The sequence below is a fragment of the Streptomyces sp. NPDC056144 genome (assembly GCF_042264145.1).
Lineage (GTDB): Bacteria > Actinomycetota > Actinomycetes > Streptomycetales > Streptomycetaceae > Streptomyces.
This window is the reverse complement of record NZ_JBHJVF010000001.1, coordinates 895,643-953,313: the sequence shown is the minus strand read 5'-3', so window position 1 is coordinate 953,313 and position 57,671 is coordinate 895,643. Positions and strand designations below refer to the sequence as shown.

General features: G+C 74.0%; 40 protein-coding genes, 1 pseudogene and 1 riboswitch (1 of these 42 cut by a window edge). Of the genes and pseudogenes, 18 read left to right on the top strand and 23 right to left on the bottom strand.

The features are described 5' to 3' along the window. The 5 genes from ACFC0Z_RS04030 to ACFC0Z_RS04010 form a co-directional block, all read right to left on the bottom strand. On the bottom strand, positions 1-85 hold the start of the coding sequence (locus ACFC0Z_RS04030) for a glycosyl hydrolase family 28-related protein (RefSeq protein WP_376433444.1). Its footprint begins 1,967 nt before the window's first position; only the first 85 of its 2,052 coding nucleotides appear in the window; its start codon is at positions 83-85; the stop codon falls past the left edge of the window. Between the two features lie 93 nt (positions 86-178). Further along, positions 179-1,789: a glycoside hydrolase family 13 protein gene (locus tag ACFC0Z_RS04025; protein ID WP_376432468.1), complete on the bottom strand. Its 1,611-nt coding sequence runs from the start codon at positions 1,787-1,789 to the stop codon at positions 179-181. Between the two features lie 48 nt (positions 1,790-1,837). Next, positions 1,838-2,713: a carbohydrate ABC transporter permease gene (locus ACFC0Z_RS04020; protein ID WP_376432466.1), complete on the bottom strand. Its 876-nt coding sequence runs from the start codon at positions 2,711-2,713 to the stop codon at positions 1,838-1,840. A gap of 14 nt (positions 2,714-2,727) precedes the next feature. Next, complete coding sequence (locus ACFC0Z_RS04015) at positions 2,728-3,699, bottom strand: carbohydrate ABC transporter permease (protein WP_376432464.1); 972 nt, start codon at positions 3,697-3,699, stop codon at positions 2,728-2,730. 107 nt (positions 3,700-3,806) lie between these two features. Then, positions 3,807-5,228 (bottom strand): extracellular solute-binding protein, encoded by a 1,422-nt coding sequence (locus ACFC0Z_RS04010; RefSeq protein WP_376432461.1) that lies wholly within the window; start codon positions 5,226-5,228, stop codon positions 3,807-3,809. A 313-nt stretch (positions 5,229-5,541) separates the two neighbouring features. On the opposite strand from ACFC0Z_RS04010, the gene ACFC0Z_RS04005 reads away from it, so the two are divergent. Beyond that, on the top strand, positions 5,542-6,321 hold the full coding sequence (locus ACFC0Z_RS04005) for a class I SAM-dependent methyltransferase (protein ID WP_376432459.1): 780 nt from the start codon (positions 5,542-5,544) through the stop codon (positions 6,319-6,321). On the opposite strand, the gene ACFC0Z_RS04000 is transcribed toward ACFC0Z_RS04005, so the two are convergent. Further along, on the bottom strand, positions 6,302-8,239 hold the full coding sequence (locus ACFC0Z_RS04000) for an NAD-binding lipoprotein (RefSeq protein WP_376432458.1): 1,938 nt from the start codon (positions 8,237-8,239) through the stop codon (positions 6,302-6,304). The two genes, ACFC0Z_RS04005 and ACFC0Z_RS04000, sit on opposite strands and share 20 nt — an antisense overlap. A gap of 213 nt (positions 8,240-8,452) precedes the next feature. Next, positions 8,453-9,220, bottom strand: a complete 768-nt coding sequence (locus tag ACFC0Z_RS03995) for an NPP1 family protein (RefSeq protein WP_376432457.1) — start codon at positions 9,218-9,220, stop codon at positions 8,453-8,455. 275 nt (positions 9,221-9,495) lie between these two features. Here ACFC0Z_RS03995 and ACFC0Z_RS03990 point away from each other — a divergent pair, with 275 nt between their 5' ends. After that, entirely contained in the window at positions 9,496-11,016 is a 1,521-nt protein-coding gene (locus ACFC0Z_RS03990) for a chitinase (RefSeq protein WP_376432455.1), read from the top strand. A gap of 91 nt (positions 11,017-11,107) precedes the next feature. On the opposite strand, the gene ACFC0Z_RS03985 is transcribed toward ACFC0Z_RS03990, so the two are convergent. From ACFC0Z_RS03985 to ACFC0Z_RS03955, 7 genes and pseudogenes are all read right to left on the bottom strand, one after another. Then, positions 11,108-11,533, bottom strand: a complete 426-nt coding sequence (locus tag ACFC0Z_RS03985; RefSeq protein ID WP_376432453.1) for a DUF6924 domain-containing protein — start codon at positions 11,531-11,533, stop codon at positions 11,108-11,110. A 420-nt stretch (positions 11,534-11,953) separates the two neighbouring features. Continuing rightward, on the bottom strand, positions 11,954-12,496 hold the full coding sequence (locus tag ACFC0Z_RS03980) for a cysteine hydrolase family protein (RefSeq protein WP_376432451.1): 543 nt from the start codon (positions 12,494-12,496) through the stop codon (positions 11,954-11,956). A 26-nt stretch (positions 12,497-12,522) separates the two neighbouring features. Further along, positions 12,523-12,952, bottom strand: a pseudogene (locus ACFC0Z_RS03975) (SRPBCC family protein). A gap of 100 nt (positions 12,953-13,052) precedes the next feature. Further along, positions 13,053-14,237 carry an alcohol dehydrogenase catalytic domain-containing protein gene (locus ACFC0Z_RS03970; RefSeq protein ID WP_376432449.1) on the bottom strand — a complete coding sequence of 395 codons (1,185 nt, stop codon included), beginning with the start codon at positions 14,235-14,237 and terminating at the stop codon, positions 13,053-13,055. A gap of 92 nt (positions 14,238-14,329) precedes the next feature. Next, positions 14,330-16,405, bottom strand: coding sequence for an MMPL family transporter (locus tag ACFC0Z_RS03965; RefSeq protein WP_376432447.1), 2,076 nt, complete (start codon positions 16,403-16,405; stop codon positions 14,330-14,332). A gap of 146 nt (positions 16,406-16,551) precedes the next feature. After that, positions 16,552-17,433, bottom strand: a complete 882-nt coding sequence (locus ACFC0Z_RS03960; RefSeq protein ID WP_376432445.1) for a carbon-nitrogen hydrolase family protein — start codon at positions 17,431-17,433, stop codon at positions 16,552-16,554. Positions 17,434-17,440: 7 nt separating this feature from the next. Beyond that, the gene (locus ACFC0Z_RS03955) at positions 17,441-18,967 is read right to left on the bottom strand and encodes an APC family permease (RefSeq protein ID WP_376432443.1); all 1,527 of its coding nucleotides are present in this window, start codon (positions 18,965-18,967) and stop codon (positions 17,441-17,443) included. Between the two features lie 133 nt (positions 18,968-19,100). Here ACFC0Z_RS03955 and ACFC0Z_RS03950 point away from each other — a divergent pair, with 133 nt between their 5' ends. Then, positions 19,101-19,697 carry a TetR/AcrR family transcriptional regulator gene (locus tag ACFC0Z_RS03950; RefSeq protein ID WP_376432441.1) on the top strand — a complete coding sequence of 199 codons (597 nt, stop codon included), beginning with the start codon at positions 19,101-19,103 and terminating at the stop codon, positions 19,695-19,697. 64 nt (positions 19,698-19,761) lie between these two features. Here the strand turns inward: ACFC0Z_RS03950 and ACFC0Z_RS03945 are convergent, their stop codons facing one another. Continuing rightward, positions 19,762-20,634, bottom strand: coding sequence for a peptidoglycan-binding protein (locus tag ACFC0Z_RS03945; RefSeq protein ID WP_376432439.1), 873 nt, complete (start codon positions 20,632-20,634; stop codon positions 19,762-19,764). A 205-nt stretch (positions 20,635-20,839) separates the two neighbouring features. On the opposite strand from ACFC0Z_RS03945, the gene ACFC0Z_RS03940 reads away from it, so the two are divergent. The 8 genes from ACFC0Z_RS03940 to ACFC0Z_RS03905 all read left to right on the top strand — a co-directional run bounded on the left by ACFC0Z_RS03940 (position 20,840) and on the right by ACFC0Z_RS03905 (position 42,377). After that, positions 20,840-21,649 carry a BTAD domain-containing putative transcriptional regulator gene (locus tag ACFC0Z_RS03940; RefSeq protein WP_376432437.1) on the top strand — a complete coding sequence of 270 codons (810 nt, stop codon included), beginning with the start codon at positions 20,840-20,842 and terminating at the stop codon, positions 21,647-21,649. A 151-nt stretch (positions 21,650-21,800) separates the two neighbouring features. Then, on the top strand, positions 21,801-26,591 hold the full coding sequence (locus ACFC0Z_RS03935) for a hypothetical protein (protein WP_376432435.1): 4,791 nt from the start codon (positions 21,801-21,803) through the stop codon (positions 26,589-26,591). Beyond that, the gene (locus tag ACFC0Z_RS03930; RefSeq protein WP_376432433.1) at positions 26,588-29,956 is read left to right on the top strand and encodes a DUF6603 domain-containing protein; all 3,369 of its coding nucleotides are present in this window, start codon (positions 26,588-26,590) and stop codon (positions 29,954-29,956) included. The genes ACFC0Z_RS03935 and ACFC0Z_RS03930 overlap by 4 nt, the downstream gene beginning before the upstream one ends. Continuing rightward, on the top strand, positions 29,953-34,881 hold the full coding sequence (locus tag ACFC0Z_RS03925; protein ID WP_376432431.1) for an FG-GAP-like repeat-containing protein: 4,929 nt from the start codon (positions 29,953-29,955) through the stop codon (positions 34,879-34,881). Before ACFC0Z_RS03930 ends, ACFC0Z_RS03925 begins: the two co-directional genes overlap by 4 nt. Next, positions 34,878-39,308 (top strand): hypothetical protein, encoded by a 4,431-nt coding sequence (locus ACFC0Z_RS03920; protein ID WP_376432428.1) that lies wholly within the window; start codon positions 34,878-34,880, stop codon positions 39,306-39,308. Before ACFC0Z_RS03925 ends, ACFC0Z_RS03920 begins: the two co-directional genes overlap by 4 nt. Positions 39,309-39,328: 20 nt before the next feature. Beyond that, the gene (locus tag ACFC0Z_RS03915; RefSeq protein ID WP_376432426.1) at positions 39,329-40,957 is read left to right on the top strand and encodes a hypothetical protein; all 1,629 of its coding nucleotides are present in this window, start codon (positions 39,329-39,331) and stop codon (positions 40,955-40,957) included. Positions 40,958-41,031: 74 nt separating this feature from the next. Next, positions 41,032-41,170, top strand: a riboswitch (cobalamin riboswitch). Between the two features lie 39 nt (positions 41,171-41,209). Further along, positions 41,210-41,902, top strand: a complete 693-nt coding sequence (locus ACFC0Z_RS03910) for a hypothetical protein (RefSeq protein ID WP_376432423.1) — start codon at positions 41,210-41,212, stop codon at positions 41,900-41,902. Positions 41,903-41,933: 31 nt separating this feature from the next. After that, positions 41,934-42,377, top strand: coding sequence for an acyl-CoA thioesterase (locus ACFC0Z_RS03905; protein WP_376432420.1), 444 nt, complete (start codon positions 41,934-41,936; stop codon positions 42,375-42,377). Between the two features lie 19 nt (positions 42,378-42,396). Here ACFC0Z_RS03905 and ACFC0Z_RS03900 read toward each other — a convergent pair whose 3' ends face one another. Then, positions 42,397-43,026, bottom strand: coding sequence for a TetR/AcrR family transcriptional regulator (locus tag ACFC0Z_RS03900; RefSeq protein ID WP_376432418.1), 630 nt, complete (start codon positions 43,024-43,026; stop codon positions 42,397-42,399). Positions 43,027-43,147: 121 nt separating this feature from the next. Here ACFC0Z_RS03900 and ACFC0Z_RS03895 point away from each other — a divergent pair, with 121 nt between their 5' ends. The 3 genes from ACFC0Z_RS03895 to ACFC0Z_RS03885 all read left to right on the top strand — a co-directional run bounded on the left by ACFC0Z_RS03895 (position 43,148) and on the right by ACFC0Z_RS03885 (position 46,614). Then, a complete protein-coding gene (locus tag ACFC0Z_RS03895; RefSeq protein ID WP_376432416.1) occupies positions 43,148-44,884 on the top strand; it encodes an amidase in 1,737 nt (578 codons plus the stop codon). A 167-nt stretch (positions 44,885-45,051) separates the two neighbouring features. Continuing rightward, positions 45,052-45,888 (top strand): DUF2182 domain-containing protein, encoded by an 837-nt coding sequence (locus ACFC0Z_RS03890; RefSeq protein WP_376432413.1) that lies wholly within the window; start codon positions 45,052-45,054, stop codon positions 45,886-45,888. 69 nt (positions 45,889-45,957) lie between these two features. Then, a complete protein-coding gene (locus ACFC0Z_RS03885) occupies positions 45,958-46,614 on the top strand; it encodes a DUF1326 domain-containing protein (protein ID WP_376432411.1) in 657 nt (218 codons plus the stop codon). Between the two features lie 41 nt (positions 46,615-46,655). On the opposite strand, the gene ACFC0Z_RS03880 is transcribed toward ACFC0Z_RS03885, so the two are convergent. Then, on the bottom strand, positions 46,656-47,501 hold the full coding sequence (locus ACFC0Z_RS03880) for a class I SAM-dependent methyltransferase (protein WP_376432409.1): 846 nt from the start codon (positions 47,499-47,501) through the stop codon (positions 46,656-46,658). A gap of 105 nt (positions 47,502-47,606) precedes the next feature. Here ACFC0Z_RS03880 and ACFC0Z_RS03875 point away from each other — a divergent pair, with 105 nt between their 5' ends. Further along, on the top strand, positions 47,607-48,194 hold the full coding sequence (locus tag ACFC0Z_RS03875) for a TetR/AcrR family transcriptional regulator (RefSeq protein ID WP_376432407.1): 588 nt from the start codon (positions 47,607-47,609) through the stop codon (positions 48,192-48,194). A 14-nt stretch (positions 48,195-48,208) separates the two neighbouring features. Here ACFC0Z_RS03875 and ACFC0Z_RS03870 read toward each other — a convergent pair whose 3' ends face one another. Beyond that, positions 48,209-49,375: a glutamate--cysteine ligase gene (locus ACFC0Z_RS03870; RefSeq protein ID WP_376432405.1), complete on the bottom strand. Its 1,167-nt coding sequence runs from the start codon at positions 49,373-49,375 to the stop codon at positions 48,209-48,211. A 62-nt stretch (positions 49,376-49,437) separates the two neighbouring features. On the opposite strand from ACFC0Z_RS03870, the gene ACFC0Z_RS03865 reads away from it, so the two are divergent. Next, on the top strand, positions 49,438-49,950 hold the full coding sequence (locus tag ACFC0Z_RS03865) for a GNAT family N-acetyltransferase (RefSeq protein WP_376432403.1): 513 nt from the start codon (positions 49,438-49,440) through the stop codon (positions 49,948-49,950). Between the two features lie 14 nt (positions 49,951-49,964). Here ACFC0Z_RS03865 and pntB read toward each other — a convergent pair whose 3' ends face one another. Both pntB and ACFC0Z_RS03855 read right to left on the bottom strand, forming a co-directional pair. Next, on the bottom strand, positions 49,965-51,383 hold the full coding sequence (gene pntB, locus ACFC0Z_RS03860; protein ID WP_376432401.1) for a Re/Si-specific NAD(P)(+) transhydrogenase subunit beta: 1,419 nt from the start codon (positions 51,381-51,383) through the stop codon (positions 49,965-49,967). A gap of 1 nt (position 51,384) precedes the next feature. Continuing rightward, a complete protein-coding gene (locus ACFC0Z_RS03855; protein WP_376432399.1) occupies positions 51,385-52,917 on the bottom strand; it encodes a Re/Si-specific NAD(P)(+) transhydrogenase subunit alpha in 1,533 nt (510 codons plus the stop codon). A gap of 78 nt (positions 52,918-52,995) precedes the next feature. Between ACFC0Z_RS03855 and ACFC0Z_RS03850 the strand changes: the two genes are divergently transcribed. Both ACFC0Z_RS03850 and ACFC0Z_RS03845 read left to right on the top strand, forming a co-directional pair. Then, positions 52,996-53,337, top strand: a complete 342-nt coding sequence (locus tag ACFC0Z_RS03850) for a hypothetical protein (protein ID WP_376432397.1) — start codon at positions 52,996-52,998, stop codon at positions 53,335-53,337. Between the two features lie 151 nt (positions 53,338-53,488). Further along, complete coding sequence (locus tag ACFC0Z_RS03845; protein WP_376432396.1) at positions 53,489-53,737, top strand: hypothetical protein; 249 nt, start codon at positions 53,489-53,491, stop codon at positions 53,735-53,737. On the opposite strand, the gene ACFC0Z_RS03840 is transcribed toward ACFC0Z_RS03845, so the two are convergent. The 3 genes from ACFC0Z_RS03840 to ACFC0Z_RS03830 form a co-directional block, all read right to left on the bottom strand. Beyond that, on the bottom strand, positions 53,730-54,305 hold the full coding sequence (locus ACFC0Z_RS03840; RefSeq protein WP_376432394.1) for a sigma-70 family RNA polymerase sigma factor: 576 nt from the start codon (positions 54,303-54,305) through the stop codon (positions 53,730-53,732). The genes ACFC0Z_RS03845 and ACFC0Z_RS03840 overlap by 8 nt on opposite strands. Positions 54,306-54,406: 101 nt before the next feature. After that, positions 54,407-55,780, bottom strand: coding sequence for a cryptochrome/photolyase family protein (locus tag ACFC0Z_RS03835; protein WP_376432392.1), 1,374 nt, complete (start codon positions 55,778-55,780; stop codon positions 54,407-54,409). 139 nt (positions 55,781-55,919) lie between these two features. Next, complete coding sequence (locus ACFC0Z_RS03830; RefSeq protein WP_376432390.1) at positions 55,920-57,449, bottom strand: SDR family oxidoreductase; 1,530 nt, start codon at positions 57,447-57,449, stop codon at positions 55,920-55,922. Positions 57,450-57,671: the final 222 nt, after the last annotated feature.

Below are 57,671 nucleotides of genomic sequence, written 5' to 3'. Positions count from 1 at the left end.
TCTGACCGAGGCAGAGGAGCGCGCAGGCGACGGCGGTGGCTCTGGCACCGGCGCGGGCGCGCGGACGGACGCGGCGGGGGATCATCATCTGAGCTCGCTTCTCGGGCAGGAGGGAGCCGCGGCGCGCGGGCGCCGCGGCGGAGTCTCGCGTCGGACCGGCCTTAGGGCCAGACAGGCTCTAGGCGCGCAGCCAGGCGGCGGTGTCCGGAGGGAGGGTGCCGTCGGCGGACAGGTGCCCGCTGGTGAGCAGGAGCGCCGTGTGGGGCGGGAGGGCGACGGGGTCGGCGGAGAGGTTGACGACGCAGGTCAGGCCGTGGTCCCGGGTGAAGGCGAGGACGCCGTCGGCCGCCGGGAGCCAGCTCATCGCTCCGTCGCCGAAGCCCCGCTCGGTACGGCGGAGCGCGAGGGCGGTGCGGTAGAGGGTGAGCATGGAGCCGGGGTCCTCGTGCTGCCGGTCGACGGCGTAGCGGGCCCAGTCGGCGGGCTGCGGCAGCCAGGGTTCCGTACCGGCCGGGGTGCCGAAGCCGTACGAGGGAGCCGCCGCCTCCCAGGGGAGGGGGACGCGGCAGCCGTCGCGGCCGGGGTCGGTGCCGCCGGAGCGGAAGTGCATCGGGTCCTGGATGCGGTCCAGGGGGATGTCGGCCTCGGGGAGGCCCAGTTCCTCGCCCTGGTAGAGGTAGACGGAGCCGGGCAGGGCGAGGGTGAGGAGCGCGGCGGCGCGGGCGCGGCGCGTGCCGAGCTCCAGGTCCGTGGGGGTGCCGAACCGCTTGGTGGCGAAGTCGAAGGCGGTGTCGGCGCGTCCGTACCGGGTGGCGGTCCGGGTGACGTCGTGGTTGCAGAGCACCCAGGTGGCGGGGGCGTGGACGGGGGCGTGCTCGGCGAGGGTGTCGTCGATGGTGCGGCGGAGCCGGCCGGGTTCCCAGGGGCAGGCGAGGAAGCTGAAGTTGAAGGCGGTGTGGAGTTCGTCGGGGCGGAGGTAGCGGGCGAAGCGCTCGGCGTCGGGGAGCCAGACCTCGCCGACGAAGACGCCGCCGTACTCGTCGGCGATCGCCCGCCAGGAGCGGTAGACGTCGTGGATCTCGTCGAGGTCGATGTACGGGTGGGGGTCGACGCCCTCGGTGAAGTCGCGGAGGTCGGGGTCCTTGGTGAGGAGGGCCGCGGAGTCGATGCGGACCCCGGCGACGCCGCGCTCGAACCAGAAGCGCAGGACGTCCTCGTGCTCGCGGCGGACCTCGGGGTGGGACCAGTTGAGGTCGGGCTGCTCGGGGGTGAAGAGGTGGAGGTACCACTCGCCGTCGGGGACGCGGGTCCAGGTGGACCCGGAGAACTGGGAGGGCCAGTCGTTGGGCGGGAGTTCGCCGTGCTCGCCGCGTCCGGGCCGGAAGTGGAAGCGCTCGCGGGCGGGGCTTCCGGGTCCGGCGGCGAGCGCCTCCCGGAACCAGGCGTGCTGGTCGGAGACGTGGTTGGGGACGATGTCGACGATGACGCGGAGGCCGAGTGCGGCGGCCTCCGCGATCAGCTTCTCGGCCTCGCCGAGGGTGCCGAAGGCGGGGTCGACGGCCCGGTAGTCGGCGACGTCGTACCCGCCGTCGACCATCGGGGAGTCGTACCAGGGGGTGAACCAGAGGGCGTCCACGCCGAGCGCCGCCAGGTGGGGCAGTCTCGCCCGGACGCCCGCCAGGTCACCGGTGCCGTCCCCGTCGCCGTCGGCGAAACTGCGCGGGTAGACCTGGTAGATGACGGCGTCGCGCCACCAGTCGGAGGTGCGGGACGGGGTAGGGGCTGCCACGGAACGGTCCTTTCGGGCAGGTGGGCAGGCGGGCGGAGGGGGTGCGCGTCAGCCCTTGAGGCTGCCGGCGGTGAGGCCGCCCATGATGTTGCGCTGGAAGATCAGGAAGACGATCAGCGTGGGGAGGGAGGCGATGGTGAGGGCCGCGATGAGGACGTTGACCGGCACACCGTTGGCGAGCGAGTAGATCCCCACGTTGAGGGTCTGCTTCGCGGGGTCGGGCAGCGTCAGCATCGGCCAGAGGAAGTCCTTCCAGACGCCGACGACCGCGAAGATCGACACGACGCCGAGGATGGGCCGGGAGATCGGCAGGACGATCGACCACAGGATCCGCGTCGGGCTCGCCCCGTCCATGGACGCGGCGTCGAGGAGCTCCTTCGGGATCGAGTCGAAGAAGCGCTTCAGGAGGAAGATGTTGAAGGCGTTGGTGACGGACGGCAGCCAGATCGCCCAGGGGGTGTTCAGCAGGTTCCGCTCGACGATCGGCACGTCGAGCACGGTGAGGTACTGCGGGACGACGAGGACGGTCGCCGGGATCATCAGGGTGGCGAGCATCATGCCGAGGATCGCCTTGCCGAGCACGGGCCGCAGCTTGGACAGCGCGTACGCCGCCGCCACGTCGAGGACCAGCTGGAAGGCGAGCGCGCCGAAGGCGTAGTAGAAGGTGTTGAACAGGAGGGAGGAGAGGTCCATGACCTCCCAGGCGCGGCTGTAGTTGCCGGGGGTGAAGCTCTCCGGCACCAGGGTCGGCGGGGTGCGGACGACCTCCTGGGTGTCCTTGAAGCCGCTGGTGACCAGCCAGTACAGGGGGCCGAGGAAGACCAGGGTGAAGCCGCCGGTGACGAGGGCGAAGGCTCCCCAGTACAGGCGCTTGCCACGGGTCCTGGCGAGGACGGCCGGCGAGATGAGCGTACGTGTGGACATGCGGGTCTCCCGGACTACTCTTCCTCGGCGCGGCTGAGCTTGACGTACGCGGCCGAGAACCCGGCGAGCAGTACGAGCAGGAGCAGGCCGAGGGCCGCCGCGGCGCCGTAGTTGTTGAAGTTGAAGGCGTACTGGTAGATGAGGTAGACGACCGTGGTCGTGGACCCCTCCGGGCCGGCGCCGCCGGTGAGCAGGAACGGTTCGACGAAGACCTGCATGGTCGCGATGACCTGCATGAGCAGCATCAGCGAGAGGACCAGGCGCGTCTGGGGGATCGTCACGTGCCAGATCTTGCGGAGCAGTCCGGCTCCGTCGAGCTCGGCGGCCTCGTACAGCTCGCCGGGGATGCCCTGGAGCGCGGCGAGGTAGATGAGGGTGGCGCCGCCCATGTTCATCCAGGTCGAGGCGACGACGAGGGAGAACATCGCGAGGTCGGCGTCCTGGAGCCACTGCTGCCCGGGGATGCCGAGGAAGCCGAGCAGTTCGTTGAGCAGGCCGTAGCCGGGGTCGTACAGGTACTGGAAGAGCAGGACGGCGGCGACCGGCGGCAGCATCACCGGCAGGTAGACGAGGAGCCGCAGGTATCCCTTGCCGTGCCGGAACTCGTTGATCGTGATCGCCAGGAGGAAGGGGACCAGGAAGCCGAGCACCAGGGCGAGCGCCGTGTACCAGAGGGTGTTGCCCCAGGCCTGCCAGAAGGCGGGGTCGTCGACGACGGTGCGGAAGTTGTCGAGGCCGACCCAGACGGAGTGGCCGCGCTCGGTCTTCTGGAAGGCCAGGAGGAACTCCCGGACCATCGGGTACCAGGAGAACAGGGCGAAGCAGACGACGGCGCCGATGAGGAAGCCGTGGGCCGTCAGGTTGCGCCGCAGGCTCCTGGCGAAGGCGCCGCCGGGGGCCGGGGGCCGCTCGGGGTGGCGCGGGGGGCGCCGCTCGGGGTGGCGGGGGCGCTCCGCCTTGCTCGGGGTCAGGCTCGGGGCCGACATGCGTGCTCCTTGGTACGGGACTGCCTGCCGTGTCCGCCGGCAGCCGGGAGGCCGGAGGCCGGGCGGGGCGGGGGTCCGCCGGGGGACCGTCGCCCCGCCCGGTGCCGTCACTGGTTGGCCAGGACCTGGTTGACCTGCGTCTCCGCGGTCGACAGGAGCTTGTCGACGTCGGCGTCCTTGTTGGTGAGGATGCCGGACATCACGTTGTCGAGGACCTTGTAGATCTCCTGGGCCTTCGGGGGCTCGGCCTTGCCGGGGACCGGGTTGTCCATGAAGGTCTTGAAGTTGGCGACCGGCATGGTGGCGTGCTGGACGCGGGCGGCGTCGTCCTCGGTCTTGGAGCCGTTCAGCCAGAAGTTGGGCTGCGGGATGCCGACCGGGAGCTTGTCGGCCTTGGTGCGGGCCCAGTCGAACTGGCCCTTGCCCACGGTGAGGTTCTTGTAGTTCAGCCAGGCGACGGCGGCCTTGATCTTGTCGGGCGAGATGCCCTTCTTGATCATGTAGTTGTTGCCGCCCGCGAGCGTGTTCTTGCCGCCGGGGATCGGGCCCATGCCGAAGTTCTCGTACTTCGCGCCGAGCTGCTGGACCATGTACGCGATGTCGTCGGGGGCGGCGAGGAACATGCCGAGCTTGTCGGTGGCTATCTGCTTCTGCAGGTCGCCCCACTTCAGCAGCTGGGTCTTGCCCATGCTGTCGTCCTCCCAGCGCATCGCCCGGAGGTTCTTCGCGACCTGCTTGCCCAGGTCGTTGTTGAACGCGGCCTTGGTGCCGCTCGCGTCGACGATGTCGCCGCCGAGGCTGTAGAGCTGGGCGGTGAAGTGCCAGCCGCCGGTGTTGCCGGCCGAGTACTCGCCGAAGCCGGAGACTCCCCCGCCGAGCGCGGCGATCTTCTTCGCGGCGGCGCGGACCTCGTCCCAGGTGCGCGGCGGGGCGTCGGGGTTCAGCCCGGCGTCCTTGAAGAGCTTGCGGTTGACGAGCAGGCCCATCGTGTAGTTGCTGGTGGGCAGGCCGTACAGCTTGCCGTCCTGCTTGAGGGAGCCGAGGACGTTGGGGTCGATGTCCTTGAGGGCGGGGACCGTCTTGTCGTTGACGTAGGCCGAGATGTCCTCGGCGCCGTCCTCGGAGAGCACCTGCGGCAGGTCGGTGAAGTACGTGTAGAACACGTCCGGCTGCGACTTCGCCTTCAGCATCGCGGTGAACCGCGGCGGTTCCAGGCACTGGCCGGGCGTCGAACGGCCCTCGATCGTGACGTTGGGGTACGTCTTGTTGAAGGCGGCGACGTCCTCCTTCCACTCCTTCAGCTCGGCCGCCTTCGCCGTCGGCGGCATGCAGTCGATCGTCAGCGTCACCTTCGTCTTCGGGTCCAGTGGAGCGGAGGCGTCGGCCGGGCCGGTCTGCTGCGGCGAGGCGCCGTCACCGTCGGTGTCGCTGCTGCTCGTTCCGCAGGCGGCGAGTGCGGTGAGCGTCATGGCGGAGACGAGGGTGACCGCGCTGGCGCGGCGGGTACGGCGGAGCCTGGCACTTCTCATGGAGTCCCCTTCGGGCAAGAACGTGGAGGGCGCCCCGCCGGAGGTCGTCGACCTGCCGTGTGGGGCGCGGCACACTCAACCACCGTCGACAAGTGAACGCAAGATATCGCGCTGATTTCGTAATTGCTCGACAATCGAGCCTCACGCAGGCCACTGGGGACCAGCGACTCACCCTCCCTCTGCGTCGCCCGCGCTGTCTGCGCGGCCATGACAGTGCAAAATTTGCGTGATCTCTTCCGATCTTTCCAACACTCCGTTACCTTGCGGTGTCGGGGAAGTCGCTTCCGTGCTGCGCGGACGCGATGATCAGGGCATGACGCGCTCTTTCGAAGAACTCATCACGGAAGCCTCCGAGGCGTCGGTCGACGGCTGGGACTTCTCCTGGCTGGACGGCCGGGCGACGGAGGCGAGGCCCTCATGGGGATACCAGCGGCTGCTCGGAGAACGGCTCCTCGGGGTGTCCGCGGCCCTGGACATCCAGACAGGTGGCGGGGAGGTGCTCGCCGGGGTCCCGGCGCTGCCGCCGACGATCGTCGCGACGGAGTCGTGGCCGCCGAACGTCGCGCGGGCGACGCGGCTGCTCCATCCGCGCGGGGCGGTCGTGGTCGCGGACCCCGACGAACCGCCGCTGCCCTTCGGTGACGATGCCTTCGACCTCGTCACCAGCCGGCACCCGGTGACCGTGTGGTGGGAGGAGATCGCGCGCGTGCTGCGGCCGGGAGGGAGCTATCTGGCCCAGCACGTCGGACCGGCGAGCGTCTGGGAGCTGGTCGAGTACTTCCTGGGGCCGCAGCCGGAGGCGGCCCGGGCCAGGCGCGCGGAGGACGAGGCGGCGGGGGCCGAGGCCGCCGGCCTCGACGTGGTGGACGTGCGCTCCGAGCGGCTGCGGATGGAGTTCCACGACATCGGGGCCGTCGTGTGGTTCCTGCGGAAGGTGGTCTGGATCGTGCCGGGGTTCTCGGTCGAGGCGGAGCTGCCGCGGTTGCGGGAGCTGGACGCGCGGATCCGGGCGGAGGGGCCGTTCGTGGCCCACTCCGCGCGGACCCTGATCGAGGCGAGGAAGCCGGGCGCGGTCAGCCGTCCGGAGCGATGACCACGATCTGGTCGGCGGGGTGCCAGTGCCGCACGTGGGACTTGGGCGGGTTGAGGCGTACGCCGTGGAGGTGGGAGCGGTAGCCGATGGCGCAGGCCCGCCGGCGGGCGGCGGCCTCGGCGACGGTGGCGAAGGAGGCGGGGCGGCCCGTGGCGACGTAGTGGGCGGCGGGGTGCAGCTGGACGGAGTTGCCGTCGGCGGCGAAGAGCTCCTCGAAGACGGCGGCCAGGTGCGGGTTCTGCGAGATCTGGGTCATCAGGAGGCCGATGACCCGGCCGGTGACGACGTAGTCGGTCGCGGCCGAGCGGGGCGCGAGGGGGAGGTTCCGGTCGTCGGTCAGCTCGGCGACCACGCGGGTGGGGCCGGAGTGCGCCTGGCGGCCCAGCGCTTCGCGGAGGTGGAGGAGGGTGAGGAGGGTGTGGTCGTCCGGTTCGGCGTGGCCTCGGGTGTGGTCGGGGCCGAGGACGAGGACGGCGTCGTAGCCGGTGAGGTCCCGCGCGGCCGTCGTCTCCGGCACGGTGGGGTCGCCGGGGTCGTGGTGGAACGACAGGTGGTGGCCCAGGGCCCGGGCCGTGGAGCGGATGTCCGCGAGCGTCGAGGCCGTGGGCGGGGCGACGACGTCGAGCGTGGTGCCGGGGGCTGTGCTCCGCGCCAGTTGGTCGGCGACGCGGGGCGCGCGGCGGTTCCAGCCCAGGAGGAGGTGGCGCTCGGGGCGGGCGGGCGCCGGGGGCGGCGGCGGGGCGAGGGCCGTCGGGTCGTAGGGCACCGGAGGGTCGGCGGGGTGGGTCGAGCGGGCGTCCTCGGCGACGACGAGGAGGCGGTCGCCAGGGGCCAGTCGGGTGTCGGCGGGCGGGTTGAGGAGGACGGTGCCGTCGGGACGTACCAGACCCGCCGCGCAGGACTCCGGGCAGCGGGCGGCGGCCTTCCTGAACGTCATGCCCTCGGGACCCGGTGCGGACAGGGTGTGGAACTCGTGGCCCGCGAAGTCCAGGAGTTCCTGGTGGACCTGGGAGAGGCCGGGCCTCCGTGCGTACTGGACGAGCAGGCGCGCGGTGATGTCGTCGGTGTGCAGGACGGTGGCCCGGGGGCCGCCGGCGAGACGCGCGGCGGTGAGGTGGCGGTCGCCGCGTACGGCGGCGATGACGCGCACCGGGTGGTCCTGACCGGCGGCGGCCGTCAGGGCGAGCAGGGTCTTCACGGTCTCGGTGTCGTCGCGGGGGCGGTCGCGGGGCAGGACGAGGACGGACTCGGCGGTCGCCGGGCTGACGCGGGCGAGCGCGGCGGGGTCGGCGGGGCGGCCGGTACGGCAGATGACCCGGGTGCGGCCGATGGCGCCGAGGGCGGCGCGGAGTTCCTCCTCCATCACCGTCTTGGCGCGGTCGGCGAGGAGTGTGACGACGGTCTGGCCCCGGCGGGCGGCGCCGGCTTGGGCCGTGAGCAGTTCGCCGACCACGGTGGGGATCTGCTCGGACCAGCCGAGGACGACGGTGTGTCCGCGTTCCAGGACGGTGGAGTGGCCGCGGTTGAGGGCGATGAGTTTGTCGGTGATGCCGGTGGTGATGAGGCTGACGAGGGTGGAGACGTAGAGGAGGGCGATCAGGGCGAGGAGGACGGAGAGGGCGACGCGCAGCGGCGGGCCGACCTCGCCGCCGAGGCGCAAGGTCTGCCCGGTGCTCCGCCAGACCGCCGCGACACGGGAGCGCAGCGAGGCCGGCGCGTGGTCGTCGGTCCAGACGAGGAGGGCGGAGACGGGGACGACGAGCAGCAGACAGGCGAGGGCGAGCCAGGCGACAAGGGCGGGCGTGCCGCGGGTCAGCACGGTGTCGAACCAGTAGCGGAGGCGCGCCTCGGTGGTGGGGCCGGTCCGGTACGGGGGCCGGCGGCGCGGCCGGAAGGGTGTGGCGCGGCCGGCGGCCAAGGGGCCTCTCTCGGTGTCCCGTTGCCTCCTCCGTCGCCCTTGCCCGAGCCCGGGTCGTAGCCCTTGTCGCTGCCCCTGCCCTTGCCCCTGCCGTTGTGTCGGAACGACCCGGTTGCCTTCTTTTCGCACGTCGGCAGCGTGGCGCCCCGCCGTGACCGGCGGGGCGCCATCGGGGCATGTTCATCCCTTCGTGATCAGTGAGCGAATCCGGGTTCAGGCGTACGGGTCGAAGGGGATACCGGACGGTTTGGCCTTGGCGAGGTGGGCGGCGAAGTTGGCGTCCTTGAGGCCGAAGACGGCGCTGCCGAAGTCGGCCTGGCTCAGCTTGTCGCGCAGGCCGGCGGGGTAGCCGTTCCAGCCGACCAGGGTCGGGTACTGCCAGGCCTGCCGGTGGTTCTCCGGGGGCTCGTCGTTGCTGTTGGCGGGCCGGAAGCAGTGGGTTCCGATGCCGTCCTTGTGGTAGACGACCTTGGGGTGGGTGCCGTCCCAGCGCAGGGCGCCGCGCCCGTTGGTGACGAAGTTGCCGTGGGCCGAGGTGGACACGTACTGCGCCTCGTTGTCCTTGACCCAGACGACGACGTGTTCCCAGTCGTGGCGGTGGCCGCCGAGGCTGCTGCCGGGCAGGGCCTGGTCCTTCTCGAAGTAGAGGCCGTAGAGGATCGCGCACCAGCCGTTGTTGCACTTGGCGCGTGCGTAGCCGTTGGTGTTGGCGAGGTCCCCGGAGTCGCGGCACTGGCCGTTGAGGGCGCCGGTGGGGTTGAGGCCGCCGTTGAGCGTTCCGTCGGGTCCGATCGCGGGGGTGGGGTAGCAGCCGTCGGTGTCGTAGTCGAAGGCCGGCTGGAAGGTCTGTTCGAGGCCGTCGGCGCTGGCGGGGAGGGCGGTGGGCGGGGCGGCGAGGGCGCTGGTCGGGAGGGCGATGACCAGGGCGAGGGCGCCGGTGAGGGCGAGGGCGCCCCTGGTGACGTACGCCGGTGTCTTCACTACGTCCCCTTGGGGTCGGAGGCACGGTGCGGGCAGCTCATCTTGACATGCACAACTCACATATGTGGCTCACTGAACCAATCGGGGGGCCTGGACGCATCGCGGCAGCACGCGCCCACGGTCACTGGATGCACCACACAAGGAATCGCGTAATTGGTCTAGTCCAACTTTGGCCCAGACCATTGACGTGCCCCTGCCGACAGGGCAACTTCCTACGTCGACACCCGTGCCCGGCAGGCCTGTTGGCGCACTCCCCCACCGTCATTGGATGACCCATGAGACGCGTACGTTCGCTCCGCTCGGCCCTCACCGCGGCCGTGACCGCGGTGGCCGCCCTGGGCCTCGCCGCGGTCGCCGCCGCCCCCTCCCAGGCCGCGACCCCGCTCCCCGAGCACGTCTTCGCCCCCTACTTCGAGGCCTGGACCGGCGAGAGCCCGGCCGCCCTCAGCGCCCAGTCCGGGGCCAAGCACCTCACCATGGCCTTCCTCCAGACGGCCACCAAGGGGTCGTGCACCGCGTACTGGAACGGCGACTCCGGCATGCCGGTGGCCCCGGCCACGTTCGGCGCCGACATCGCGACCATCCAGTCCCGCGGCGGCGACGTCATCCCCTCCTTCGGCGGGTACACGGCGGACACCACCGGCACCGAGATCGCCGACAGCTGCACCGACGTCAACCAGATCGCCGCCGTCTACCAGAAGGTCATCACGACCTACGACGTGACGCGGCTCGACATGGACATCGAGGTCGACTCGCTCGACAACACCGCCGGCATCGACCGGCGGAACAAGGCCATCAAGGTCCTCCAGGACTGGGCCGCGGCCAACGGGCGCAAGATCCAGATCTCGTACACCCTGCCGACGACCACCCACGGACTCGCCGCCAGCGGCCTCGCCGTGCTCAAGAACGCCGTGACCAACGGCGCGAAGGTCGACGTCGTCAACCTCATGACCTTCGACTACTACGACAACGCGGCCCACGACATGGCCGCCGACACCAAGACGGCCGCCCAGGGCCTGTACGACCAGCTCGCCAAGCTGTACCCCACCAAGACCCCGGCCCAGCTCTGGGCCATGGTCGGCGTCACCGAGATGATCGGCGTCGACGACTTCGGCCCCGCCGAGACCTTCACCCTGGCCAACGCCCGCACGGTGTACGACTGGGCGGTCTCCAAGGGCATCAACACCCTCTCGTTCTGGGCGCTCCAGCGTGACAACGGCGGCTGCCCCGGCGGCGCCGCCGCCGACAACTGCTCCGGCATCCAGCAGAACACCTGGGACTTCTCCCACATCTTCAGCCCCTTCACCAGCGGCACCACCGCCCCCACCGACGACTTCTCGGTGACGACGACCCCCGCCTCCGCGACGGTCGCCGCGGGCGCCTCCACCACCGCCACCGTGAAGACCGCCGTGACCGCGGGCGCGGCCCAGACGGTCGCCCTCTCGGTCAGCGGCCTCCCCGCCGGCGTCACCGCCTCCCTCAGCCCCGCCTCGGTCACCGCGGGCGGCTCCTCGACGCTGACCCTCACCACCACGACGGCCGCCGTCTCCGGCACGTACCAGGTCGTCGTCAACGGCTCGGGCCCGTCCGCCGCCCACGCGGCCGTCCTCTCCCTGACCGTCACCGGCGGCGCCACCCAGTGCACGGCGGCCCCCTGGGTGAGCACCTCGATCTACACCGGCGGCCAGCAGGTCTCCCACAAGGGCCACACCTGGAAGGCCAAGTGGTGGACCACCGGCGAGGAGCCCGGCACCACCGGCCAGTGGGGCGTCTGGCAGGACCTCGGCGCCTGCTGATCCCCTCCGCTTCTCCCCTACCGGGGGCGAGTCCGACGGTTCCCCGTCGGGCCCGCCCCCGGCGGGCGTGCGGAAGCGTCGCGACGGAGGGTCAGCGGCCCTCGGCGAACCCGCGGAAGGTGCCCGACCCGTCAACGGCCTCGGCGTAGTCAGCGAAGGTCAGCTGGGCGACGCTGAGGTGAGCCGCGACGTCGGGGAACCACCGGGCCGGGACCCTGAACGTCCGTCCGGGCTTGTACGAGAGGTCCACGGCCAGCAGCGGACGCTCCGGGTCGCTCATCGTGGTGGTGTCGGCCAGGAACACGTCGCCGATCCTGTCGTCCGCGTCCGCGGCGGCCTCCTCCGCCAGTACGGCGGGAACCTCCGCGCCCGCGAAACGCCGGTCGCTGACGTACGTGGCACGGGGGTACTCACCTGCCGCGTCGACCGCGGCGCGGAGCGAGTCCCACGCTCCCTCGTCGTCGAAGTCGGTACGCAGGATCAGCGAGGTCATCAGGTCCGGCCGAGGCAGAGGCATGCCGCGATCGTCCCACCTCGCACGGCCCCGCGAAGGTCACTTGCCCGGATCGGCACATGAAGTGGGCCGAGGGTGGTGAGACGCGGGGTGTGAGGATGCGCGACGCCGTCGTCGTCGTGACCGGCGCTTCCAGCGGGACCGGCCGGGCCACCGCCCTCGCGTGCGCCGGACACGGGGCGCGGGTCGTCGCGGCCGCGCCGGAGCGCGTCGCCCGGGCCGCCGTAAGGGCGGCGGTGCGGCCCCGGGAACGCGTCCTCGTGGGACCCGTACGCGCGACTGCTTGTCACGGCGCACGCCCTCGCCCGGACCGCGCTGCGGTGCCACCGTCTCCGCCGGATGAGCCCGATGAGCCCGATGGACCGCGCCCTCCGCGGGCGGTGAGTCCCGTGGACGCGACCGTCGCCCCGGCCGGTGGGGCGTTCAGCCGCCGAAGGCGACGTCCGCCGCCTCGCAGACGTCCGCGCCCATGTTGCGGCTCATCATGCGCAGGGCCGCGCGGGCCAGTGCGCCGTCGATGTGGGCGACCGCGTCCTCGGGCACGACGACCTCGAAGTGCCGGATGTGGGCGTCCAGGGCCGAGTAGAGGACGCACTGCTCGGTCACCTGCCCGCACAGGACCAGCCGCTCCGCGCCGAGCCGGCCGAGCAGGTAGGCCAGCGGGGTCTCGTAGAAGACCGAGTGCCGTGCCTTGACCACGAACAGGTCGTCCTCTGCCGGTGTGACCGGTTCGACCAGGTCGGGGTGGCGGCCCGCGAGGGCCACGTCGAGGATCTCGCCGTGGTGGGAGCGCCAGCGCCCGAAGTTGTCGTTCACGTAGACGACGGGCGACTCCCCGGCACGTGCCCGGGCGAGGAGGGCCGTGACGCCGGGGAGCCTCTCGCGCACGGAGGCCACCAGGGCCTCGGCGTCCTCGTGCTCGTACGTGTTGAGCATGTCGATCACGATCAGCGCCGTTCGGGGCACGGGAACCGACTCCCTCCGTCTCGTCCTCACTCCTCCGCCACGTTCGCCAGCCGCCGCAGCATGTCGCGGTGCCGCAGCTGGATCAGCGCGTCGAGCGCGACGTTGTGGAGCGCGCCGACGACGCCTTGCAGGGGGTGCTCGTCGACGATGACCAGGGCCTCCCGGCCCCAGGGACGTACTTCGACCGCCACGCGGACCGTCCCGAGGGGACCGCTGTCGACTTCCAGTTCCAGTTCCCGGGGGGCATTCCACCCGGCGTACGACGGTGGTGCCCGAGGCCGTCCACGGGCCGAGCCCGACGTCGTACGCGAGGGCTGAGCCCAGCTCGGGCCAGCTGCCCTCGGCGGGGCGCGACGCGCTGGTGCCGACCACCCAGTCCGCGTAGCGGTCGGGGTCGGCGAGCACCGCCCACACGTCGGCGGGCGCCGCGTGGACCAGTCGGATCCGTACGGCCATGGTTCCTCCCCACGTCGGAGGGGCTGCCGACGGCCGGTCCGGCCGCCCGCGCGAGGCGTCTGCCCAGGCGGCCGGGTGTCCATTCCCCGGTCGCGTCGGCTCAGGGCGTGAAGAGGATCTTCACTGCGCCGTCCCGCTTCTCCTGGAACATCGCGTACGCCTCCGGGGCCTCCGCGAGCGGCAGGTGGTGGGTGGCGAAGTCGTCGACGCCCAGGGGGTCGCCGTCGAGGAGCAGCGGGAGGAGGTCGTCCACCCATCGCCGGACGTTGGCCTGGCCCATGCGCAGGGTGAGCTGCTTGTCGAACATGGTCAGCATCGGCAGCGGGTCGGCGGCGCCGCCGTACACCCCGGAGACCGAGACGGTGCCGCCGCGGCGGACCAGGTCGACGGCGGTGTGGAGCGCGGCCATCCGGTCCACGCCCGCGCGCTTCGACAGCGCCGCGGCCACCGAGTCGGGGAGGAAGGTGGTCAGCTCCTGAGCGGCGGCGGCGACGCGGCTGCCGTGGGCCTCCATGCCGACCGCGTCGATGACGGCGTCCGGGCCGCGTCCCCCGGTGAGCTCCCGGACCGCGTCCGTCAGCCCGTCTCCGTGCTCCTTCAGATCCAGGGCGTGGACGCCGCGCCGCCGGGCCCGCTCCAGCCGTTCCGGTACGAGGTCGACGCCGATGACGGTGCCGGCGCCGCGGTGGGCGGCGATGCGGCAGCTCATGTCGCCGATGGGGCCGAGGCCGAGCACGGCGATGCTGCCGCCGCTCGGGACTGCGGCGTACTCGACCGCCTGCCAGGCCGTGGGCAGGACGTCGGAGAGGTAGACGAAGCGGTCGTCGGACGGGCCTTCGGGGACCCGGATGGGCAACCTGTCGCCGAAGGGGACCCGGAGGTACTGGGCCTGACCGCCCGGCACCTGGCCGTAGAGCTTCGTGTAGCCGAAGAGGGAGGCTCCCGTTCCGTGCTCGTGGACCTGGGTCGTCTCGCACTGGGAGTGCAGCCCTTGGGTGCACATGAAGCAGGAACCGCAGGAGACGTTGAAGGGAACCACGACCCGGTCCCCGGCCTTCAGCGCGGTGACATCCGGACCCACCTCCTCGACGATGCCCATCGGTTCGTGCCCGAGGATGTCGCCGGGGTCGAGGAAGGCGCCCAGGACCTCGTAGAGGTGCAGGTCGGAACCGCAGAGGCCGGTGGTCGTGATCCGTACGATCACGTCGTCGCGGTCGCGGAGGACGGGGTCGGGCACCGAGTCGTACCGGACGTCCCGCTTGCCGTGCCAGGTGACTGCTTTCATGACGCCTCCTCGCGGACGGGGGTCGGGTGACCCTCGGAAGGGCGTGTGCCCCGATCGCGCCGGATGAGACGGCCGCCCGGCCCCGCCGCCGCTCAGGGACGGTGACGGAGGGCTCCCGGCCACCAGACGGCGGCGCCGATGTCCCGTACGAGGGCCGGGACCAGGAACGATCTGACCACCAGGGTGTCGAGCAGCACCCCGAAGGCCACGATGAAGGCGATCTGGACGAGGAAGGCCAGCGGGATCACGCCGAGGGCCGCGAAGGTGGCGGCGAGGACGACGCCGGCCGAGGTGATGACCCCGCCCGTGGCGATCAGGCCGCGACGCAGGCCCTCGCGGGTGCCGTGTCGTTCCGTCTCCTCGCGCACCCGTGACATGAGGAAGATGTTGTAGTCGACGCCGAGGGCCACGAGGAAGACGAAGCCGTAGAGGGGCACGGCCGAGTCGGTGCCGGTGAAGCCCAGGACGTGTTCGAAGACGAGGGCGGAGACGCCGAGCGTGGCGAGGAAGTTGAGCGCGACGGTGGCCACCAGGAGCACGGGGAGCAGGAGCGAGCGCAGCAGGCCGGCCAGGACGGCCAGGATGACGGCGAGTACGACGAGGACGATGAGGCTCCTGTCCCGTTCGGCCGTGACCTGGGTGTCGTACCTCTGGGCGGTCGGTCCGCCGACGAGGGCGTCGGCCCCGGGGACCGCGTGGAGGGCGGCGCGCAGGGCGACGACCGTGCCCTCCGCGGCGGCCGAGTCGGCGGCGTCGGCGAGGGTCACGTCGATCCGTACGCGCCCGTCGGCGACGAGCGGCCGGGACGTGCCCGGAGCGGTGACGAGTACCGCGGAGTCGACGCCGTCGACGCCGGCCGAGGTGGTCCGCACCCGTTCCGCCGCGTCCGCGTCCGCGATGACGACGGCGGGGTTCCCCGCGCCGCCCGGGAAGTGCGCGCCGAGACGTTCCTGCGCGGCGACGGAAGGGGCGTCCTTGACGAAGATCTCGTCGAAGGGGACACCCTTGGAGTCCAGCGTGAAGGAGAAGGCGGCGCAGGCGAGCAGGGCCGCGAGGGATCCGGCCCAGACCTTGCGGGGCGCCCGGTCGACGATCCCGGCGACCCTGCGCCACACGGGGTGGGCCGCCTCGCCGTCGGCGGCGGGCCGGGGACGGGACGGCCAGTACGCGGCACGGCCGAGCAGCACCAGGGCGGCGGGCAGGAAGGTCACGGAGCTCAGGACGGCGCAGACGATGCCGATGGCGCCGACCGGGCCGAGGGCCCGGTTGTTGGTGAGGTCGCTGAACAGCAGGGCGAGCAGGCCGAGCGCGACGGTGGCGGCGCTGGCCACGATCGGCCCGAAGGACTGCCGGAGCGCGGCCCGCATGGCCGGCACCTTGTCCCCGTCGTGTCCGCCGAGCTCCTCGCGGTAGCGGGCGGCGAGGAGCAGGGCGTAGTCGGTGGCCGCGCCGATGACGAGGATGGACAGGATGCCCTGGACCTGGCCGTCGACGCGGACGACGTCCCGGTCGGCGAGCGCGTAGACGAGGGCGCAGGCCAGGCCGAGGGCGAGGACCGCGCCGGCGATGATGAGCAGTGGCAGCAGGACGCTCCGGTAGACCAGGAGCAGGATCACGAGGACCGTCGTCAGGGCGACGGCGAGCAGGATGCCGTCGATGCCCGCGAAGGCGTCCTTGAGGTCGGCCTGGGTCGCGGCGGGCCCCGCGAGCCACACCTCGGTGCCCGGTACGGCGGAGGCGGCGGCCTCCACCTCCCCCAGGACGACGGTCAGTTCGTCCCCGAGGTCGGGGCTGAGCAGCACGATCCCCCGCAGGGCCTCGCCGTCCTCCGAGCGGAAGGCCGGGGAGGGCCGGCCCACCACGCCGTCGGTGCCGGTGAGGGAGGCGAGGGCCCGGGTCGCGGCGGTCTGGGCGGACGGGCCGAGGGCCCCGCCGCCGCCCGCCGTCCACACGACCAGAGCGGGGAGGCTCTTCTCCTGGCGGAACGCTTCCTGGGCCCGCAGCACCCTGGTCGACTCGGCGTCGCGCGGCAGGAAGGCGGCCTGGTCGTTGGTGGCGACCTCGCCGAGCTTCCCGGCGTACGGGCCGAGCCCGCCACCGATGCCGAGCCAGACGACGAGCACCAGCAGCGGCAGCAGTCTGCGCGCCCAGCGCGCGGGTGCGGACATGAGAACCCTCCCCGGGGACGTACGGCGGCACCGGTCCGGCCGCCGCCCTCTCTTCCGCGTGTCGGTACGAGGCGGATGCGGGCGGGCGTCGCGTATCCGTCCCCGGCCCTGATCCGTCCCCGGCTCTGATCCGTCGCCGGCCCGGATCAGCTCCCGTCGGACTCCTCGTGCCAGTCGGGCGTGCGGAACGTGCCGCCGTACATGGGCAGCTCGATGCCCGCTCCGTGGCGGGCCAGCTGGCTCCAGGGGCGGTTGATGCCTGCGGAGCCGTACCGGCGTACCCGCGTGACGGCGTCGAGGTCGAGCACGTCGACGAGGACCTCCTCGCCGCCTCCCGCCTGCTGGCGGACGGTGCCCTCGGGGTCGACGATCAGGCTGGCGCCGACGCCGGCCGGGTCGGAGGCGTTGACGTTGACGACGTACACCTGGTTCGTCCAGGCGTTGGCGCGGGCGCAGACCTGTTCCATCTCGCGGTCGCGTGTGGTGGTCAGGGTGGGCTGGATGACGACCTCGGCGCCGAGCCAGGCGAGCTGGCGGACGGTCTCGGGGAAGGAGCCGTCGTAGCAGATGGCCAGGCCGACGCGGCCGATGCCGGGGATCTCGAAGACGGTGAAGCGGTTCCCGGGCGCGGCCTGCTCGTACGGCTGCCAGGGGAAGACCTTCCGGTAGGTGGCGGCGATCGCCCCCTCGGGCGAGATCGCGAGCGCGGTGTTGTGGATCGTGCCGTCCGGCGTGCGCTCGAACACCGTGCCGGGGACGAGCCACAGCCCGGTCTCCCTGGCCAGTTCGCCGAGGCGGTCGGTGAGCGGTCCGGGGACGGGGACCGCGGCCTTCTCCATCCAGTTCTCGGGGTGTTCGGCGAGCAGCGGGCCCTCGGCGGCGAGGAACAGTTCGGGGACGACGACGAGCTGGACGTGCGGGAAGACCTCGTGGACGGTACGGATCTGGTGGGCGAACCGGTCCCAGGAGGCGTCGAGGTCGTACGGGACGGGGGCGGTCTGGACGGCGGCGATGGCCAGGGTGCGCATGGGTGGATCAGCTTTCGTTGCGGGTGGAGCCGGTGGGGGCCGGCGGGGCGACGGAGTCCTTGCCCTCGCGGAAGAAGCGGGGGAAGGAGCGGCGGACGAGGAGGACGACGAGGACCCCGAGGGCCACGGCGCCGACGGCGAGGAGGAAGACGCCGCCGATGCCGTGGAAGGAGGTGCTTCCGTAGTCGGGGGCGATGGTGTCGTACGCGCTGCGGGCCAGCGCGGCGAGCATCATGAGCCCGCCGAGCGCGGGCAGCACGCCCTTGAAGAGCAGGTCGCGGGCGGAGTCGCGCAGGCGGTGACGGAAGTGCCAGACGCAGGCGAAGGCGGTGGCGCCGTAGTAGCAGGCGATCAGCAGGCCGACGCAGAGGATCGCGTCGCCGAGGAAGCGCGGCGAGGCGGCCTTGAGGACGACCAGCGTCACGGCGGTGGCCGCGCCGAAGAAGACGGTGCCGGCGGTGGGTGTCCGGTGGCGGGGGTGGACGCGCCCGAACAGGGCGGGCATGGCTCCGTGGGTGGTCATCGACAGCCAGCCGCGTCCGCTGCCGACGAGACAGGTGAGCATCGCGGACAGGGCGCTGACGCAGACGGCGAGCTGGACGACGGTCGCCAGGGCGTTCCCGAGGAGCGGCGGGGCGAGGGCGGCGAGGAAGTCCGTGGCGTTGTCGGGGTTGCCGAGGCCGATGCCGCTGGTGCCGGTCCCTGCGTAGGCGACGGCGGCGAACGCGGTGAAGAGGTAGGTGACGAGGAGGACGGAGGTGGAGATCAGGACGGCGCGGCCGGGGACGCGGTCGGCGTCCTCGCTCTCCTCGTTCACGGTGATCAGCGCGTCCCAGCCCCAGTAGATGAAGAGGCACAGGAGCACGGACTCGGCGAAGGGCCCGGCGCCGTCGAAGGCGAAGGGGTCGAGCCAGGACAACGAGGGGGTCGCGGCGCCGGGGCGGGTGAAGGCGGCGAAGCCGAGCCCGAACAGGGCGACGAGCTGGAGTCCGAGCAGCGCGTACTGGATGCCGGTGGCGAGCTGGAGCCCCCGGCGGGCCAGGGCGGTCGCTCCGGCGAGCAGGAGCAGACCGGTGGCGGTCACGGCGACGTCGCTGTCGGCCAGGCTGTCGAGGCCGAGGACGGAGAGCAGGTACGCCGCGCTGACCTGGGCCAGCGCGGTCATGGCGAAGAGGGTGGCCACGGTGGGCACCCAGCTGCCGACGAGCCAGCCGGCCCAGGGGCCGAAGGCGCGGGTGTTCCACACGAAGGTGGTGCCGCAGTCCGGCATGTCCCGGTTGAGCTCGCGGAACGCGAAGGCGGTGAGCAGGATCGGCACGAAGCCGATCAGCAGCGCGGCGGGCGCGAGGTCCCCGACGGTCATCGTCACCAGGCCGAGCGTGACGGCGATGGAGTACGCCGGCGCGGTGGAGGACAGCCCGAGGGCGACCACCCCGAGCAGGCCGACGCTGCCGCGGCGGAGGCCTTTGTCCGCGGGGCCGGAGGTTCCGACGGGTCTCGGTCCGGCGGGGGTGTCCTGCGATGCGAGCGTCACAGCGGGGGCTCCTGACGTGAGACGCGGTTTGTTAAACCGAGATTTAAGAACCGGTCATCTGTCTCGTCAAGGCCTGGGATCATGTTGTTAAATGCGAGAACGAAATGTGGCTCGGAAGGCAAAGGGGCGATCCATGGCGTCGGGCAAGCGGGGCAAGGCGGACCGCAGGGCGGAGCTGAGCGCCGCCGTACAGCGGGCACTCCTCGTCCGCGGCCTGGACGGGCTGCGCCTGCGCGACGTCGCCGACGAGGCCGGGGTGACACCGGCGGCCGTGCTCTACTACGGCGATCTCGACGCCCTCGTGTACGAGACGTACCAGCGGGCGATCGAGCGCTACAGCCAGGAGCGCGAGCGCGCCGCCGAACAGTTCACCGATGCCCGGGACCAGCTGCGCGCCTGCATCGACCGCGGCCCGGCCACCGGCCCCGAGGACGCGCTGACCCGCCTGCTCTACGAGTACTGGCCGCGCTGCCTGCGCGACGCCAAGGCGGCGGCCCTCGACAGCGCGCTGACGGAGCGGCAGATCTCCGTTTACCACGCCGTCCTCGTCCTGGGGCAGGCCCAGGGCCACTTCACCCTGGCCGACCCGCCCCGGCTCCTCGCCGCGAACTTCGTCGCCATGGAGGACGGCTACCAGATGGAGATCCTCTCCGGCCGCCGCACCCGCGCCGAGGTGATCACCGCCCTGCGCTCGTACGCCCGCGCGGTGACCGGCCACGACCTCGGCTGACGCGCGCCGACACGGCCTGGGCCGACGCTCGCCGAGAGGCAGCGGCCCCGCAGGGCGGCGCCCCTCAGGGCCTCAGGGTGAACCCGTGCGTCCGGCCCAGGCGGCGCAACGTGCCCTCCCCGGGCACGCCGTCGGCGTCCGGGCCGGTGAAGCCGCAGCGGCGTTGCCACGCGGCGTAGGCCGCCTTCGTCCTCGTGCCGAAGGAGCCGTCGGCCCAGGGGGCGGCGAGGAGGCCCTCGGCGACCAGGGCCCGTTCCACGGGGAGGACGTCCGCGCGGTGCGCCGCCGATCCCTGGGGGCCCGTCGGGTCGAGGCGGGCCGCGGCGACCACCCGGGAGAGTCTGACGACGACGTCCGCGTCGGCGAGGACGCCGCCCGCCGCGAGCAGGGCGGTGCGTGAGATGGCGCCCGGGTCCCAGTGGTCGTTGCCGGGGACGTTCGCGTGGCCGTAGTGACCGCCGGACGACAGCCATACGGCCGATGATCTGGGGGCCGGCGCACCCGGCGAGGCGGCCAGGCCACCGGCCGGCCACCGGTCGGGGACGCCCCAGGAGCGGACCGCGGCCAGGAGGGCGGCGAAGCGCGGGCCCGGCTTCCAGTACTCCGTGAACGGCTTCTCCGCACGGGCCAGGACCTCGACCTGCACGCACACCCGGCCCGTCCGGTTGGTGCGCGTGGATCCGTCGTTGCGCAGCGCGCGGGCACTGCGGTCCAGCGGCCCGAACTGCCCCAGGCGGTCGGTCGTGGGGTCGTACAGGAGGTGCGGCTCGGCACCGGTCCTCATGAGGTACGCGCCGACCGACGCGAAGGCCGTGTCACCGGCGCCGCTCTCGGTGGTGTGCCAGACGACCCGGGGCGGCGCGTCCGGGGTGTCCATCGGTCCGCCGATGATTCCGTCGCCGAGCCGCTCCGCCCCCGGGATCCACCTGATGGTCATGACCGTCCTCCCCCTCGTGTCGGTACGGGCCAGAGGCTGGCGCGAACGCCGTGCGGACCACGTGCGGACCACGTGCGGGGAACGTGACGTTCACGTGCGCCCCCGCACGCGTCTTGCGTTGATCCGACGTTTATGGACTTCTGGAACACTCCGGGCCCAACACTTCGGAAACCGGCGCAGCGTCGCGCCGGAGGGGGGAGTTCGCATGACGGTGGACGAGGGGTGGGACCTGCACGTCCTGGGTGGTCTTGACGTGCGGTACGCGGGACGGTCGCTGCCCGTGGGAGGCGCGCGGCAGCGCGCGGTCCTGGCCACGCTTCTCATGTCCCAAGGAAGAACGGTGCCGTTGGCCATGCTGGTGGACGCGGTCTGGGAGGGCCGCGAACCGGCCAGCGCGGTCAACACGCTCCAGACGTACGTGTCACGGCTGCGCGCGGTCTTCGCCGCGCCGGTTCAGACCGCGGCCCCGGCCGTTCAGACCGCCGCCCCGGCCGTGGCTCCGGCGGCCGGGCCCCGGATCCGGGGAGTCCCGGGCGGCTACCGCCTGGAGGTGCAGCCCGATCAGGTCGACGCGCGGAGATTCGAGCGCCTCCTCGCGGCCGGCGGGCACGAACTCGCCGCGGGGCGGGCGCAGTCGGCGCACGAACAGCTGACCACGGGGCTCGCGCTGTGGCAGGGCCCGGCGTACGGCGACCTGAACACGCTCGCCGCCGTCCAGGCGGAGGCGTGCCGCCTGGAGGACCTGCGGGTGCGGGCCGTCGAGCTGCTCGCGGAGGCGAACCTGACGCTCGGCAGGCCCGAGGCGGCGATCGCCGGGCTCCAGGGGCTCGCCCTGGCGTACCCGTTGCGCGAGGGGGTCCTGGCCAGGCTCATGAGCGTGCTGCACCAGGCGGGGCGGCGGGCCGACGCGCTGGCCACGTACCGGGACGCCCGGCAGCGCATGGTCCACGAGCTCGGCGTCGAGCCGGGGGCCGAGCTCAGCGGCGTGCACCAGCGCATCCTCCTCGGCAGCTAGGCCCAGCCCTCACATCGTCTGCACGCGTTCTGCACGTCCTCTGCACAGCAGCCGGTCGAGACTCGGCGGGCTCGCCGCCGGGACGCTCCCCGGCGGCCGGCCGGTCACGGGCGGCGCTCGCGGGGCGCCGCCGGAAGGGGGACATGGGGACATGGGGCTGCCGTTGGTGCTCTGCGGGCCCGTACTGCGGCGGGTCGACGCCGGGTCGGTGACCGTCTGGCTCGCGCTGCGCGAACCGCGCCGGGTGACGTTGACCGTGTACGCGGACGACGACACCGACGGCGCGGGTTCCGGGGAGCTGATGAGCGGACACCGGGACACCGTGCGGCTGGCCGCGCGCTGCCACGTGGTCGCCGTCACGGCCCGCACGCCGGAGGGCTCCGCCCTGGCCTGGGGCGAGATGTACCGGTACGACGTGCGGTTCGAGACGATGCCGGGGCAGGCGGCCGCTCCCACGCAGACGCTGTACTCGCCCGGCGCGGTGGCCGACACGAAGGAGGCCGCGCGCCACCGGCTCACCTACTGGGGGATTCCGGGCGCCCCCGCCCTTCCCAGCTTCACGACCCCTCCCGACGACCTGAACAGGCTGCGCGTCCTGCACGCCTCCTGCCGGAAGCCGCACGGCGGCGGCGTCGACGGCATGGCCACGGTCGACCAGATCCTCACGGTCGACGTCACCTCGCGCGAACGGCGGCCGCAGCAGCTGTTCCTGACGGGTGACCAGATCTACGCGGACGACGTCGCCGACGCGCTGCTGCACGTCATCGGGGAGACCGCCGCGGAGCTCGGTGCCGTGGCCGAGGTGCTGCCCGGTGTGCCCCCGGGCGACCCGCGCCTCGCCCCGGGCAGCCGGCTCCCCCTGGTCAAGGGGCCGGCCGGGCTCAACTCCGACGAGGGCCGCAGCCATCTGATGACCTTCGCCGACTTCTGGGCCATGTACCTGCTGGCCTGGTCGGACGTGCTCTGGCCGCAGGTCTGGCCCGACTTCGCCACCGCCTGTCCGACCGCCGCCGCCCGACTGGCCGCGCTGCGGGCGAAGGCGGACCCGACCGGCGCCGAGAAGAAGGAGCTGAAGCAACTCGCCAAGGGCGAGAAGACGTTCGGGGAGCAGCTGAAGGAACTCGACGTGTTCCGGGGCACCTTGCCCGACGTCCGCCGGGCGCTGGCCAACATCCCGAGCTTCATGATGATGGACGACCACGAGGTCACCGACGACTGGTACATCATGCGCCGGTGGGTGGACCGGTCGCTGCGTTCGCCGCTCGGCCGGCGGGTGATCCAGAACGGTCTGGCGGCCTACGCGGTCTGCCAGGCCTGGGGCAACACGCCCGACCGCTTCGACCCCGCGCGCGAGGGCGGGCAGCGCGGCGCCGAGCTGCTCACCGCGCTGTCGGCCTGGGACCGCAAGGCCGGGGCGGCCGAGGGCTGGCTGCAGAACCGGCTGAGCCTGCCGACGACCCAGCCCCTCGGCGCGGACGGCATCCCCGCGCGCCACCCCGAGGCGATGGACTGGCACTACACGGTCGACTGGGCCAAGCACCGGGCGATCGTCCTCGACACCCGCACCTGGCGCGCGTACCCGCCGGGTCCCGACGACCCGGCCGCGCTGCTCTCGCCGCAGGGGATGCTCCGGCAGATCGCCGATCTCCCGGGCGCCGAGGACGAGTTGCTGACCTTCCTGATCTCGCCCGCGCCCGTCGTCGGCAACCCGTTCATCGAGGAGTACCTCCAACCGGTCCTCGCGAGGCTCCCGAGGAAGTCCGCGAACATCTTCGGCTCGCCGGACGAGGAGGGGCACTGGGGCCGCCTCTTCTCCGACAGCGAGGCCTGGGGCACCAACGAGGACTCCTTCGAGCGTCTCCTGGCCCGGCTGTTCACCCGGGGCAGCCCGTCCGCGCCGTCCCTGCGCCGTCGCCTGATCGTGCTGAGCGGGGACGTCCACTACGGCTTCGCCGCGACCCTCCGGTACGCCGGGACGCGGCCGTACCTGCTGGACCGGGACCAGCAGACGTACGGCGTACTCGTCCAGTTCACGTCCAGCTCCCTGAAGAACGAGGAGCCCAAGACCCTGGCGATGCACCACCAGTTGACCCGCGAGTTCGAGCGGCAGGCGGTGCTGCAGGCGGGGGTCCTGCCGACCACGGGCAAGGCCGGCTGGCGCAACCCCACCGGCGCCTCGATGGCCATCGGCACGAACGGCCTCGGGGTGTGGTCGGTGAAGGGCACTCCCGCGGTCGGCAAGGAGAACCTCTCCACGGTGCTCGTGAAGACCCCGGAGTGGCGGTACGGCCTGAGGTTCCTCAGCCACCGGGCAGCCGAACCGGCCGACGCGGGGGCCCCGCTCCCCCGTCCCCGCCGCCCCGACCCGGCCAGCCGCACCGACGCCCTGGCCCAGCGGTCCGTGGCCGCCCGCGACCACAGTGCCGCGTACTGGCTCTGGGGCAGCGGCAAGGACGTCGTCGGCGTCACCAACCTCGGCGAGGTCGAGGTCGACTGGCGCCCCGGCGCCCCCAAGCAGGCCATCCAGCACCTGTGGTGGCGGCCGAAGGCCGACAAGCCGGCCGGTCCCCTCACCCGGTACGTCGCCGACCTCACGTACGACGGGTTCCAGCCCGACCCGCGCCACCTCGCGCTGCTCCTCGACAAGGTCGGCAGCCCCGTCCCCGCGCAGGACGCCTGGGTGTACGTGCGGCCGGTCGGCGCGCCGCAACCGCAGCCGCTGCTGCTGCGCACCCGCGAGCAGGGTCTCCTGTACGAGGCTCCGCCGCAGGACGCCGGTTCGCCCGAGCCCTGGCGGTACGCGGTCCCTTACCGCCCCGAGCCGGGTCTCGCCCTGGAGGTCGCGTACAGCTTCGGCTCCCATCCGCTGCCGCCGGACGTCCTCGCCGACGCGTCGCTGTACCAGCTCCGCGCGGTGCCGAGCGCGCCGCCGGGCGACGACGAACCGGTGGGGATCACCCTGCCGGACCGGAACCTCGCGCTGACGGCACCGGCCGAGCTGTCGTTCTGGCCGCTGCTCTGGGAGCCCCCGGCGGCGGACCACGCCACCCGCGGGCTGCCGCAGGGCGCGCAGCTGTGGACCGATCCGGGCGGCCTCGGCGGGACGCTCACGGTCACCGAGGGCGCCCCCGCCCCGGCCGGCCCGGCACCGGTCCGGCGCGGGCTGCGCGTCGAGGGGACGGCCGGCCCGGGCGCCGTCGAGGTACGGCTCCAGGTGCGTACCCTGGCGGGCGCGCGGGTGCCGCTCGTGACCGAGACGGACGGCTGGGTACGGGCCGTCCTCGGCACCGACCAGGGCGGCCGTCGCGCCTTCCACGCCGTGCTCCGGCCGACGGCGGCCGACCCGCCGCTCGGCACCGTACGGGTCTTCGTGGACGCGCCGGGTCTGCCCGTCGCCCACACGGACGCGTTCACCGTCCAGCTCTGCGGCGTGCAGCTGGAGCTGCGGACGGAGCCGGGGGCCGAACCGGCGCTGGCCGACGAACGGATCGTGGTCGACTTCGGGAGGTCGCCGCTCCCCGACGTCCGCGCGCTGGCCGGTGAGGCCCGTGCCCGGCGCATGACGGTCCATCCGCTCCTCAACCGGATCCGCCCCATCGTCGACCTCGGGAACTACGTGCTCCGCCCGCAGATGCCGCTGTGGATGGGCGAGGTGCAGTTGCTCGGTCTCACGGCGGACGAGCTGACCGGTCTGCTCCGGCGGCGCTTCTTCCGGGCGCACGGCCTGTCCGGCGCTCCGCCGCGCGTCGAGCGGCTGCGGCTGGGGTTCTCGTGGCGGATGACGCTGGGCTGGGACGGCCCGGACGCGAACGCCAAGGCGACCCCGGCCGGGCTGAATCCGGGCATCCATCACGCGTACCGGCACGACACCGGGGACGTCTCCTGCGCCGTCGAGCTCCTCTACGGCTCCGACGGCGGGCTCCTCACGCCCGCCGGTGCCCGTCTGGTGCCCGGCCCGGGCGGCGAACTGGCCGGGGCCTACCGGCCCGCCCCCGTCCCCGGGCCGCCGCCCAACGGCGAGCGGCACCTCCCGGAGGTGCGGCTGGCACGGCCACGGGGCTGGGGACGGCAGTCCGGCGCGCCCCGGTACCCCTCGCTGGTCATGGAGTTCGCCCCGCGCGTGGCCGAGGACGGGCGGGAGATCGTCCGGGGCGGGGACGGCGGCCTGAGCGTCGGCGCCCTGGCCGTCGACGGCAGTCCTCTGGTGAGCGACGGGCAGCCGCTGGACGGCGGGGCACCGCCCCTGCTGCGACTGCCCGACTTCCGGGTGACCGGCACCAACCCGGCCGACCCCAAGGACGTGACCGCCCTGGTCGGCGAGCTGGTCGACCGGTACGTGGCGGCGTACGGCGGGGCCCCGAGGGTGCGGCTCCTGTCGAAGGAGTGCTGGCGGACCACCGTACTGAAGATCGTCACCGCCGAGAGCGGTCCGCCCGGGACCCAGCAGTTCGAGACCCGCGCCTCGCATCGGGTGGCGCACGCGGGCGGCGGCTGGTTCTACGGCCGGGAGCAGGGGATGCCCCGGTTCGGTCCGCCGCACAGCTACGGGCTGGGTCAGCTGGACAACTCGCAGCACGGCGGGGCCACCCCCGACGAGGTGTGGAACTTCCTGGAGAACCTGCGGGGCGCCGTCGAGGCGGTGATGGGCGAGAAGGCGACCCGCGCCTACGAGCACCTGGGCGCGGCACGCTTCCCGGACGACCGGCGGCACCGGGCGATCTACCAGCGGGAGCTCGTCCGCCGCTACAACGGCGGCTCCGAGTTCGCCGTCGTGGACGGGGTCTGGCAGATCAGCCCGAGCCTGGCGCCCACGGAGGACGGGAAGCCGAACCCCCGTCTCGACTATCCCAACCGGGTCCTCGGCACGCTCGTCGAGTACGCCAAGCCCTGGCCGATCGCCTTCACCGCGGACTACTTCCCACCCGAGACGGGGACCTCATGACCGACCCCATGACCGGCCCCCTGGCCGCCCGCATGACCACCCCCATGACCGCTCCCGCTGCCGACCCCGTGCCGGCGCCCCAGGGGGACAACGCCCAGGCGTGGCTGCTCCAGGAGCTGACCGCGCTCCTCGCCCCGCTCGACCTCGCCGCCGTCAACCCGGGCCGCCGCAAGGAGCTCCTCGACGAGCTGGGCTGGGACCTGGCCGCGGTCTCCGGCATGCCGGGCGACGCGTTCCCGCAGTGGCTGGAGGCCGTGGCGGAGCTCGCCGGGGACCTGGCCGAGCTGGCGAAGAACCCGCCGTCGAGCCTCGCCGAGCTGGCGACCGCACTGGAGTCCGCCCGGGGCGCGTTCGACACCGTACGGCAGCTGCCCCCGGCGCTGCGGTCGGGTCCGCAGCTGCCGCCCGCCGCGCTCCTCGCGGAGGACCTGGTCACCCATCTGACGGTCCGCTACCTGGAGACCCGGCACCCGCTCGGCCACCTCGTCCTCGTCCTCCTGGGCGTGGTCACGCCCGCGGCGGACCGCCCCGCCGACCCGCCCTTCCCCGCCGCGCCCCTGCCGCCGGTCCGGCAGCCGCGGTCCCGGCCCCGCCTCGACCTGGAGCGGCTCGCCGACCTGGTCTCCGACCCGGTGGGTACCCTGTCCGGGCTCTACTTCCCCGGCGGATTCGGCTCGGCCGCCTCCGTGCGGGCGGGCACGGACCTGCTCTTCCCCCGGCTGAAGGCGCTCCTCGACCACCTCGGGCTGCCCGCCCTGTACGGGCTGCCGCCGGGGGCCGGACCCGATCTCGGGGAGGTCGCCGCCGAGATGGCGGCGGGCATGCTGACCCTGGGCCGGAGCACACTGGTCGACGGTGTCGAGGTCCGGGCGGGCGCGACGATCGGCCTGGACTCCGCCGAGGAGGGCGGTCTCGGTCTCCTCCTCGTGCCCTCGGCGGCGGTGTCGCGGGAGTTCGACGCCGGCGGATGGCAGATCGCCTTCCGGTTCGAGGCGGGCGAGCTGCCCTTCGCCCTCGGCCCGAGCGGTCTCACGCTCCCCGAGGGCGTCCAGGGCGCCGTGTCGGCCTCGGTCACCGCGGAACGGCCGGGGACGAAGGGCCGTCCCGCCGTGCTCCTCGGCAGCGTCTCGGGGACGCGCCTGGAGATCGGCGGCGTCCGGCTCAGCGCCGGATTCCGGTTCGACTCCGACGGCGAGGACGACGACGTCGAGCTGTCCGTCGACTTCGACGACGCCGTCCTCGTCGTCGTCCCCGGCGACGACGCCGGTCCGCTCCGGCACCTCTTCCCCGAGGAGGGGCTGCGCGTCGAGGCGGACCTCGGCCTGGGGTGGTCACTGCGCCAGGGCCTGACCCTGCGCGGCGGCGCGGGCCTCGACGTGACCCTCCCGGCCCACCTGTCGCTGCCCGGCCTGGACGTCGACGGCATCCACCTCTCCCTCACCGCCGGTACGGAGGGACTCGCCCTGTCCGTCACCGCCGGGGCCGCGCTCCGCCTCGGCCCGGTCACCGCCGTCGCCGACCGCGTCGGCATCACCGCCCACCTGGGCTTCCCCCGGGGCGGCGGCAACATCGGTCCCGCCGACGCCGACCTCGTCTTCCAGCCCCCGGCCGGCCTCGGGCTCTCGGTCCGCTCGGGACCCCTCACCGGCGGCGGCTACCTCTTCGCCGACCACGAACGCCACCAGTACGCCGGTGTCCTGGAGCTCCGCTTCCAGGCCATCGCCGTCAAGGCGGTCGGGCTGCTCAGCTCCACCCCGTACGGCTTCTCCCTCCTCGTGATCGTCTCGGCCGAGTTCCCGCCGCTCCAGATCGGTTTCGGCTTCACTCTCAACGGGGTCGGCGGGCTGCTCGGCATCAACCGGTCCGCCGACCTCGAAGCCCTGCGCTCCGGGGTCCGTTCGGGGGGCCTGGACGCCATCCTCTTCCCGCCCGACCCGGTGGGGCGTGCGGCCGAGATCGTCTCGACCGTCGACAAGGCGTTCCCGGCGGCCGAGGGGCGGTACGTCTTCGGCCCGATGGCCCGGCTCGGCTGGGGCAGCCCCACCCTGCTCACCCTCGACCTGGCGCTCATCCTCGAACTGCCCAGCCCGGTCCGGCTCCTCGTCCTCGGCCGGCTGCGGATGGCGCTGCCGGACGAGCGGCACGCCGTGGTGCGGATCAACATGGACGTGCTCGGCGTGGTCGACTTCGACCGGCGCGAGGCGTCCGTCGACGCGAGCCTGTTCGACTCGCAGGTCGCGGGCTTCGCGCTCACCGGGGACATGGCGATGCGTGCCTCGTGGGGGTCGAGCCCCTCGTTCGCGCTCGCCGCCGGCGGCTTCAACCCGCGCTTCCAGCCGCCGCCCGGCTTCCCCGCCCTCAAGCGCATGTCGATCGCCCTCGCGAGCGGCGACAACCCGCGGATCCGGCTGGAGTCCTACCTCGCCCTCACCTCCAACACCGTGCAGTTCGGCGGCCGGATGGAGGTCTACGCGAAGGTCTCCAAGTTCAGCATCAGCGGCATGCTGTCGCTCGACGCGCTCGTCTCCTTCGACCCGTTCGGCTTCACCGTCGACATCGGCGCGATGGTCGACGTGCGGGCCGGCTCCACCTCGCTGCTGACCGTGATGCTCTCCCTCACGGTCACCGGTCCCCGGCCCTGGCGGGTCACCGGCCACGCGAAGTTCTCGATCCTCTTCGTGAAGGTGACGATCCCGGTCCGGCTCACCGTCGGCGCGTCCCGGCCGTTGCCGCCGCCGCCCTCGGTGGCGGTCGCCCCGCTGCTCGCCGAGGCCTTCGCCGATCCACGCAACTGGACCGCCCAGCTGCCCTCCTCGGGAGCCGAGGCCGTCACCCTGCGGCGCGTCGAACCGAAGGGGGGCGAGGTGCTCGCCCACCCGCTGGGCACCGTGACCGTCACCCAGAAGACCGCCCCGCTCGGCGTGCGCGTCGACCGCTTCGGCAACGCCCCGGCCTCGGACCCCGGAGTCCACCAGGCCGTCGTCACCGTCGGCGGCACGGCCACCACCGCGCCCGAGACCGTCACGGAACTGTTCGCCCTGGGCCAGTTCCAGGAAATGACCGAGGAACAGAAGCTCGCCGCCGCCTCCTTCACCCGGCTCGCGGCCGGCTACCGGTTCGGCGGAACCGGCATCCGCTTCGACACGGAGGCACCCGCCGCCCACGTGCCCGCGTACGAGGAGCTGCTCGTCGACGACGTGCGCCGCCCGGCGGCCCGCACGGCAGCCGCGGTCCCGCTCACCGGGCCGGAACTCGGCCTTCTCGCCCGTACCGGCTCCGCCGGGCGGGCCCCGATCCGCTCGACGGGCGCCGCCGCCTACCGGCCGCGCTCCGCCCGGCCCCTCATCACCCTGGTGGACGCATGACAGCCCGACTCACCTTCCTGGCCTGGGTCCGCGAAGGACTGGCCGCGCGGACCACCACGCCCGACCCGCTGTCCGGACCGCTGCCCGCGCACGCCACCGTGCACGCGGGGGTCCGGGTCGACCAGCAGCCGGCGACCGGGACCGACCTGCGCCTGTACGGCCCCGGTGCCGTCATCGGCATCGACCGGCGCCAGGTGATCCGCAGCGAACCGCCGGAGGGCACCAGCCGGTTCGAGCCCAACCACCTCGTGTGCGTCGAGTTCGACGAACCCGGTCTCCCCTGGGAGTTCACCCCGGCCGCGCCCGACGCCCAGGGCCGGCTGCGGCCCTGGCTGGTCCTCGTCGTCGTCCCCGCCGACCGCGCCGTGCTGGTCCAGGGGAGCCCGCTGCCCACGGTCGACATCAAGGACGCCGACCTGCCGGACCTGGCCGAGTCCTGGGCCTGGGCGCACGCCCAGGTGGCGACGGTCGACGGCGAGTCCGTCGCGGACGCCCTCGCCGACCTCCCGGAGCGGACCCTGTCCCGGCTGGTGTGCCCGACCCGGCTGCGCCCCGGCACCCGCTATCTCGCCGTCGTGGTCCCGGCCTTCGACGCCGGTACGCGCGCCGGCCTCGGCACCGTACCGACCGAGGCGGACGACGCGCCGCTGCGCCCGGCGTGGGAGAACGGGGCCCGGCACGCCTACCTTCCGGTCTACCACCACTGGGAGTTCGCGACCGGCCCCGAGGGCGACTTCGAGGCGCTCGCGCGCCGCATCAAGCCCGCGGAACTGCCGTCGGCGAGCACGCTCGGCCCGCTGGAGCTCGGCCCCGCGGGAGTCCCCGGCCTGCCGAACGGGACGCCCACCGTCACGCTGTCCCGGGGCGGCGCCCTGCGTCCGCCCGGCAGCGCCCCGACGCCCTGGCCGCTGCTCTCCCGGCAGGCGTACGAGCAGCTGGTCACCCGGCTCGCCGGGCACCCCGCCGACCGCCTCGGACCGCCCCTGTACGGCTCCGCGCAGGCGGCCGTCGACAGCGTGGAGCAGGCGCCCGCGTGGCTGCGCGCGCTCTCCCTGGATCCGCGCCACCGCGTGGCCGCCGCGCTCGGCGCCCAGGTCGTCCGCGACCAGCAGGAGGAACTGATGTCGGCGGCCTGGGAGCAGGCGGCCGACGCGCAGCGGGCCAACCAGGCACTGCGGCAGACCCAGTTGGCGCGGGAGCTGAGCCTCTCCCAGTACCGGCGCCGGTTCTCCGGGGAGTCCGCCGGGGCGCGGGCGGGAGCCGTCGCGGGCTCTGTGTCGGGCGCCTTGTCGGGCGCCGCGGCCGGGGTCACGCGCCTGCTCCAGCTCAGCGGTCCGGTCCTCGACCAGGTCGATCTGCCCGGCGGTCACGGCAGCGCCGCCGACGCCTGGAAGGACAACAGCACCGTGGGGGCCACCCTGTCGGCGCCGTTCCGGCGCGCCACGCGGCCGAACGGGCCGCTGGGGCGGCGCCTCGGCGGGGCGCAGGCGGACGTGGCCGAGGCGGTGGCCTCGGGGGCCGTCACGGCGACCCCGCCGCTCGCCCCGCCCGACGGGACCGTGCGCTTCGACGACGTGGCGGGGTCCCGGATCCGGCTCGACCTGGTGGACCCCGACGGCCTCGGCCGGGCGCCCCGCTGGTGGGATCCCGCGACGGTGGGGATCGCCGCCGCCGCCCCGGAGACGGGGACGGCGGCGGAGGCGGGGACGGCGGCGGAGACGGGGGTGGCGGAGGCAGCCCCCACCCCGACGGCCATCCCCATCCCCCAGGCCATCCCGATGAACGCCCGTGTCTACGAAGACAACACGCTGTTCGTCGGCGGCCAGGACCGCAAGCTGTACACGCTGGCGTACGACGGCACCGACTGGCGCTGGCAGCACCACTGGGACGACAAGGGCGGGCGCGCGTACGCCCCGCTCGGCAAGGTGACCCGTACCTCGTCGATGATGCTGTACGACGCCTACGGCATCGCCGAGCGGCGCTGGAACGGCGACCAGTGGACGTGGCTCACCAAGGCGAGCCCCTCGATGACCTCGCTGAGCGGCAGCCTCGTGATGCGCCAAGGGCGTTCGGTCATCGGCTGGGTGTGGACGGGCATGTCCGGGAACCTGTTCGGCGAGGCCCGGCGGACCCTGAACTCCTGGGAGTGGTCGACCCGCTCCCCCGGCACCCGGCTGTACTACTTCTCCGGCGGCTTCGGCGCGCCGCAGCGGAACGAGACCCGCTGCTGGGTCCTCGGCGGCAACGACCAGACGACCTCGCTGTGGCAGTTCGACTGGGTGTACCGGCGCACCGGCGGCTCGGGCTGGGAGTGGGTGGAGCACGGCGCGCCGACGGGCGCCCCGGTCCAGAGCCTCGGTCCGTCCGTGGACGACAACAAGCTGTTCCTCACCACCCGCGACGGCCGGCTCTTCGAGCGGTACTACGTCAACTGGACGTGGTTCTGGGTGGATCACGGCACTCCGCCGGGCACGACCTGCCGGTCGATCCTCGGCGGGGCGTCCGGCAGCCCGGACGTCTTCGTCTCGGGCGCCAACGGGCGGCTCTACCAGCGCACGTGGACCGGTGCCGCGTGGCAGTGGCGCGACGTGGGGCTTCCGCCGGGGACCGGTTCGGTGCGGCCGGTGGCCTGGATGCCGTCGCGGCGTACCGTCTTCGCCGCCACGGCCGACTCCCCGTACGGCGAACGCCTGTGGTCGGCCTCCGAGGCGAACGGCGTCTGGACGTGGGTGGCCAACCACGGCGTCCCCGCCGACCAGCGGGGCAAGGGAGGCCACCGGGACGAGCCCGTCGCCCGGCCGGAGTGGAAGGTCCCGCTCGGGTTCATGTCGGACCTGGTGGTGGCCGGGATCGGGAGCCCGCAGGGCGAGAACGTGCTCCACCACCGGGTCGGCCGCGACCTGGGGTTCGAAGGCGAGGTACGCGGGGGCTGGGCGGCGCGCCAGACCAAGCCGGGCTGGACGGGCGGCGAGAGCGCGGGCCTCGGCATCGCCGTGGGTCAGGTCACGGCGGCGGCGCGGCCCGATCTGGTGGCCGCGTGGATCGACGGCCCGGCGGGCCCCAACCGGCTGTACTACCAGCTCGGTCGCGAGCTCGACCGCGACGGCGTGGTCACCGGCGGCTGGAGCACGGCCCGTACGGCTCCGGTCCCGGTGAACGACTTCGTCTACGGGGCCGACGCGGCCCTCGCCGACCTCGACGGGGACGGACGCCCGGAGCTGATCGTGGCCTACGCGGCGCCCAAGGGCCTCTACTACCGCATCGGCTGGGGCCTGGACACCGACGGCAAGGTCACCCGGGGCTGGACCGACTCCCTCCGCGTCCCCTGGAGCGGCGGGCCCGTCACGGCCGTCGGCGTGGCCCTCGCGGACACGAACGACGACGGCCTTCCCGACCTGGTGGTGGCGATCGCCCGGACGGAGGGAGCGACCTCCCGCGTCCAGTACACGGTGGGACGCCGGATCAACGCGCGCGGTCTGGCGGCGGGCGGCTGGACTTCCTGGCGGTCGGTCGGCGGCGGTCCCCTGCCGCCCTCGCTGTGGGGTCTCGGCCTCGCGGTCACCGACATCACCGGCTCCCGGTACGCCGACCTGATCGTCCTGCACCTGCACGACGGGCCCGGCGAATCCCCCAACCAGGCGTTCTTCCGGCTCGGCGAGGACTTCGACCGGATCGGCGGCGGCGGGCGGCAGTGGTCCGTCTCGCGGCCCGTGCCGGACTGGCCCGACCCGTACAACCAGGGCACGGCGGTGGCCGTCGCGGACCTCGACCCGGCGCTCACCGAGCGGCGGAAGAGCATGGGCGACGCGTTCATCGAGGCCGCCGTCCGGCACCAGAAGCGCGTCATCGCCGCGATGGACCTGACCCCGGGCGAGCGGCCCAGGCCCGTGGACCGGCTCCCGGACGTGGCCCGGCAGGTCCGCAGCGGCCTCGACCCGGCCGCCGCCATCACCTCGGCGCTGGCCGCCCGGCTCTCCGTACCGCTCGCGCCGCCCCCGGCGGGCCTCGCGGCCGCCGCGCCGCCCGACCCCCTGCGGCAGCTGAGCGTGACGCCGCGCTTCGACCGGCCCATGTACGAGGCCCTGCGGGACCTCGGGCAGGAGCTGCTGCTGCCGGGCGTCTCGGCGGTGCCGCCGGACTCGGCGGTGCTCCTGGAGCCCGACCCGGCCTTCATCGAGGCGTTCCTGACCGGCCTGAACCACGAGATGAGCCGCGAGCTGCTGTGGCGCCGCTACCCGACCGATCCGCGCGCCACGTTCTTCCACCGGTTCTGGGACAACCGCGAGGTGCCGGGGGCCGCCCCGGACATCGGGCCGATCGCCGGCTGGGCCCCGGCCGGGCCGCTGGGGAGCCACGGCTCGTACGGCGCCGACTGCCTGGTCCTGGTGCTGCGCGGGGAGCTGCTGCGCCGCTACCCGGGCACCTCCGTGCACCTGCGGCGGGCGACCTGGGAGGAGGGGACCGGGCGGCGCGTGCCGGGGTCCGAGACCCGGCCGCCCCGGTTCTCCGGCCGCATGGAGCCGGACCTGTGGTTCTTCGGCCTGCCGGTGCGGGAGGCCGACGCGCGCGGCGGCGGGGACGACCCGGGCTGGTACGTCGTCCTGGAACAGCCGCCCACCGACCTCCGGTTCGGGCTCGACGACCCCGCGGACAGCGGGAGCGTCACGGCGGGGACCGGGGGCGTCCCGGCCTCCTGGAGCGACCTGCACTGGGGGAGCCTCGCGCCCGACGCGGTGGCCGCCGAGCGGCTGCGGCACGTCCCGGCCACCTCGGTGCTGTCCACCCTGCGTCTCGGCGGCCTCGAATGGGGGCGCAACAGCGCCCATCTGGCCCAGATCCTGCTGCGGCGGCCCTTCCGGGTGATCCGGCACGCCTCCGCCCTGCTGCCCCAGCGACCCGCCGCACTCCGTGAGGACCCCCGATGAGCCCCGCACCCGCGCCCGACGTGACCTGGCCGCTGCCGGCCCAGTGGCCGCTGGCCCTGCTGCCGGTCCGGCTGGAGACCCGCTTCACCGACACCCACCTCCTGGTCCGGGTGCTGCCCGACACCGTCCACGTGGACGGCCACGAGCCGCGTCTCACCTCCGAGGAACGGTCCTGGGGCCACGACTACTGGGACGCGCCCGGCGCCGAACCGTGGCGCCTGCTGTGCGAACTCGCGGGCGCGGAACGGGCCGTGTGGATCGCCCGGGTCACCGAGCCCTACCTCGACGGCGGGACGTGGAAGCGGCCCGTGCCCGCCGCGAAGGAGGTGGACGAGGAGTGGACCCGGCCCGCGCTCGCCCGGGCCCTGCCCACCCGCTGGTACGCGACCGCCCGCCGGGGAGCCGAGAGCGCCTACGGCAGGTCGGCGGAGCGCACCGCCACCCCGCAGATCGGCCCCGATCCCCGCCTCGACCTGGCCGGGGCCCCGCCGGAACTGCCGCCGACGGGCCCGGGCATGCGCTGGCTGACCGACTTCGACGCCGCCGTCGAGGCCGGGATGGCCCTGCGCGTCGAGCTCTCCCCCGCGATGCGCCGGGACGGGGTCGTCGACCACCTGGTCGTGTACGGGGTGGACGAACGGTCCGACGCCGACGCGGGAGCCCGTACCCTCGGCCGGCTCCTCGACGCCCACTTCCACTCGCACGGCCTCGGCTTCGTCCCGCCCGGGACCCCGACGAACAACACGCCCGACGCGCGGTCCGGCTACGACCCGCGCGACCCGGCCGCCGTCGCCGACCTGCGGGTGCGGGGCGCGCAGGACGCCGAACCGGCCGACCTCGACAGCAACGCCCGGACGACCGCCCTGGCGCTCGGCCTACGGCTGCGGCCGCAGGCCGGGGACGACCTGCACGACGCCCGCGGCGGCGCGCCCTCCGCCTCGCCGACCGCCCTCGCCCGGGCCCGGCACGCCGCCGAGCCGCAGGCCGCGGACGGCCGGTACATGAACACCGCCACCTGGTCGGCGAGCTGGGGCTACTACCTCAGCCAGCTCATGAACGGCGTCCTCGACGAGGACGATCTCGCCTTCACCCGCCGCCACTTCATCGACCACGTCCGCGCCACCGGACCGCTGCCCGCGCTGCGCGTCGGCGAGCAGCCGTACGGCGTGCTCCCCGTCCTCGCCTCGCGCCGTCCCTGGGGCACGCCCGGCCGACAGCGGAAGCTGTGGCAGGTCCTCGACCACCTGCGCACGGCCCACTGGAAGCCGCAGGCGGACAAACCCGAGGCGGTGCCCCGGATCAGGAAGGACGATCCCGATCCGGACCGGACGATGCTGCGGATCCTCGCGATGGAGCCGGTCACCGCCGAGTGGCGGGCCCGCTCGATGCTGGGCCTGGACTACGTCACGCACCTGTGGCGGTTCGGGAGCCTGCGGATGCGCGGCGGGTGGCGCGCCGACGACGCCTTCCTGCACGACGGCGCGCTCGCCGCCCTCGGCATCCGCGGCGAACCGCGCGTCTCCCGGGCCACGTTCGCCGACGACGCGCACCTGGTGGCCGGCCCGTACGCCGCCGGCACCGGTGTCCTGGAGGCCCTGCTCGAACGGGACTACGACTGGAACGAGCTGCGCTGGTGGATCGAGGACGATCCGGTCGGCGCCCCGCTCGTGGCGATGGTGCTCAACCAGGCCGCGCTCGGCGAGTGGGCCACCGCCGCCCGCCGCTGGCAACGGCTGAACGCGCCCCTGCCCTCGTACCTGGAGCCGGAACTCATCGACGTCCGGCCCAACACCTACGGGCGCCCCGAGCTGGAGAGCTGGCCCTTCACCCGGCAGCTGACCCGGACGGTGACGGTCGGCGGCGCCACCCGGACCGTCGACGCGCATCTGCGGGCGCTGCCCGCGACCGACGCCTCGGTGCGTGACGTCCACGAGTTCCGCGCCGCCGTCGCCCACTTCACCCGGCGCCCGCCCCAGACGGCGCTCCGGCAGTTCGCCGGCTCCCTCGACCTCGCCTCGCACCGGCTGGACGCCTGGTTCACCTCGCTGGCCACCCAGCGCCTGTCCGAGCTGCGGGCCGTCCAGCCCCACGGCGTCCTCGTCGGCGGGTACGGCTGGCTCCAGGACATCCGGCGCGTCGCACCCGTCGTCGTCGCGGGCACGGACCCGACGAAACCCGACTACCGGCCGGTGCCCGGCGAGCCGGGAATCCTGTACGAGGGAGCCGCCGACGCGGGCCACGTCCACGCGCCGTCCACGGCCCAGGCGGTCACGGCGGCGGTCCTCCGCAACGGCTACCGCAGCCACCCGCACGGCCAGGGCGCCAACCCGCTCGCCGTGGACCTGAGTGCCGACCGCCTCCGGCAGGCCGAGTGGCTCCTCGACGGCGTCCGGCAGGGCCAGCCGCTCGGAGCCCTGCTCGGCTACCGCTTCGAACGGCGCCTCCAGGAACACCCGCTGCGCCCGGCCCTGGAGGGGTGCCTCCCCGCCCTGCGCCGGCAGGCGCCGGTCACCACCACCGGGCACGCGCCGGACGAGGGTCCCCGCGAGGTCGTCTCCCCGCACGGGGTAGTGGACGGTCTCGTCCTGCACCACAAGCACGCGGCGGGCACCCTCGTCCTCCCCGCGCTGCCCGCCGCCGAACGGGCGGCGCTCACCGGGCTCCTCGACTCGCTCGGCGAGCTCGTCGACGCCGTCTCCGACGCCCTGCTCGCCGAGAGCGTCCACCACGCCGTCCAGGGCAGCCCGCTGCGCGCCGGTGCCACCGTGGACGCGCTGTCCCGGGGGACCGTGCCCCCGCCGGAGCTGGAGTTCGCCCGTACCCCGCGCACCGGTACGGCCCTCACCCACCGGGTGGCGCTCCTCGGGAACGCGTGGGCGCCGTCCGCCGTGGACTGGCCGGTCACCGAACGTCAGGCGCGGGCGACGGCCGAACCCGCGCTCGACGGCATCGTCGGCGGTCTCCTGCCCCGACCGGCCGAGGTCCACTGCGAGGTCCGCTGGGAGGACGGGACGCTGCGGACCGTCGACCTCACCGGGCTGCGCTGCTCGCCGCTGGACTACCTGGCTCTCGCGGACCGGCCCGAGGAGCTCCACCTCCGGGTCCTGGGCAGCGTCGCGCCGCGGGACGGGCGGCGCCCCGTGGAGGTGACCGGCACCGTCGAGCGTCCGGACGGGACGGTGTCCCTGGCCGAGTTCGTCGAGTGTCTCGGTGCCGTCCGCTCCCTGGTCGGCGGCGCCCGCGCGCTCGGCCCGGCCGACCTGCTGGTCGCCGGTACGGGAGAAGGCGACGGTACGGAGGAGGGCGCGGGGTTCGACCTGGACGAGCTGAAGCGCCGGGCGGACGCGGCGGTCGCGGCGCTGGCCGGGACCGAGCGTGTCCTGAAGGGAGGCCCCGCTGACGAGGTACCCGTCGAGGAGATCCCGCCCGGCGGCGACCCCGTCGACCCAGGTGAGGGCGACCCCGACGAGGACAGCCCGCCTCCCGGAGAGCCCGGCGAAGGCACCCCGCCTCCCGGGGAATCCGAGGGCGGCGGCCCCGGTCTCGCGGTGGCCCTCGACCGGGCCGCCAACCTGGGTGTCATCGGGGCCTACTGCCCGCCGGACGCCGGCCCGGAGCGGATCGCCACCGCGGTCACCGCCGCCCTGGCCGAGCTCGCCCGTCGCCGGGAGGCGCTCTCCGCCCTGGTGGAGGGCTTCGACCGGGCCGCCGCCACACCCGCCGGCCTCGTCGAGCACGACACGGCCCGGATCGTCACCGTCCTCGGCCCCGGTACGCGCGTGCTGCCCCGGTTCCTGCCCGGCTCCGCCGACACCCTCCGCGCGGCCCTCGCCGGGAGCACGGCCGCGCAGGGCGGCGATCCCCAGGCCGTACGGACCTGGCTCACCCGGGCCGCCCGGGTCCGCCCCGGACTCGACCGGTTCGAGCACGCCGTCGGGTACGCGGACGCGCTGCGCGGCGTCCCGCGCGAGGCACCACGGGTCGCGCAGCTCCCGTACACCCCGGGCGAGCGCTGGGTGGGGCTCCCGGGCAACGGCACCGGGGCGAAGCCGCGTACCGGCCTCGTCCTCGACCTCGCGCCCGGGTTCGACCCGGCCCGTGCGGTGTGCGGGCTGGCGATCGACGAGTGGACGGAGGTGGTGCCGAACGCCGAGGAGACCACCGCGATCGCCTACCACGCCGAGACGCCCGGCCAGGCGGCCCCGCAGTCGATCCTGCTCGCCGTCGCGCCGTCCGGGACCGCGCAGTGGGGCACCGGCCTCGTCGAGGAGACCCTGCTCGACACCCTGGAACTCGCGCGCGTCCGCGCCGTGGACATCGAGGCGCTCAGCGGCGTCGGGCAGTTCCTGCCCGCGCTGGCCTTCCCCCTCAACCGCGACGGCGAGACCGCCTCGACCGACTTCTCCCGCCTGGGCGTACGAGACTGACCGAAGGACGGATACCCCTCATGCCCTCCATCACCTCCTGGACCCGTCTGGAACCGCGGGCCCGGCTCGACGGCCTCGACGGCGGTCTCCAGGCCCAGGTGCACGACCCGTTGTGGCTGCTCGCCCGCCAGTGGCAGCTCGGTGAGTTCACCGGCGAGGACACCGGCAGCCCCGTCTCCGTACGGCTGCGGGCGAAGGTCGCGCCGCTGGCCACGTGCAGGCCGCCGGGCGGCGCGCCGGAACCGTACCGTCCGGACCGGCCGCTGGAGGCGGCCGTCGAAGCGGAGAAGGGCGAGGGGCTCGCCGGTCCGCGGGCGGCCGTGGACAGCGGACGGCACTGGCAGCGGCTCCTCGCCGCCGAGCCCGGACTCGCCCCGTACGCCGGGCTGTTCGTCACCCACTGCCCGCTCACCGCCCGGGACACCGGCGGCCTCGACCCCGACGGCGGGCGCTGGCTGGCCCTGCACCGGCGCCGGGTTCCCGACGGCGCGCTCCTGGCGCCCGTGCTCACCGCCCTCGCCCGGGGCACGGTCCCGGCCTGGCTGCCGGCCTCGCCCGCCCACGTACCCGTCCTGTCCCGGCTCGCGTCCTCCTGGCTCGCGCATGTCGCGACGTGCTGGCCCGGGGGCGAAGGGCCGGGCGGGGGCTCGGCCGAGGCGGCGGACTACTGGCGTCCGGAGCGCATGGAGTACCGCTTCACCCTCACCGCCCCGGGGGCCGAACTCACCGCGCCCGAGTACGACGGGGCCCGGCTCGACTGGTACTCCTTCGACCTGGACCCGGCGCCCGGCGAGGGCGGCGCCGTCGTCACCACCTCGCTGCCCGCCCCGGCCTCCTTCGCCGGCGCCCCCGCGCCCCGCTGGTGGGAGTTCGAGGACGCGCGGGTCGACCTCGGCTCGCTGACCGCCGAGAGCCGCGACCTGGCACGCCTGCTGCTCGTCGAGTACGCCGTGGTCTACGGCAACGACTGGTACCTGATGCCGCTCCGGGCCCCGGTCGGCTCCGTCGTCCGCGTCGACTCGCTGGTGGTGACGGACAGCTTCGGGCGTCGCACCCTGGTCCGGGCGGCCGGGGACCTCCCCGGTGACGGCCAGGACTGGAGCCTGTTCCGCCACAGCGGCTCCGGCGGCGGACGGGCGGACCGGCTGCTGGTCTCGCCGACGCTGCCCGCCTCCCTCCAGGGCGAACCGCTGGAGGTCGTACGCCTCTTCAGGGACGAGGGCGCGAACCTGGCGTGGGCCCTGGAGGAGTCGGTCGAGGGCGCCGCGGGACGTAGGGTCCACCGGGCGCAGGAGCCCGCCGCCGTGCCCGAGCCCGTGCCGGGCCGCTACCGGCTCGCCTCCTCCGTCCCCGCCCACTGGTTCCCCCTCATCCCGCAGGCCCCGCGAGGCGGCGGTCAGCAACTGCGTCGCGGCACGGTCCCCTCCCCCACCGGCGGCCCGGACCCGGTGCCGCTCGGCACCCTGCTCACGCCCGGCGCCGACCTGCTGCTGCACGAGGAGGAGGTGCCCCGCGACGGGGCGGAGATCACCCGCGCGTGGCAGTACGCCCGGTGGTCCGACGGCTCGACCCACACCTGGATCGGCCGCCGCAAGCGCCCCGGCCTGGGCGAGGGCAGCAGCGGGCTGGTGTTCGACACGGTGGACTGAGGCCACGGCCCCCGACCCTACGGAGAGTGACCGAGACGAGACGGCTCTCACACGCGAACCCCCTGTCGGGCGCCTCCCCGGCCTGGCAGGATGGCGCCGCCCGAGCGATGACGGACGAGGAAACCGGTGCGATTCCGGTGCGGTCCCGCCACTGTGACCGGGGAGTGACTTCCCCGGCAGCCAGAGACTCACGTCGTCGCGAACTCGCCGAAGCCGGGGCGGATTTCCCCGGAGGAGAGTGGTGAATTCGCCATGCCCGCAGTCCTCGACCCACGCCCCGCCCCCGCCTCCGCCTCCGGTCACGCCGACCTGGCGGATCGCACGGACCTCGCGGAGGGTCCCGTTCCCGGGGGCCCGGACGAGACCCCCGCGCCCAGACCGCCCGTCGCCCGGCCCCCCGTCGCCTGGCTCCCCACCGCCCTACCCACCGCCCTGGCCGGTGCCGCGTGCGTGGCGCTGTGGGCCGGGGCCGTCTGGGCGGCCGGGCACGTCTCGGTCAGCCCGGCCCTGCACACCGCCGCCCTCTTCGGGCATCTCGTGTGCCTCGTCATCGGCTTCGGAGCCGTCCTCGTCGTCGACTACCACGGCCTGCTGTGGCTGACGGGGCGGCGGACGCTGCCGGAGGTGCTCCGCGTCGCCGCGACCCTCCATCCGCCGGTGTGGGCGGGCACGGCGGGGCTCGTCGCCACGGGCGTGTTCCTCGGCCCCGACCTCGACGCTCCCCTGACCCGGGTGAAGCTCCTCGCCGTCCTGGTCATCGCGCTGAACGGGCTGGCCGCGACCGCCCTGTCCCGCCGCCTCGCCCCGTCCGGCCGCCTCGCCCCCTCCGACGGCACCACCGGACTCCGGCCCGCCGCGCTGCTCCTCGGGGGCGCGACGGCCGCCGTCTCCCAGGCCGCCTGGTGGACCGCCCTGGTCATCGGCTTCCTCAATGCCCGGCACTGACCGCGCCGCCGCGCATCGAAGGAGAGCCGACGTGGTCGACCCCACCGTCACCAGCCCCGCCCGCACGCCCAAGACGCCGGACGACTCACGGGTCGTCCTCGCCCACATCATGAGCGACCACGACACCAACCTCTACGGCACCATCCACGGCGGCGTGATGATGAAGCTCATCGACGACGCCGCCGCGGCCGCCGCCGGACGCCACGCCGGCGGGCAGGCCGTCACGGTCTCCGTCGACCGGATGACCTTCCTCGCCCCGGTGCGGGCCGGTGACCTGCTGAGCGTCGAGGCCGGACTCGAACGCGTGGGGCGCACCTCCATGACCGTCGGGGTCCGCGTCACCGCCGAACGCTGGAACAGCTCCGGGCCGGCGGCCGAGGTGGCCACCGCGTTCCTCACGTTCGTCGCCGTCGACGCCGGGGGCGCGCCGCGTCCCGTACCGGCTCTCGACGTGTCGCTGCCGGGTCTGTCCTGAGGCGGGCGGGGCGGCGGCGCTACGGCGAAGGCCGCAGCTCGCGTTCGAGGGCGGCCAGGGCGAAGGCGTGGGGAGAGGTCTGCTGCCAGCGGGCGCGTCCGAACATCACGTCCTCGGCGAGCCCGCTCAGCATGGCCACGGCCCTGATCGTGAACTCGGGGAGGTCGACGTCGGCGAAGTCGCCCCGCTCCCTGCCCTCCCGGACGATGGCCTCCAGGCGCTCGTCCCAGCCGTCGAGGAGCTCGGTGAGGACGTCACGGCCGGCCTCGTCGTGGCTCTGGAGCAGGACCTGCGACCACAGCGCGTAGCGTTCGTCGTCCTGGTCGCGGGGCAGGTAGAAGCGGACGAACAGGTCCAGCTTCTCGGCGGGGGACGCGGCCCGGTCGGCGGCCTCCTGGAAGCGGGCCCACAGGTCCGCCTGGCTCCATGCGAGGACTTCGAGGAGGAGCCGGTCCTTCTTGCCGAAGTGGTAGAGGATGTGGCCGGTGCTCATACCGGCCCGGGCCGCGATGTCCGACATCCGCAGGCCCGCCGTGCCCTTCTCGGCGATGACGCCGACGGCGGCGCGCATGGCACGTTCCCGCGCCTCGTCCCCGCTGCGCTGCCGCTTCCGGTCGGGCAGCGCGCGCCCGCTCTGTGACGTCGCCATCGGCTCGCTTTCGGTTCCGGAGAGATTCGTTCCGCTCAGTCTATTCCGCTGATCTAGATTTTCGGTCTAGACTGAAAATCTAGTTAGACGATCTCGCACGACGCCATCCAGGAGTGACCGCATGACGCGCGGATTCGATGTAGTGGAGACCTCTGTCGCCGAGCTGCGCGCGGCGCTGGAGAAGGGCGAGACGACCTCGGTCGAGCTGCTCGACGCCTACCTCGCGCGGATCGAGGCGTACGACCGGCCGGGCACGCCCACCGCCCTGAACGCGCTGGTCGTGATGAACCCGCGCGCCCGGGCCGAGGCGGAGGCCTCCGACGCCCGCCGCGCCCGCGGCGAGACGCTCGGCCCGCTGGACGGCATCCCGTACACCGCCAAGGACAGCTACCTCGCCGAGGGCCTCACCGCCGCCTCCGGCTCCCCGGCGTTCGAGCACCTCGTCGCCCAGCGCGACGCCTTCGCCATCGAGCGGCTCCGCGCGGGCGGCGCCGTCCTCATCGGCCTCACCAACATGCCGCCCATGGCCAACGGCGGCATGCAGCGCGGCGTGTACGGCCGCGCCGAGAGCCCCTACAACGCCGACTGGCTCACCAGCGCCTACGGCTCCGGCTCCTCCAACGGCTCCGGCACGGCGACGGCGGCGTCCTTCGGCGCCTTCGGCCTCGGCGAGGAGACCTGGTCATCGGGGCGCGCCCCCGCCTCGTACAACGCGCTGTGCGCCTACACGCCCAGCCGCGGCGTGATCTCGGTGCGCGGCAACTGGCCCCTCGTCCCCACCATGGACGTCGTGGTCCCGCACACCCGCACCATGGCCGACCTGCTCGAACTGCTCGACGTGGTCGTCGCCGACGACCCGAACCCGCGCGGCGACCTGTGGCGCGCCCAGCCGTGGGTGGAGCTGCCCGCCGCCTCCCAGGTGCGCCCCGCCTCCTACCCGGCCCTCGCGCCCGCCGACGCCGAGGCCGCGTCCGCCGCGCTCGCCGGGAAGCGCGTCGGCGTGCCCCGGATGTACATCAACGCCGACCCCGAGGCCGGCACGAACCCCGACGGCGGCATCGGCGGCCAGACCGGGCAGCCCGTCGAGACCCGCCCCTCCGTGATCGCGCTGTGGGAGGCCGCCCGCCGCGACCTGGAGGCCGCCGGCGCCGAGGTCGTCGAGGTCGACTTCCCGGTCGTCACCAACTACGAGGCCGACCGCCCCGGCGCCCCCTCCCTCCTCACCCGCGGCCTCGTCAGCCGCGAGTACCTCACCTTCGAGATCGAGGACCTGTCCGCCTGGGCCTGGGACGACTTCCTGCGCGCCAACGGCGACCCGGCGCTCTCCACGCTGACCGAGGTCGACGGCGCCCGCATCTTCCCCAAGTGGGAGGGCGAACTCCCCGACCGGTACGAGGGCTTCGACGACACGATCGGCGAGTACCCCCGCTTCGTCCGCGAGCGCCCGTACGCCTCCCTCGCCGACATGCCGCTCCTGGAGGAGGGCCTGCGCGGCCTGGAGGAGACGCGCCGCGTCGACCTGGAGCAGTGGATGGACGGCCTCGGCCTCGACGCCGTGGTCTTCCCCGCGGTCGCCGACATCGGCCCGGCCGACATGGATGTCAACACGGCCTCCGCCGACCTGGGCTGGCGCAACGGCGTCTGGGTCGCCAACGGCAACCTGGTCCCCCGCCACCTCGGCATCCCCACCGTGACCGTGCCCATGGGCACGATGACGGACACGGGCATGCCCGTCGGACTGACCTTCGCGGGCCGCGCGTACGACGACAACGCCCTGCTGACCCTCGCGGCGGCCTTCGAGACCACCGGCACCCGCCGCACGGAGCCGCCGCGCACGCCGCGCCTGTCGGCGGAGTGAGCGACGGAGCGAGCTGACGGAGTGACCTGACGGCCTGATCCGACGGCCTGATCCGACCAGGTGCCCTCGACGGGACCTCGCCCCTGCCGGGGGCGGGGTCCCGTCGCCGTTGTCGCGGCCGCCGTGGACGTGTGCTGTGCTGGAAGGAGCCGCAGGAAGGCACGCCGATGCGTCGCAGCCGGATCTCCGCCTTCGTACCCGCCCGGTCCGCCGCTCCGACCGGGGCCGGCGGGGGGCTGCGGTCCACGCGGAGTCTCGCCGCGGCGTGGGCGCTCGTCGTGCTGGTCGCCGTACCGGCCTGGGTGCTGACCATCGGGCAGGCCCGGGACATGGGGGTCGAGCCCGGCACGATGGGGATGGCCCTGCCGCTGTTCCTGCTGCTCTGGGTGACGATGATGGCGGCCATGATGCTGCCGTCGATGGCACCGGTGGCCCTCAGCTGGGTCCGGGGCATCGGGCGGCGGTCCTCCGGCTGGACCCGGACCGTCCGCACGGCCGAGTTCGTCTGCGGGTACCTGCTCGTGTGGACCGCCTTCGGGCTGCTCGCCTACGCGGCCCTCGCCCTCACCGGCGACCTGGTGGCCGAGCATCCCACCGCCGGCCGCTGGATCGGCGCGGTCTCGTTCCTGCTCGCCGGGCTGTACCAGCTCGGCCCCCTCAAGAACGTCTGCCTGCGGCACTGCCGCGACCCGCTGAGTCACCTGGTGCGCTACGCCGGCTTCCGGCGGCCGGCCCGGGACCTGCGGGTGGGCGTGCACCACGGTCTGTACTGCGTCGGCTGCTGCGCCGGGCTGATGCTCGTCTTCGTCCCGCTCGGCGTGATGAACGTGGCGGCGATGGCCGGACTGGCCCTGGTGATCTTCGTGGAGAAGCTGTCGCCCCGGGGCGTCCTCCTCGGCCGTGTCGTGGGCGTCGCCTTCCTCGTCCTCGCGGCCCTCGTCCCGTTCCAGGACTGGATGCTGCCGGGCCTCGACGGCTCCGCTCCCTCCATGGACGGCATGTGATCCGAGGTGCAAGCTGGAAGGAGGACCGTTTCCCGAGGGGGCTCATGGAGCCCGGCTGGAGGAAGCGAGATGACACAGCAGGCCACGACCGGCACGCGCTGGCACCTGGCCGGCGACTGGTTCGATGTGTGCAAGTGCGCGATCCCGTGTCCGTGCACGTTCGCGCAGCCCCCGACCTACGGCGACTGCAATGGCGTCCTGGTCTGGCACATCCGTGAGGGCACCTTCGGAGACGTACGGCTCGACGGCCTGAACGTCCTGATGCTCGGCTCGTTCACCGGCAGCCCCTGGGCCGGAACGCACACCGAGCCGTACGCGGCGGTCTTCCTGGACGAGCGGGCCGACGAGGAGCAGCGGGCCGCGCTCGGCACCGTCTTCGGCGGCGAGGCGGGTGGCTGGCCGGCGGAGTTCGGCGCGATGTTCCACCCCGAGATGCGGGGCATGGACGTCGTCCCGATCCACGTGGAGATCGACGAGGACCTCGGCTCCTGGCGGGCCGAGATCCCGGGCCTCGTCACGGCGGAGGCCGAGGCCCTCACCGGCCCGACCACCCCGGACGGTGCCCGCGTCCAGGTTCTGAACGCCCCGGGCGCCGAGGTGGGCCCGGGCCAGGTCGCCACATGGGGTCGGGCCACCGTCGACCGCGCCGACGCCTTCGGGTTCTCCTGGGACCGCAGCGGGAAGTCGAGCAAGTACTTCCCGTTCGACTGGAGCGGACCGGACTGACGTACGCGTGAACTCCCCCGGACTCGGGCGGCCCGCCGGACTCAGGCGGCGCGGGTGGCCGTGAGGAGCCGGCCGGTGCTGCGGAGGCGGATCGCGCCGTCGGACTCGTGCGCGCCGAGGCCCTCGGTCAGGCGGTGGCGCGCTTCGGCCCGGGTGGCGGGGTCGACGGCGGCGAGGAGGTGGCGGCCGGGGCCGGAGTCGAGGAGGAAGTCCGCGGCCTCCTCGGCGGTGCGGCCCCAGTTCCCGTACGCCTCGACGTGTGCGGCCCGCACGTCCCGCAGGCCCGCCGCGCGGAGCAGGCCGGTCGCGGTGGCGGGGTCGGCGAGGGAGAACATGCCCGGGCCGCCGGGCGTCCCGAGGCCGCCGATCGGCAGGATGTCCCCGAGCGCCGTCAGCGCGGACAGCCACGCGTTCCCTTCGGGCTCCGCCGCGCACAGGAAGGCGACGCGCCCGCCCGGGCACAGCGCCGAGGCGATGTTCGCGAACGCGGCGACGGGGTCGGCGAAGAACATGACGCCGAAACGGCTCAGCGCGACGTCGAACGCGGCCGGGGGCAGGGCATGGACCTGGGCGTCGCCTTGGGTGAAGGAGAGGTTGGTGAGGCCCTCCTCGGCGGCGACCGCCCGGGCCCGCTCGACCATGGGGCCGGAGAGGTCGAGGCCGGTGGCGTGACCTCGTACCGCCGCGCGGGCGGCGAGCCGCGTGGTCGCGCCCGCCCCGCAGCCGATGTCGAGGACGTGGTCCTCGGGGCGGATCGACGCGGCCGCGAGCAGCGGCTCGTCGAAACCGGCATTGATCGCGTTCCAGCGGTCGTGGTGGGCGGCCCAGTGCGTGCCTTCGTACCCGTTCCACGCCTGTGCCTGCGCGGTGTTGGCGGTGTCGTGCATGCGGATCGACCTCCGGCGGAGTGGCGGGAGCCCTAGAATGGGCGAACGCCCAAACAGTATGGGCGCTCGCCCATACTGGCAACGCCTTTGCCCAGGAGGAACGTGATGTCACCGCGCGGAGTCGCCATCGAAGGCCTGCGGGAGCGGTTGTTCGAGGCGGCGGAACGCGTCCTCGCCCGGGACGGGGCCGCGGCGCTGACGAGCCGGGCCGTCACCGAGGAGGCGGGCTGCTCCAAGGGGGTCCTGCACACGCACTTCGCCGGGCTCGACGAGTTCGTCGCGGACCTGGTCCTCCACCGGTTCGCCGAGGCCGCCGGACTCTCGGAGGACCTGCCCTCCCGTGCGGGCACCGGTTCCGTCGAGGAGAACCTCACGGACGTGGCCTCGGCGGTGCTGTCCCTGGACCCGGGGCTCGTCGGCCTCGCGGTGACCCGGCCGGCGGCCGCGCAGCGCGTCCGCGAGGCCTGGGCGGGCGGCGCCCCGGGGTTCACCGCGATCCAGGACGCCATCGGCCGCTACCTGCGGGCGGAGCAGGAGCTCGGCAGGGTCGCCGTGCCCCTGGACGTGGAGACGGTGGCGCTCGCGCTCGTCGGGACGCTGCACCACCTCCTCATGACCGGCTCGCCCGACGCGGGACCGGAGTCCCGGGCGCACGTCGGGCGGCTCGTCCGCGTGCTGATCCGTACGGGGTGACGGACTCCGCGACCTCAGCCGGCGCCGTGCTCGTACGGGGTGGTGACGGCTCTCCGCTGCGACTCCGAGACGTCCGGGAGGCTGCCCCGGCGGCGGTGGGCCGCGCGCTGGCGTTCGGCGCCGGTGCCGAGGGTGCGCAGGCGGGACCAGCCGGCGGTGACCTCGTCCAGGTCGCCGTGGCTCAGGAGGGCCGGCCGGAGGTCGTCGAGCATCCGGTCGACGAGGGTGGTCGCCGGCACGAGGCGCCGGGTGCGCAGGTCCACGGCGTCTCCCGTCAGGCCGTCGCGCGCGGCGCGCCAGCAGGCGGCCCGCAGCAGGCCCTGGGACGGGCGGAGGGCGGGCCGGCCCGCCTCGATGTCCGCGAGGGCGGTGGCGACGAGGGCCCGGGTGACGGCGGCGAGCAGCACGGTGTCCGCGACGGTGGGGACGGCGTCGAACACCCGGATCTCCAGGGTGGGCACGTGGGCGGAGGGGCGGATGTCCCAGTACAGCGCGGCGCGGTCCATGATGGTCCCGGTGACCGTCAGGTCCTCGACGAGCGCGCCGAAGTCCGCCGCCGACGCGAAGTGCGGCGGCGGGCCGGCCGCGGGCCACCGGGCCCAGGCCAGGGTGCGCCAGCTCGCGTATCCGGTGTCCCGCCCCTGCCAGAACGGCGAGTTGGCGGAGAGCGCGATCAGCTGCGGGAGTCGGCCGCGGAGGTGGTTGCTGACCATCAGGGCGAGTTCCACGTCGGGGACACCGATGTGGACGTGGCAGGCGCAGATGGTCTGTTCGTCGTCCAGGGCGCCGAACATCGCCACGCTCCGCGCGTACCGGGGGCCGTCGGTGACGGCGACCGGACTGGGCTGCGGCAGGACGGGCGTACCGCTGGAGACGACGCCGAGACCGTGCCGGGCGGCGGCGCGTACGACGGCCGCGCGCAGGGAACGGACCTGCTCGGCGAAGGCCGCCAGGCTGGTGTGGGGGTCGGTGCGCGCCTCGACCTGGTAGGCGGTGATCTCCGTGGTGACCCGCTCCCCCAGCTCGGCGGCGGCCTCGGCCACCACCTTCTGCGCCTCCGGCCGGAGTTCGCCGGTGGCCGGGTCGACGAGCAGGTACTCCTCCTCGGCGCCCAGGGTCAGGGGCCCTCCGCGCCACGCTTCCGCCGCGGCTGATCGTCCTTGAGTGGTCACGGTCTCCATCCTGTCTCCGGCGGCGGCGCCGAAACCTCTTCGCGGCCTCCTTGACCACATACGATCGGCCGATGGGCGTGAACACCGTACGGATCGAGCCGCTCCGGCCCGACCATGCCGCGCAGGTGCTCGGCATCTACCAGGCGGGGATCGACGAGGGCAACGCGACGTTCGAGACCGTGGCTCCCGAGTGGGCCGTCTTCGACCGGGCCAGGCTGCTCGCGCACCGCTTCGTCGCCGTCGACGGCAGCGACGACGAAGGCCGGGTGCTCGGGTGGGTCGCGGCGAGCGCGGTCTCGGACCGGTGCGCGTACGCCGGGGTGGTCGAGCACTCCGTCTACGTCCACCCCGACGCCCGGGGCCGGGGCGTCGCGGGCCGGCTCCTGGCGGCGCTCGTGGAGTCGACCGAGGCGGCGGGGATCTGGACGATCCAGTCCGGGATCTTCCCCGAGAACGCCGCCAGCCTGGCCGTCCACGCGCGGGCCGGTTTCCGGGCCATCGGCGTCCGCGAGCGGATCGGCCGCCACCACGGCGTCTGGCGGGACGTCCTCCTCCTGGAACGCCGCAGCACCGTGGTGGAGTGACCCAGGGGCGCGGGTCAGAGCGCGCCGACGATGTCCTCGACCCGTGCCTTGGCGTCGCCGAAGAGCATCGCCGTGTTGTCGCGGAAGAAGAGCGGGTTCTGGACGCCCGCGTAGCCGGAGGCCATCGAGCGCTTGAAGACGATGACCTTGTTCGCCTCCCAGACCGTGAGGACCGGCATGCCGGCGAGGGGGCTGGACGGGTCCTCGGCCCCGGCCGGGTTGACCGTGTCGTTGGCGCCGATGACGAGGACGACGTCGGTGTCGGCGAAGTCCTCGTTGATCTCGTCCATTTCGAGGACGATGTCGTACGGCACCTTGGCCTCGGCGAGCAGCACGTTCATGTGCCCGGGAAGACGGCCCGCGACCGGGTGGATGCCGAACCGTACGTCGACCCCCTTGGCGCGCAGCTTCGAGGTGAGTTCCGCCACCGGGTACTGCGCCTGGGCGACGGCCATGCCGTAGCCGGGGGTGATGACCACGGAGCTCGCGGCGGAGAGGAGTTCGGCCGCGTTCTCGGCGGTGATCTCGCTGTACTCGCCGTAGTCGACGTCCGTGCCCGAGGGTGCCTCGATGCCGAAGCCGCCCGCGATGACGGAGACGAACGACCGGTTCATCGCCTTGCACATGATGTACGAGAGGTAGGCGCCGGAGGAGCCGACGAGGGCGCCCGTGATGATCAGGAGGTCGTTGCCGAGCAGGAAGCCGGAGGCGGCCGCCGCCCAGCCCGAGTAGCTGTTGAGCATGGAGACGACGACGGGCATATCGCCGCCGCCGATCGAGGCGACCAGGTGCCAGCCGAGCGCGAGCGCGAGGACGGTGACGGCGATCAGCAGCCACGCCTCGGGCGTGATCACGAACCACACGGTCAGGACGACGAACAGGGCGAGCGCGCCGAGGTTGAGGACGTTCTTGCCCGGCAGCGTCAGCGGCTTGGAGCTCATCCTCGCGGAGAGCTTGAGGTAGGCGACGATCGAGCCGGTGAAGGTGACGGCGCCGATGAACACGCCGATGAACACCTCGGCGTGGTGGATGCCGAGGGTGCCGAGCGCGTCCAGGGCCAGGGCCTCGTGTCCCCGCGGGTCGTGCTCGACGTCGAGGTAGCCGTTCCAGCTGACCAGGACGGCGGCGAGACCGACGAAGGAGTGCAGCAGCGCGATGAGTTCGGGCATGCCGGTCATCTCGACCCCGCGGGCGCGCCGGAGGCCGATCAGACCGCCGACGAGCATCGCGAGGACCATCAGGCCCAGGCCCGCCGTGGTGACGTCGCCGTCGAGGGCGAGAACGACCGTCGCGACGAGCGCGACGCCCATGCCGAGCATGCCGAAGGCGTTGCCGAGGCGCGCCGACTCGTGCTTGGAGAGTCCGGCGAGCGCCAGGATGAAGAGCAGCGCGGCGACGAGGTAGGCCGCCTGTGCGGCGAGGGTCGCGGTCATGTCAGCTCCTGTTGAACATGGCGAGCATGCGACGCGTCACCGCGAAGCCGCCGAAGACGTTGATACTGGCCAGCAGGATCGCCACGGCCGAGAGCACCGTGACCGCCGTGCTCCCCTGCCCGATCTGGAGCAGCGCGCCGACGACGATGATTCCGGAGATCGCGTTCGTCACCGACATCAGCGGCGTGTGCAGGGCGTGGTGGACGTGGCCGATGACGTAGTAGCCGATCACGATGGCGAGGACGAAGACCGTGAGGTGCGGCAGCAGCGCCGCCGGGGCGAAGCCCGCGGCGAGGAACAGCAGCAGCGCGGCCAGGGCCACGCCGCCGAACCTCCGCCTCGCCGTCACCGGCTTCTTCGCGACCGGCGCGGCCGGCTCGGCCGCCGCGGCGGGGGCGGCCGGGGCGGGGGCCGCCGAGACCTGGACCGGCGGGGGCGGCCAGGCCGACTCGCCCGCGCGGACGACGGTGATCGAGCGCTGCACCGGGTCGTCCCAGTCCAGGACCAGGGTGCCGTCCTTGGCCGGGGTCATGAGCTTCAGCAGGTTGACGAGGTTCGTCCCGTAGAGCTGCGAGGCCTGCGCCGGGAGACGGCCCGCGAGGTCCGTGTAGCCGAGGATCGTCACGCCGTTGTCCGTGACGGTCTTCTCGCCCTTCACGGTGCCGACGACGTTGCCGCCGTTGACGGCGGCCATGTCGACGATCACCGAGCCCGGCCGCATGCTCGCGACCATCTCGGCGGTGATGAGCGTCGGGGCGGGGCGGCCCGGGATCAGGGCCGTGGTGATGACGATGTCGGCCTCGCGGCACTGCGCCGCGTACAGCTCGGCCTCCCGCGCCTTGTACGCGTCGCCCATCTCCTTGGCGTAACCGGTCTTCGAGGCCTCCGCCTCGGGGGACTCGATCGCCAGGTACTCGCCGCCCAGCGAGCGGACCTGGTCCGCCACTTCGGGGCGCGGGTCGGTCGCCCGGACGATCGCGCCGAGCGAGCCCGCCGTGCCGATCGCGGCGAGACCGGCGACACCGGCGCCCGCGACGAGCACCTTCGCCGGGGGCACCTTGCCGGCCGCCGTCACCTGTCCGGTGAAGAACCGCCCGAACTCGTGCGCGGCCTCCACCACGGCCCGGTAGCCCGCGATGTTCGCCATCGACGACAGGACGTCCATGGACTGCGCCCGGCTGATGCGCGGCACCGCGTCCATCGACAGCGCCGTGAACGGCCGCCGGCCCAACTCCTCGACCATCGCCGGGTCGAAGGCCGGAGCGAACAGGGCGATCACCGTCGCCTCCGGCCGTACCCCGTCCAGCCGTTCCGGGGGCGGCGCGTTGACGCCGAGCACCACGTCCGCGCGGGCCGCGTCGCCGACGGTCGCTCCGGCGGTCTCGTAGGCGCTGTCGGGGAACCCGGCCGCGTCGCCCGCGCCGGAGTCGACGACGACCTCGTACCCCAGTTTGCGGATCTGTTCGACGGTCGCGGGAGTGGCGGAGACCCGGTGCTCACCCGCCCGTGCCTCTCTGAGGACTCCGACAATCACGGTTGTTCTCCGTTCACTCGGCCCGGGCGAAACGCACCGATTCGCATCGTTTGCGCATCGTACGCGTACGGTGGGGGCATGGACGACACCGCGCACGGCATCACCACGGGCTCCGTGACCTGGCGTCTCCCCCACCACCGTGCGCTCCTGGGAGCGGCGGTACGGGATCGGTCCCGCCCCCTTCGCACGGAGGGGCGGCACCGGCGATGGAGCGACGCCGATCTCGCCGCTCTGGAGGAGATGCGCCGGCTCACGACGGCCGCGGGCGGGCTGCCCGCCGGGGCGGCGCGGGTGGCGCGGGCTGCCCGCGAGACGGTGCCCGGAAGGAGTCCGTCGGTCTCGCCCGGGCCGCCGTGCGCATCGACGGGCCCCGCATGGACGCCGCCCTCGCCACGGCCCTGGCCGCGCACGGTCTCGTGACCACGTGGGAGCAGGTCATGGCGCCGACCCTGCACGCCGTGGGCCGGAAGCGGGAGTCGTCCGGGGACCGTTACGTCGAGGTGGAGCCGAACAGGGCCTGCCGACACGGTTGTTCGGCGCCGCTGTGCCCGCCTAGGCCCTCGACTCGGCCGTGCGCCGGTCCGGGCCCGCCGCCGTCGTCCTGTGGTCCCCGTCCCGCTCCACCGCCCACCACGCGCTCGCGCGGCACGTCGCGGACACGGCCTTCGGCGTCCGGGGCGCGCGCACCGCGCCCCTGGTCCTGCCGGCGGGCCCCGGCCGGCTCGTCCGGACGCCCCCGGGCGGGCTGCGGGAGGCGCTCGGGACGGTCTCCCGGCTGCACGAGGAGTCGGACGACCGCGCCGACGCCCGAATCAGCTGAAGGCCGCGGCGAGTTCGAGGCTGCGGCGCATGCTCAGGAGGCCCCGCCGCGCGTGGCTCTTGACCGTGCCGAGCGGGAGGCCGGTGCGGTCGGCGATCTGGGGCTGGGTCAGGTCGGCGAAGTAGGCGAGTTCCAGGACGTCGCGCTGCGGGCGGGGCAGCCGCGCGAGTTCGTCGGTGACGAGGACGCGGTCGAGAATCCGGTCGGAGGTCTCCTCCGCGCGGTCCTCGTGTTCCAGGCAGGCGCCGAGGGTCGCCGCGAGCGCGGTCCTGCGGGTGCGGGCGGTCAGGGCGTCGGCGATCTTGCGACGGGTGATGCCGGTGAGCCAGCTGGGCAGGGTGCCCCGCTCCGGGCGGAACGTGGCCCGGCCCCGCCAGGCCGCCACGAAGACCTGCTGGGTGACGTCCTCCGCCTCCCCGGGGTCGCCGAGGGCGCGGGCCGCCAGGCCGTGGACCAGGTGCCCCCAGCGGCGGTAGGCGTCGGCCAGGCTGCGCTCGTCGCCGTCCACCAGGCCCCGTGCGATGCGGTCGTCGATGGCGGGGTCCGTGGTCGGCCGGTGTGCGGTCATGGGGCTCACGCTCCACCCCACACGCTTCCCGCCGCCACCCGCATCGGTTGCGCATCGTTTGACCGCCGGCCACGCCGACCACATGGACCAGCACACCCCCGTCAGTCGAGTCCCCTCCGCTGCCGGAAGCGCGCCAGGCCCTCGGAGAGCTCGATCAGCGGGTCCGGGTAGTCGAGGGCCGCCCGGTCGAGCCCCGTGAGCCGCCAGGGCTCGTGGACGGCGGGGCCGTCGAGGCCGGCCAGTTCCGGCACCCAGCGCCGGACGTAGGCGCCGTCGGGGTCGTACCGCTTGGCCTGGGTGACGGGGTTGAGGACCCGGTTGGGGCGGGTGTCCGTGCCGGTCCCGGCCACCCACTGCCAGTTGAGCTGGTTGTTCGCGATGTCGCCGTCCACGAGGAGCCCGAGGAAGTGGCGCGCCCCTTCGCGCCAGTCGACGCACAGCGTCTTCGTCAGGAAGGAGGCCGTGATGAGCCTGCCCCGGTTGTGCATCCATCCCTCGTGGGCCAGTTGGCGCATGGCGGCGTCGACGAGGGGGTAGCCGGTGCGCCCCTCGCGCCAGGCCGCGAGGTCCGCCTCGGCGTCCGGGCCCGTCCGCCAGCTCCCGGGCCGGGAGCGGTAGTCGGCGGCGGCCGCCCCGGGGCGCGCGGCAAGCAGCTGGTGGTGGAAGTCCCGCCAGCACAGCTGCCGTACGAACGCGTCGGCGCCCGCCCCGCCCCGCTTGGCCGCCCGGTGCACGGCCTCGGTGGCGGACAGGGTGCCGAAGTGGAGGTACGGCGAGAGGCGGGAGGTGGCGTCGCCCGCCAGGTCGTCGTGGCGGTCCTCGTACGCGTCGAGGTGACCGTCCAGCCACTCGCCGAGCCGCTTCCGGGCCTCGCTCTCGCCTCCCACGGGGAGGGCGGGCGACACGTCGGCGACGGCGGAACGGCGGGGGACGGGCGCGGAGCGTACGCCCGGCGGCACGCGCAGCGCCCTCGGGGCGACGAAGGGAACCCGTACGGGCTCGGCGGCCCAGCGCCGGTGGTAGGGCGTGAAGACGGCGAAGTGGTCCTTGCCCTGCGGGAGGACGTCGCCAGGCGGGACGACGGTCACGACGCCGTCGTGGACGTACAGGCGGCAGCCGTCGGCCTCCAGGGCCGCCCGGAGACGTGCCTCCCGCCGCTGTGCGAAGGCCGTCACACCGGCGGCCATGTGGACCTCGTCGGCATCCACCTGCCGCACCAGGGCCAGTACCTCGGTGACGGTGTCCCCCTCCAACACGACGAGGCGGCCGCCCCGGTCCTTGAGGGACCGGTCGAGGTCCTCCAGGCAGTCCGCGAGGAAGGCCAGCCGGTTGGGTGCCCCGAATCCCGCCCGGTCGACGGCCGGGTCGCGGACGAACACCGGCACCACACCGTCCGCCGCCCGGGCCGCCGCCCTGAGCGGCGGGTGGTCGTGGACCCGGAGGTCGGAGGTGTACAGAACGACGGAGACGGTCATCGCGCTCTCTTTGCTCGGGGCCGCTCGGGGCTGGTCAGGGCTGCTCGGGACTACTCGGGTCGGGGCCGCTCGGTGTACGCGACTCCCGCATGGGGTTCCCCCCGGCCGGGCGCGCCGGATGCACGCGGGCGACCCCGGTTCAGCGGCGATCCGGCGCCGCGCCGCCCGCCCGTCCGCTCTCCGACTCGGCGCTCCGGGCGATGTTCCGCGCCATGCCGCCGAAGACCACGGCGTGGAAGGGCGTCACGCCCCACCAGTACGCCTGTCCGGCCAGGCCCCGGGGATGGAACAGGGCCCGCTGCCGGTACCACGTACGGCCCCGCTCGTCCTGGTCCACCGACATCTCCAGCCAGGCCAGTCCCGGCAGGCGCATCTCCGCCCTCAGGCGCAGCAGGCGTCCCCGGTCGATCGCCTCCACGCGCCAGAAGTCCAGGGCGTCTCCGACCCGCAGATGCTCCGCGTCCCGGCGCCCGCGCCGCAGCCCCACTCCCCCGACGAGCCGGTCGGCCCACCCGCGTACGGCCCAGGCCAGCGGGAAGGAGTACCAGCCGTTCTCGCCTCCCACCCCCTCGATGACCCGCCACAGCGCCTCGGGGCTCGCGTCGACGGCGCGGGAGCGCTTGTCCGTGTACAGGCTGCCGCCGGCCCAGTCCGGGTCGGTCGGGAGCGGGTCGCTGGGCGCGCCGGGCGGCGAGGCGGTGGACCAGCGGGTGGTGACCCGGGCCTCCCGGACGCGGCGGAGGGCGAGCCGGAGGGCCTCGGCGAACGGAATGGGCCGGCCGGGGACGTCGGGGACGTACCGGGTGATGTCGCGCTCGGCGCAGACCACCTCGTGCCGCAGCGACTCGGTGAGGGGCCGGGCCAGGGAGGCGGGCACGGGGGTGACGAGGCCGATCCAATGGCTGGACAGGCGCGGGGTGAGCACCGGTACGGAGACGATGAGGCGCTTGCGGAGCCCGGCGACCTCGGCGTACCGCACCATCATCTGCCGGTACGTGAGCACGTCGGGGCCGCCGACGTCGAAGGTGCGGTTCACGTCCGAGGGCAGGTCCGCACTGCCCACCAGGTACCGCAGCACGTCACGGACGGCGATGGGCTGGACGCGGGTGCCGACCCAGCTGGGCGTGACCATGACGGGCAGCCGTTCCGTCAGGTAGCGGAGCATCTCGAAGGAGGCCGATCCGGAGCCGATGACGACGGCGGCGCGCAGGACGGCGGTGGGGACGCCCGAGTCGAGGAGGATGCGGCCGACCTCGGTACGGGAGCGCAGGTGCGGCGACAGCTCGCTCTCGGGTACGCCCTCCGGGACCAGACCGCCGAGGTAGACGATGCGCCGGACGTCCGCGGAGCGGGCCTCGGCGGCGAAGGCGCGGGCGGCGCGGCGGTCCGTGTCCTCGAAGCGGGCGGTCGAGCTCATGGAGTGGACGAGGTAGTAGGCGACGTCGACGCCGGTGAGCGCCTCACGGAGGCTCTCGGCGTCGGTGACGTCTCCCTGGGCGATCTCCACCCGGTCGGCCCAGGGGAAGTCGTGGAGTTTGTCCGGTCGGCGGGCCAGGCAGCGCACGCGGTACCCGGCGTCGAGGAGCTCGGGCACGAGGCGGCCGCCGATGTAGCCGCTGGCGCCGGTGACCAGGCAGCGGGCGCCGTCGGCCCTGGTGGGGGTGTCCATGGGCTGATCCCTTCCGCCGACCGTCCGGGCGTACACGCGCCCATCACGTACTTCGCCGTCGCGGGGCCCCGCGGGTGGGGGGCCCGGGGCCGCGGGGGCGGGCGCGCGGACCGGGGGGGGGGGCCCGGGAGTCGGGCGGTGGGGCGCGCGTGGCGGGCCGGGGGGGGCCGGGGGGCGGCCGGCGCCGGCCGCGGCGCGGCCCGCGCGGCGCCCCCCGCCCGG

Excerpts from the sequence above, each read along its gene's own strand:
- pntB (WP_376432401.1), bottom strand. The coding sequence starts at position 51,383 with ATGACCGCGACCCTCGCCGCACAGGCGGCCTACCTCGTCGCCGCGCTG.
- ACFC0Z_RS03925 (WP_376432431.1), top strand. The coding sequence starts at position 29,953 with ATGACAGCCCGACTCACCTTCCTGGCCTGGGTCCGCGAAGGACTGGCC.
- ACFC0Z_RS03865 (WP_376432403.1), top strand. The coding sequence starts at position 49,438 with ATGGGCGTGAACACCGTACGGATCGAGCCGCTCCGGCCCGACCATGCC.
- ACFC0Z_RS03840 (WP_376432394.1), bottom strand. The coding sequence starts at position 54,305 with ATGACCGCACACCGGCCGACCACGGACCCCGCCATCGACGACCGCATC.
- ACFC0Z_RS04005 (WP_376432459.1), top strand. The coding sequence starts at position 5,542 with ATGACGCGCTCTTTCGAAGAACTCATCACGGAAGCCTCCGAGGCGTCG.
- ACFC0Z_RS03890 (WP_376432413.1), top strand. The coding sequence starts at position 45,052 with ATGCGTCGCAGCCGGATCTCCGCCTTCGTACCCGCCCGGTCCGCCGCT.
- ACFC0Z_RS03875 (WP_376432407.1), top strand. The coding sequence starts at position 47,607 with ATGTCACCGCGCGGAGTCGCCATCGAAGGCCTGCGGGAGCGGTTGTTC.
- ACFC0Z_RS04020 (WP_376432466.1), bottom strand. The coding sequence starts at position 2,713 with ATGTCCACACGTACGCTCATCTCGCCGGCCGTCCTCGCCAGGACCCGT.
- ACFC0Z_RS03870 (WP_376432405.1), bottom strand. The coding sequence starts at position 49,375 with ATGGAGACCGTGACCACTCAAGGACGATCAGCCGCGGCGGAAGCGTGG.
- ACFC0Z_RS03895 (WP_376432416.1), top strand. The coding sequence starts at position 43,148 with ATGACGCGCGGATTCGATGTAGTGGAGACCTCTGTCGCCGAGCTGCGC.
- ACFC0Z_RS03830 (WP_376432390.1), bottom strand. The coding sequence starts at position 57,449 with ATGGACACCCCCACCAGGGCCGACGGCGCCCGCTGCCTGGTCACCGGC.
- ACFC0Z_RS04015 (WP_376432464.1), bottom strand. The coding sequence starts at position 3,699 with ATGTCGGCCCCGAGCCTGACCCCGAGCAAGGCGGAGCGCCCCCGCCAC.
- ACFC0Z_RS03945 (WP_376432439.1), bottom strand. The coding sequence starts at position 20,634 with ATGACCATCAGGTGGATCCCGGGGGCGGAGCGGCTCGGCGACGGAATC.
- ACFC0Z_RS03985 (WP_376432453.1), bottom strand. The coding sequence starts at position 11,533 with ATGCCTCTGCCTCGGCCGGACCTGATGACCTCGCTGATCCTGCGTACC.
- ACFC0Z_RS03880 (WP_376432409.1), bottom strand. The coding sequence starts at position 47,501 with ATGCACGACACCGCCAACACCGCGCAGGCACAGGCGTGGAACGGGTAC.
- ACFC0Z_RS03960 (WP_376432445.1), bottom strand. The coding sequence starts at position 17,433 with ATGCGCACCCTGGCCATCGCCGCCGTCCAGACCGCCCCCGTCCCGTAC.
- ACFC0Z_RS03930 (WP_376432433.1), top strand. The coding sequence starts at position 26,588 with ATGACCGACCCCATGACCGGCCCCCTGGCCGCCCGCATGACCACCCCC.
- ACFC0Z_RS03950 (WP_376432441.1), top strand. The coding sequence starts at position 19,101 with ATGGCGTCGGGCAAGCGGGGCAAGGCGGACCGCAGGGCGGAGCTGAGC.
- ACFC0Z_RS03920 (WP_376432428.1), top strand. The coding sequence starts at position 34,878 with ATGAGCCCCGCACCCGCGCCCGACGTGACCTGGCCGCTGCCGGCCCAG.
- ACFC0Z_RS03965 (WP_376432447.1), bottom strand. The coding sequence starts at position 16,405 with ATGTCCGCACCCGCGCGCTGGGCGCGCAGACTGCTGCCGCTGCTGGTG.
- ACFC0Z_RS03900 (WP_376432418.1), bottom strand. The coding sequence starts at position 43,026 with ATGGCGACGTCACAGAGCGGGCGCGCGCTGCCCGACCGGAAGCGGCAG.
- ACFC0Z_RS03850 (WP_376432397.1), top strand. The coding sequence starts at position 52,996 with ATGGACGACACCGCGCACGGCATCACCACGGGCTCCGTGACCTGGCGT.
- ACFC0Z_RS03885 (WP_376432411.1), top strand. The coding sequence starts at position 45,958 with ATGACACAGCAGGCCACGACCGGCACGCGCTGGCACCTGGCCGGCGAC.
- ACFC0Z_RS03915 (WP_376432426.1), top strand. The coding sequence starts at position 39,329 with ATGCCCTCCATCACCTCCTGGACCCGTCTGGAACCGCGGGCCCGGCTC.
- ACFC0Z_RS03835 (WP_376432392.1), bottom strand. The coding sequence starts at position 55,780 with ATGACCGTCTCCGTCGTTCTGTACACCTCCGACCTCCGGGTCCACGAC.
- ACFC0Z_RS03990 (WP_376432455.1), top strand. The coding sequence starts at position 9,496 with ATGAGACGCGTACGTTCGCTCCGCTCGGCCCTCACCGCGGCCGTGACC.
- ACFC0Z_RS03970 (WP_376432449.1), bottom strand. The coding sequence starts at position 14,237 with ATGAAAGCAGTCACCTGGCACGGCAAGCGGGACGTCCGGTACGACTCG.
- ACFC0Z_RS03940 (WP_376432437.1), top strand. The coding sequence starts at position 20,840 with ATGACGGTGGACGAGGGGTGGGACCTGCACGTCCTGGGTGGTCTTGAC.
- ACFC0Z_RS04010 (WP_376432461.1), bottom strand. The coding sequence starts at position 5,228 with ATGAGAAGTGCCAGGCTCCGCCGTACCCGCCGCGCCAGCGCGGTCACC.
- ACFC0Z_RS03910 (WP_376432423.1), top strand. The coding sequence starts at position 41,210 with ATGCCCGCAGTCCTCGACCCACGCCCCGCCCCCGCCTCCGCCTCCGGT.
- ACFC0Z_RS03935 (WP_376432435.1), top strand. The coding sequence starts at position 21,801 with ATGGGGCTGCCGTTGGTGCTCTGCGGGCCCGTACTGCGGCGGGTCGAC.